Consider the following 57,671-nt stretch of genomic DNA (forward strand, 5'->3'; position numbering starts at 1 on the left):
GAGCTGGATTCGTCCACCACGTCTTGAGCCTCCTGGAAGACGCTGCACGTCGGGAAGCCCTGGGGGCGGCCGCGCAGGCTTGGGTTGACGAGCGCTTGCGGTGGCCGAGCTCCGCCACACGTGTTCGAGAGCTGTACGAGGGGCTTGTGCGGATGACCCCAACACCCTCCGGCGACGAGGTCGGAAGGGATGGGGGCTAGGATCGTCCGGACGATCTTGAGATCCATCCGCTTCGTCAACACTGCGGCGGCGGGTGCAGCGATACGGCTGACACGCTGGTCAGGCAAATCCCAGGATTTCGTTCACCCCAAGCACCTCCTGGAGGCCGACGCTGACCATGCATGGTACCTCTCCGTCCTTGACCTCTCCGACGTCGTTCTCGACGTGGGGTGCGGAAATGCCCGGCACACCGCGCGGGCAGCCGCTGTGGCCCGTCTCGCCGTGGGTCTGGATAGGGACTCCGCCCAACTCCAGTCGGGCCTGCACCACATTCGAAGGTTGGGTCTGAGTAATTGCCATCTCCTCGAAGCCAGCGCCGAGAGTCCACTCCCGTTGCAGAGCAACAGCGTCTCCGTTGTGCTCCTCCTGGACGTCCTGGAGCACCTGGAGCGGCGGCAGGAGGCGCTGCGGGAGATCCACCGGGTGTTGGAAGACAACGGTCTGTTGCTCGTCTCCGCACCCAACCGCCAGACGTCCTGGAAACGTCGTCTCCAGGCTGCGGGCCTCTGTGTGTACGCGGACCGTGATCACAAGATCGAGTACACCCTGAGCGAGCTGGAGGACGAACTCCGCCGCGCGGGTTTCCTCATCGTGACTCCTCCGGCTCCCGTCGTTTACGACAGTCCCTGGGCTGGTTTGGGAGACCTCGTGGGGGCGGTTTCCCTTCCACTGTATAGGCGCATTGTGCAGTGGAAGCGCGAGGCGGCGCTCCGTAAACCCGAGGAGAGCACCGGCTTCCGCATCGTCTGCAGAAAGGCCTCCGGGGGCTGATTCGTGCGCATCGTCTTCGTGTGTGAGTACTACCTGCCCTTCCTGCCGGGTGGGGCGGAGGTGAGCACAGACCTGCTGGCTAGGGGATTGGAGCGCGCGGGGCACCGGGTCACTGTGGTTACACCGAATTACGGGGCGGCTTCCGTCGAGGAGCTCGGAGGCGTCCGTGTGCACCGGTTTCGGTACTGGGGGGGCCTGAGGCCGGGCGTGGGGAGGGTCAGCACGATCAAGAATGCCAACCCGGCATTCTACGCGCTGATAGCCTTCCACGTGTACAGGGTGGCCCGGAAGGAGGGGGCTGAGATCATTCACGCCCATCATCCCAATGTTCTTCCGGGGGCGGCCATTGCCGCATTGGCAATCAGGCGCCCCCTGGTCTTCACTCTTCGCGATACGAGTCTCGTCTGCCCAATCGGTGGTGGATGTCTCTTGTTCAAGACCAGCGTTCCGCGTGATTGCGGTCTGGGGAAACTCCTTAGAGAGTGCCTGCGTGACTACTACCCCCTTTACGGCCGGCCTTCACCCCAACCATTGCTGTACCGACTCCTCATGCCCCTCCGGTGGGTGGACGTACGCCTGAAGCAAACGGTGATGAACCGTGCCCGCATCGTCGGCGTGAGCGAGGGGATTCTGGACGTCTATAGGTTGGCCGGCCGCCTCCGCCGCATTGCAGGGGAACCCGTATACACGGCAGCGCCCGAGGTTGATGATAGCGGGCTCCCCGAGGGCCAGCGTGCGGAGCTGCTTGTCCGCCATGGAATTCCCGGGGGGCACATCGTCCTCTATGCCGGTAAACGGTCGTTCGGCAAGGGGATGCATGTGTTCGTCGAGGCCGCCCGTCGCGTGCGCAGGGAGCGATCCGATGTGACGTTCCTCGCCGTCGGTAAGGGCGGGTTAGGGGGAGATCCGGTGAGGGTGTTGGAGGCGATTCCGCAGGATGAGCTCTTCCAGCTCTACGCCCTCGCCGACATCGTGGTCGTCCCTTCGCTCTGGCCTGAGCCTTTCAGCCGCGTCCTCCTGGAGGCTTCGGCCCATGGCACGCCCTGTGTGGCGACGAAGGTCGGTGGGACCCCCGAGGCCGTCGTTGATGGGGAGACCGGAGTCCTCGTCCCCCCCGGGGACCCGGAGGCTCTCGCGCAGGTCATCTTAAGTCTCCTCGCCGACGATGCCCGGAGGAGGCGACTGGGGTCGAACGCGCGTGTTCACGTGCGTGAGCACTTCAGTCTGGACACCGCGGTAGCTCGGATTCTTTCGGTCTACGCTCGGTGAGTCGGTCGGGAGTATTGGCAGAGCAGTTAGTGCTGGGGATCCTCCCTCCCTTGGGGAGCGGACTCCGCCAGTTGGCCCTCGCGGGTCAACTTTCCCGATTTCTGGGGTCCTACATCCCTGCTTACCTGGAGCGCTTCGCGGGTGTGGAACTGTTCAGCTATCTGAACGAGCGACTGGAGGACTATACAGAGGACGCGGAGCTGCGAGCACGGGTGCGCCTCCACGGGTGGAGGGGGGAGGCACCCACGAGTGTTCGGGCGCTCACCCTCCCCTTCCTCCACCGGGGGGCCTTTCGGCGCTGCGCCGTGCTGCGGGTCATGCAGGTCACCGGGGCGCTTCCTGCAATCATGGCCAAGCGGGCCTACGATATCCCCTATGTGACCACGTACGGATTCCGGTACGCGCATTTCGCCAGAACTTTCACCGGATCCCGGCTGCGCGCGGCAGTACTCCGGGTACTGGAATGGTCCTCGCTCCGTTTCGCCGACCGTGTGGTTGTGACGACGGCCAGCCTTGCGAGGTATGTCAGCCGGCAGGTTGCACCGGATCGCATTGTCCTGATACCCAACGGCGTCGACCCCGACCAGTTTAGTCCTTCGGCGAGACCCCGTCGGTTGGGTGTAGAGGCGCGGATCATATTTGTGGGCCGTCTTGTTCACCAGAAGAACCTGTTGACGCTTCTGGAGGCCCTAGCCCTCGTGGCCCGTGATCATCCGGTGCGGCTTGTGTTGATCGGCGATGGGCCTCTACGTGGAATCCTGGAGGAACGGGCAAGGAGCGCTTCCTTTCCCGTGGAGTTCGTGGGCGTCGTCTCCCACGACCGGTTGCCGGAGCATCTTGCTTCCGCAGACGTTTTCGTCCTCCCCTCGTTAATTGAGGGGCACCCCAAGGCGCTCTTGGAGGCCATGGCCTGCGCGGTACCGTGTGTGGCCGCAGACGTCGAGGGATGTCGCGAAGTAGTTGCCCCCGAGGAGACCGGTCTGCTATTCGACCCCCGGGACGTATCGGATATGGCACGTCAGATCAGGCGCGTCCTCGTTGACCAGGCGCTGGCGGCCCGGTTGGGGGAACAGGCCAGGGCCTCGGTGGTGGACCGCTTTGCCCTCCCCCGCCTCCTCCGATTGGAGACCGGACTCCTTCACGCGCTGGCCACTGGGGCGCACCGTGGCTGATAATCCTCACGGGCGCAGTAGAGATCCTCATCTACATAGGGAGGTGTTTGAACGTTACGCGCAAACGCATCCCATGTCGGGACCCGTTGCGCCGCTGCTTCTTCAGATCCTCAGGGAGGCGGCTAGGCCGGGGTGGCTGGTCGATCTTGGCTGTGGTGATGGCCGTCTACTACGTGCGCTCGCCTCTCTCTTCCCCGCCGGCGACGAAGCTCACTCGGGGAGATTGGTGGGGGTCGAGATTAGTTACGAGCGCGCCCGGCGCGTCCAGCGCGACGGATTTGTTCTCGTTTGCGGCAATGCAGAGAGCCTTCCATTCTGTGAGAGGAGCGTAGCGGTCATCCTCATGATCGAGGTCATTGAGCACCTTGCTCATCCGGCTCGCGCTGTGGAGGAAGTTGCGCGCGTCCTGCAGTCGGATGGCCTGCTCGTAATCAGTACTCCGAACTATCCGGCAAAGCGATTCTACGACACTCTCGCCTATCTGCGTGGGATGCGTGCATCCTGGCGTGACGATCCGACGCATTTCTCTCCGATGACCGTGCGGCACCTGCTTCGACTTCTGCGTGCAAACTTCAGGCATGTAGAACTGCTGCCGAGTTATCTCCTGGGAGAATCACGGATCGCTGCGCTGCGAAGGCTACGTGCGGCGCGTCATCCGCTTGCACACGTCCTCAGTCACAAGCTTATTGCCCTGTGCCGGGAGCCGGTGCGGAGCCGGTTTGGGCGGTGACCCTGCAGTGGCAGACGTACAGCATGAATTCACGACCGCGGCTCCCAAATTATTTCCTATCCCCCGGCCGTTCGGGCAAACCGCCCTTTTGCTCCCCGCGTCTAGCAATGTCTTTGCTATGCCGGCTGCGGTCTAATGGCCCGTCTGGATCCGTGAGGCAGCGATGAGGGAGACCCGGTCCCCGGCTTTGTCCTCCCCCCTGGTGGCGGACCAGTCCCTTGGCGCCCGAGTGGGCCAGATTGTCCGCGACGGACTGGTCCTCTCAGCTGCGAGGGCGAGCACCGCGGCCGCAACATTCATCATAGCCTGGATCTTCGCGCGTCTGGGTACTGCTGAGGTGTTTGGCCAGTACCAGTACATCCGTGCTATCTTGGGAGCGCTGGCAGTGGTGACGTTCCCCGGCATGAATGTGGCCATCGCGCAGGCAGCAGCGCGTGGCCACCTGGGTACCCTCCTGCCTGCTACCCGCCAGCGTTTCAGGGCCGCCCTTGCTGGATCATTGCTTCTGGTAGCCTTAGCGGTAGTCTTCTTCGTCCGGGGGCAGAGAGGGGTGGCTGGTTCCCTACTTGTCGCTGCACCGTTATTCCCAGTTGCCTCCGTATCGGATGCCTACCTCGGGCAGCTGAGCGGCCAAATGGCCTTTCAAGTTCTCAGTATAGCCCAGATGACCGCAGCGCTGGGGCCTACCGTACCTGTCGCCCTAGTCCTCCTGGCCGGACTGCCGTTGCCGTGGATCGTGGTCGCCGCCCTACTGGGAGCGATCCTTCCTCACGTCGCGTTCTTTCTGGCGACCGTTCGGCGGATCCCTGCCACCGCCCGGAGCGATGATAGCAGCCTCGTCTACGGACGCCGGGTATCGGGCGTGTACGCGATTGGGATCCTCCATGCACATGCGGCGAGTCTCGTGGTAGGGACCCTTCTCGACCACGTGAACCTGGCCGTGTTCGCGGTGGCCTCAGTCTGGGGAGAACTCCTCAAGCAGGGGATGGCGCTAGTCAACGCTCAACTATTCCCTCGGCTCGCCGCGGCCGCCCCACGCGACGCGCTACGCTTGTTCAGACGGACTACCGCTGCCGGGCTCGGTATCGTCGCTGCCGTCGGAGGGGGTGTCATCCTGGCCGTCCCCGTGGTGATGGGGTACCTCTTTCCGCCGATGTACCGGGAGAGCGTGCCCTACGCACAGATTCTCGTGGCGGGAATGATTGTGGCGTTCGTGGGGAATCAAGTGAATACCTACTTCTCCGCGCGAGCGCGAGCGTTTCCGCAGTACGCCTTGGGGCTGTCCAACTTCCTGGTGGAGGTCGTGTTTCTGGTTGTGCTCGTTCCCTCGTATGGCCTCCTGGGTGCTGTGCTGGCCCGGACGATCGGGCGCGTGTGGCACTCGATCTACGGATGGTGGTTGGTCAGGCGGGAGGGAAAGTAGTGCCCGTACATCGTTGGACGCTGCGCCGGCGCCTGCTGGACGATCACCTCAAGCAAGCGGCTCCGTTGGTGCAGGGGATTGTATTGGACGTAGGGGGAGAACGGGTAGGCTATCGCGGGCGGTTTCGGCCGCCGCGCGGTGTGCGCTGGGTCTACGCAAACCTCGACCTCACCACCCGGCCTGACATAGTCTGCGACGCGCACGCTCTGGGCATCCGAGATGAGGCGGTTGACGCCGTCGTCTGCGTGGAGGTCTTGGAACACGTGGCGAACCCTCGGGCCGTTTTGGCGGAGATCCACCGGGTGCTTCGCCCCCGGGGCACGCTCCTGCTGGCGACGCCTTTCCTCTACCGACTGCACGGCGATCCCTACGACTACCAGCGGGTGACCGATCACTGGCTCTACGAGGTTCTGGGACAACTGGGGTTCCGCGTGGTACACCTTGCCCGGCAGGGTGCGTTCTTTACCGTAGTGGCCGACATGGTGCATCAGGCTGTGACGGGAGCGGCCCACCGGTGGATCCGGGCTCTCTTCACGCCGCCGTTGCTTGCCATTCAGGTCCTCTGCCCATGGCTTGATCGTCGGCTGCGCGCGCACGCCTCTCCGCTGCTCAGCAGCTTTACGACGGGCTTCTTCGTGGTTGCGATACGGGACAAAGGCAAACGTGACACCTGAGGCTGCGTGGGTGTGGCAAGGCGGAAGGCTGGTCCAGTACGGGCGGGCACCCGATAAGGACTACTGGACGAAGCTGTGGGCACAGGTAGATCGAGAGGAGCTGCTTGCTGGGTCAAGAGAGGACTTGGTTCTGCTCGCCGCCTTTCGCCGCCACCTGCCCCGTGAGGGGAGGATCCTGGAGGCGGGGTGCGGCCTCGGACAGTGGGTGCAGGTGCTGCGTGAGGAGGGTTTCTACATTGAAGGAGTAGATTGGAGTATTGCCACGATTGAACTGCTGCGCAGATCTGTGCCCCATCTCCCTGTGTGGTACGGCGATGTCCGGCAGCTGCCGGTGCCAGATGGGCACTATCAAGCAGTGATCGCCCTCGGTGTTGTTGAACACTTTCCCGAGGGACCGGCGGCAGTACTGCGGGAGTTCGTGCGTATCCTTGCGGCAGGCGGTGTTCTCATCCTCTCTGTCCCCTACGTCTCTCCGCTGCGGCGTCTGAAGGCCGCCGTGGGATGGTACCGGCCAACTCTCCCTGTCGCTCAGGTGTTTTACCAGTACGCATTCCGGCTCGAAGAGATGGACGAACTACTGGCGGCAGTTGGCCTTCACATAGAAGCCCACATTCCCTACGACGCTGTCCTGGGGCTCCGAACCGAGGTTGGAATTGTAAATGCCCTTTATCGTTGGACCTGCAAGCAGGGACGAGGTTCCAGGTCGCAGCCTCGCGGGCGCCGGAAAAGGCCCTGGGCTAGGATCCTCCATGCTGCTTCGCGTCTTGGGCTAATGCGGCACCTCGCCGGTCATATGATGCTTTACGTGGCGCGTCGATGATACCCGCACGGATCGATGTCGTCATGGCGGTTCGGAACGGGGGCCGCTACCTCCAGGAGGCGGTCGATAGCATGCTGGGCCAGAGTTACCCGCACATCCAGCTGATCGTTGTGGATGATGGCTCGACCGACGCGACCCCCCAGATCCTGGCTGAAGCGGCCGCCCGCGACCCTAGGGTGAAGGTGATCCGCAGGCTCCAGAGCGGCCTGAGCCGATCGTTGAACGCAGGCATTCAGAGCGGGCAGGCGCCCTACGTGGCACGGATGGATGCGGACGACATTTCCCTTCCTGACCGCCTCGCGGTTCAGGTGGCCTTTCTGGAGCGCAATCCCGATGTGGCCCTGCTCGGTACTGCCTGCTACGATCTGGACTACTCTGGCCGCATCCGGTCGCGGCTGGAAATGCCACAGACCGATGCAGCCATCCGGCGCGCCCTGATTCGGTACAATCCGTTCTTCCACTCCACGGTGATGATGCGCCGGGCGGCTCTCGAGCGCGTCGGCCTCTACCGAGAGGACCTCACCGGCGCAGAGGACTACGATCTCTGGTTTCGGTTCGCCCTCTACTACAGGCTCGCTAACCTTTCCTACCCCTTGGTGTGTCGCCGGAGTGAGCGCGAAGGGAGCGTCTCCGTCACGAGGGAGCAGAGACAGATCTGGGAAGCGATTGGTATCCGCTGGCAAGCGGTCCGGCGGGGGATGTATCCGTTCTGGGCGTCGGTGTTCCTCGTACGGCCTGCGCTCATGCTGCTTATGCCCGCGTGGCTGCGCCGGGCCTTGCGTCTCCGTGCACGGGCATCAGGCCTGGTGGTGCGTCGGTGAAGGATCTGCGGCTCCTGCTGGCGGTTACCCTCGGAGAGTGGGGTGGCGCGCAGAGGTACGTCGAGCAGATCGCCCTGGCTGCCCGCAACGTCTTTAAGGTGACGGTTGTCTGTGGCCGGGGCGGCGCCCTGCCGGCACGCTTGGCAGTGCACGGCATCTCCGCGATAAAACTGCCTGACCTTGGGCGGTTTCCCAGTCCGTGGGGGGATACTCGGGCGCTGGTCCAGTTGGTGCGCATCCTCCGCCAAGGCAGATTCAACCTTCTGCATGCAAACAGCACCAAGGCCGGCCTCATGGTCCGGGCAGCGGCGGCGCTGGTCGCCCGGGACACCCCCGTGGTCTTCACCGCTCACGGGTGGGCCTTTACAGAGGGGCGCCCGGATCCAATCCGGAAGGTCCTGGCGTATCTCGAGCGATGGGCGGCCGCCCGGACCTCTGCCATCATCTGCGTCTCCGAGTACGACCGTGCGCTGGCGGCCCGTCTGGCCGTTGCCGACCTGAGCCGCATGAGGGTCATCTATAACGGCGTCGATCCCTCCTCCTTTGACCGGTTACCGCGCAAGTCACCTCACAACGGTCGCTTGCTCATCGTTATGGTGGGTCGCCTGCGCGCACCGAAAGATCCATTTACTCTTGTGGAGGCTGTGCGGTTGGTCCCGGGGGCGGAACTGGTTATTGTCGGCGGCGGTCCCATGCGCAGGCGGGTGGAAGCACTGGCGCGTCGCAAGGGTCTCGGGGAGCGGGTGAGAGTGTTGGGCTTCCGTGAGGATGTTACCCGGCTCCTGGCAGATGCGGACGTGTTCGCTCTCCCCACCTACTGGGAGGGGATGCCGCTGGCTGTGATCGAGGCGATGATGGCCGGCCTGCCGGTTATCGCTAGCCGTGTCGGCGGAATCCCCGAGGCTGTGCAGGACGGCGTCACAGGTCTCCTGGTTCCGCCCCGCCGGGCCGACCTTCTCGCTCAAGCGCTGGAAACTCTTCGAGACCCGGAGCTCCGTAGTCGGATGGGGGAAGAAGCGCGTCGCGTCGCGAGGGAGCGATTCACCGTCTCCCGGATGACGCAGGAGACCCTGGCGGTGTACGAAGAGTTATTAGGGATGGTTCCCCACGTCCCCGCGCGCGGTATCCGTAGGCACTAAAGTTCCGCATTTGGGAGACCAGAAGGCGTTGCGGCCAGCGCAAGGAGCGGCACTAGGCAGAGAGCTCCGGCGCCCCCGGTGTGGTCGTCTGGGGCAGCGGCACGCCTCGACGTGAGTTCATGCACGTGGACGACCTGGCCGATGCCTGCCTGTTCCTGATGGAGGCCTACGACGCCCCCGAGATCATCAATGTGGGGGTCGGAGCGGACGTGACCATCGCGGAGCTGGCGGAGCTGATCCGGAAGATCGTGGGTTACAGCGGCCGCATCGTCTTTGATCCCTCCAAGCCCGACGGCATGCCCCGCAAGCTGCTGGACGTGAGCCGTCTGCACGCCCTGGGGTGGAGGGCCCGCATTCCCCTAAAGCAGGGCATCCGCCAGACCTACCGCTGGTACCTAGAGACCGTGGCGGGGCGAAGCTAGCCGGAATCCGGAACAGACCTGGACTGCTCTCCTATGGCCGCGCATCGCCTGGGCGGTATAGCGGCGTCTCTGCAGCGCGGATTCCCACGGGGCCCAGGATAAGCAGGGCCAGGAAGCCAAAGCCAAGGTGCACCGACATGATGCTGCCGTCGAACATCTGCGTGGTGAGCAAAACCAGCAGGGCGGCGAAGACGGCGACGGCGGCACCACGGCCTTCGCTTTGGGGCGGGCTGCTCTGCACCCACTGCCAGGCGGCTCGCAGGCCCACCACACACAGCGCCAGGAGAGCGGCCAGACCGACCAGGCCTGTCTCGACGGCAAAGTTCAGCCAGAGGTTGTGGGCAAACGGCGGGTAGAGCTCGGTGGCCTCGGGGAGACGGTAGCGCGGGTAGGCCTGCACGAAGGTCCCGTACCCTGTGCCCAGGAGTGGGTGGTCGGCAACCATCCGGGGGATCGCCCGCCAGATGAGCAGCCGGGAGCGGTTCGCCTCGGCCTCGGGGCGTACCAGGGAGCGGATGTCCCCACCGAGAGCGGGCCAGCGGGCCAGAAGCGTCAGCCCGGCTACGGTGAGGACCGCGGTCCACAAAAGAAGGCGCAGGCGCGCCGGGCGGGGAGCGCCCAGGAGGATGGCCAGCGTCACCCCGACGGCCGCGCCCAGCCAGCCACCCCGGGACCGCGTCAGGATCAGGCCTGCCAGCAGCACAGCGGTCAGTGCGCCGGCCGTCCAGCGGCCGCGCAGGAGTCCGGTCACGGCCAGGGCCACGGTCAGGGTCAGCGCCACCGCCAGCGTCATTCCCAGGCCGTTCTCGCCCACCCCCGGGGTGGTGGCCGCCGCCCAACCTGCAGCGCCTGAGCGGGCCAGTCCCCAGAGGGCTGCGGCCGCGCCCCCGGCCACCCAGATGCGCAGCAGACTGACGATGTCATCCGCTCCGCCGTGGGCGTAGACGGCCACCGAGCGCACAGAGACCACCGCGGTCAGGCCAAAGAGCAGGGCCAGCATCAGGGAGACGCCGCGCCACTGTGAGGCCAGAGCGGACGCCACCGCGGCCAGCGCCAGCGCCAGTAGCGGCGCGTCGATGGCGGTGGGGATCCAGCGCCAGGAGCGTGTCAAAACTTCGACCAGAGCCAGCAGGAAGAGGACGGCCAGTCCGGGGGTGGCATACCCCGCAGAATAGGCGGCCACTGCCAGAAGCAGGACCAGGTCGCGCAGCCGACCGAGACGCACGGCCTCTTCATTATAGGTAGGGCGACAGGTAGAGGCGGGCGTCTATGGGTACGGCGACAGGTAGAGGCGGGCATCACGGACAGGTTGAGCGCCAGAGGCAGGGATCGGCGGGCCTTGGCCCCCGGTGCGGAGGGAAGAGGATACGTGGGGGAGAAAGTCGAGGAAGTTGATGCAGATGCCGGCGCCTACCCTTCCTCCGTCGCCATCGCTTGCAGGCCCGCGCAGCCTGGCCGCGCCCCTGTTCCGGCGTGGAGCCATGTCGCTGCGGTTGACCGAGCGGAAGCTCCTCCTGTTTCTCGGCGACCTCTTCGCCGTCGGCGCGGCGCTCCTGCTGGTCCTGGCGCTGCGCTTCGCCTTTCCGCTGGGCTGGCAGACCGTCGCCGCCCGCCCCATGTGGTTTGCCCTGCTCGCTGGTCTGTGGAGCGTCTGCGCCCCTCTGCTCAACGCCTACGACCTGCGCCGCGCCTCCCGCGCGGGCAGCGGTGTTGCCGTGGGAGCCGGGGTGGCCCTGGTGGTGGCACTGATCTACCTGGCCATTCCCCGCTATACCCCTCACCTGCCCGCGTCGCGGCTGTCCACAGGCCTGTTCCTCCTCCTGGTGGTGGGGCTGGTCGGCGCCTGGCGCGCCGCCTACGCCCTCCTGCTGGTGCAGCCCACCTTCCGCCACCGGGTGCTGGTGCTGGGGGCGGGGTGGGCGGGTCGGTCGCTGGTGGAGGCGGTGCGCTCCCACGCGTCCAGGGAATACGACCTGGTGGGGTTCGTGGACGACGACCCGGCTAAGCAGGGCCGGGAGATCGACGGCTTGGCGGTGCTGGGCACCGCGGAGCAGCTGCGCCAGGTGGCGCAGGTGCACAATGTCTCCGAGGTGGTGGTGGCCATCACCCGCTCCGGGCTCATGGACGGCCGTCTGGTTCAGGTCCTGATGGACTGTCACGAGCAGGGCATCCAGGTGACGCTGATGGCGCCCCTGTACGAGCGTCTTACCGGCCGCGTTCCCGTGGAGCACGCTGGACCGAACCTGCAGGTGGTCCTCCCCGTGGAGCGGGACCCCAACCGGGTCTACCTTCTGGTCAAGCGCGGTGTGGATGTGCTCATCGGGCTGCTCGGGACCGCCGTGCTGGGACTGCTCTTTCCCTTCATCGCTCTGGCCCTGCGTCTGGAGGGACCGGGGCCGCTCTTGTACCGGCAGGTGCGGGTCGGCCGCGGAGGCCGCCACTTCACGCTGGTCAAGTTTCGCACCATGGTCCCTGAGGCGGAACCGGATGGGCCGCAGTGGGCGCAGGAAGGGGACCGGCGCGTCACCCGCGTCGGCCGCTTCCTCCGCCGGCTGCACCTGGATGAGCTGCCCCAGGCCCTCAACCTGCTGCGGGGAGAGATGAGCTTCATCGGGCCGCGGCCAGAGCGGCCGGAGTTCGTGGCGGCGCTGGAGCAGCAGATACCCTTCTACCGGGCCCGCCATGCCGTCCGTCCGGGAATCACGGGATGGGCGCAGGTCAACTACGGCTACGGGAGCTCCGCCGAGGATGCTCTGATCAAGCTGCAGTACGACCTCTACTACGCCAAGCACTGCTCGCTCTTCCTGGACCTGGCCATCCTGGTGCGCACCCTTGGATTGGTCCTCACCCTGCGGGGGCGCTAGGGGCATGGCAGGGGATTCCTGCGTGACGCGCCCGGGGCCCGCGGAGATTCGCGGCAGCGAACTTTTGGGGTGAGCTGGTGCTGGCCATCATCCCTGTCGCCGGCCTGGGCACGCGACTGCGGCCGCACACCCTGGAGCGGCCCAAGGTCCTTCTGCACGTGGCCGGCCGACCCATCCTGGGCCACATCCTGGACGAGATGCTGGCGGCGGGCATCCGCCGCGTGGTGCTGGTCGTGGGCTACCTGGGAGAGCAGATCCGGGAATGGGTGGACCGCCACTACGGGGACAAGCTGGAGGCCGCCTTTGTCGAGCAGGGAGACCCGCTGGGCAACGGCCACGCCGTCTACGTGGCCCGTGATTATCTGGGCGCAGATCCCGTCCTTCTGCTCTTTGGCGACACGATCATCCGAGCTCACCTGCCGGAGCTGCTGACCCGGCCTGAGAGCGCAGCGGGGGTGAAGCCCGTGGACGATCCCCGCCGCTTCGGCATCGCCGAGGTGGACGCGCAGGGCTACATCCGCCGCCTGGTGGAGAAGCCGGAGGTCCCCACGAGCCACCTGGCCCTCACCGGGCTGTACCTGATTCGCAACGCCCTTCGACTGCGCGAGGCCCTGGAGCGAATGGTGCGGGAAGACCGGCGGCAGCGGGGGGAGTTCTGGCTGGTGGACGCCCTGCAGTTGATGCTGGAGGCGGGGGAGCCGATGCGGCCCTTCCCCATCACCCACTGGTACGACTGCGGGACTATCGAGGCGTTGCTGCAGGCCAACCGGGCGCTGCTGGCCCTGGACAGCCCGCCCGTCCCCGCGCTGCCGGACGCGGTGCTCATCCCTCCCGTGGCAGTATCCCCGCAGGCCCAGGTCACCCGATCGGTGGTCGGCCCCTATGTCTCGGTCGGTCCCGGGGCGCGAATCAGCGGAGCGGTGGTGCGGGACAGCATTGTCCACCCCGAGGCCATCATCGAGGATGCCGTGGTATCGGGGGCTGTGATCGCCGAGGGTGCCCGGGTGAGCGGTCCTGCCGCCGCGCCCTCCCCGCCGGATCCCTGATGGTACCTCTGGCGTCCTGCCCGCACCGTCTCGCCTGCCTCACCAGGTTTCCCTTCCCCACGGGCACCCCTGCTGGCGGCCCACCGGTTTGAACCCGGAGATAATGCTCTGTATGCTGTGAACGAGGGGGAACGTGTCTCGTGGCGCGTGACGCGCGGGTTGACAGGTTAACGGAAGCGCTCACCCGACTCGCCGAGGCGCAGGCCCGCACCGAGGGGCAGCTAGCGCAGCTGACGATGCGGGTAGATCAGCTGGCGGCGCGGGTAGATCAGCTGGCGCTGCGGGTAGACCAGCTGGCGGCGGCGCAGGCCCGCACCGAGGACCAGCTAGCACGGCTGACGACGCGGGTAGACCAGCTGGCGGCGGCGCAGGCCCGCACCGAGGACCAGCTAGCACGGCTGACGACGCGGGTAGACCAGCTGGCGGAGGCGCAGGCCCGCACCGAGGACCAGCTAGCACGGCTGACGACGCGGGTAGACCAGCTGGCGGAGGCGCAGGCCCGCACCGAGGCGCGTCTGGAGCAGCTGGCGGCGGCACAGGCGCGCACCGAGGAAGCGGTGCGCGTGCTGGCCCAGCAGGTGGGGCGGTTGAGCGAAACCATCGGGTTTACCCTGGAGGACCTGGCCCGCGAAGTTACCCCCGCTTATCTGGCGCAGCACTTCGCCATCCGCGTCTCCGTCCTGGATCGCCGTTTCTTCACCCTGGACGGCCAGGAGGTGGAAGTCGACCTCTTCGGCGAGGGTACCCGGGACGGGGAACCCATCGCTGTGGTCGGGGAAGTGCGCAGCCGGATCTACGGTGAGGACGTGCAGCGGGTCGCTCAGCGGGCGCTGGACCTGGCGGGACAGCTGCCCGGCAGGCCTGTTGTCGTCCTGTTCGGCTTCGTCATCCACCCCTCCGCCCGCGAGGCCGCCGCACGGCTGGGCGCCATCGTCATCTCCTCGTCCGGGCGTTAAGGCCACGCTGCACTCAGGGCGGTGAACGACGCGCTGTCTAGTCCTGCGTGTCTATCCGCGGTGCGCCGGGGCAGCGCAGGCGTGTGACCCCTGTGGACGTTCCCATTTGACGGCCTCGTGGCCCTCGGTTATAATCCTCAAAACACGGAAGAGGCTTCCGCATTGCGAAAGAAGACGCAGCCCCCCACCGGGCGGCGGCTCAACGGCACGCGGGCCCTGGGGAAAGGGCTGCTGGTGCTGGAACTGGTGGCGGACGCCCAGAGCGCCCAGTCCCTTTCGGCGCTCGCTGCGCAGAGCGGCCTGCCACTGAGCACCGTGCACCGTCTGCTGGTCACCCTCACACAGCAGGGGTTCGTCGAACGAGACGCGCAGACACGCCGCTACCGTCTGGGCGCACGGATGCTCACCCTGGCCGCGGGCGTCCTGCAGCAGGCGGACCTGACGCGAGAGGCTCCGCCCATCATGCAGGAGTTCGTCCGGGAGACAGGCGACGCCATCTCGCTGGCCGCGCTGCAGGACGGCCGGGTGGTGCTGCTGGAGAAGGCCCAGGGCCTGGACGCCCCCCGGCTGTTCCTGCACATTGGGCGACAGGCTCCGGTGCACTCCACCGCCCTGGGCAAGGCGCTGGCGGCGGGGTTGCCCGACCACGACGTCCTGGAGATCCTGAAGCGCCATGGGATGGCGCGCCTCACCCCCCGAACCATCACTACGCCGCGGCGGTTTCTTCTGCACCTGGAGGCGGTGCGCCGCCGCGGGTATGCGCTCGACGACGAGGAGACCGTGGTCGGGGCGCGCTGCCTGGCGGTGCCGGTGCGCAATCACCGGGGCCAGGTGGTGGGCGCGCTCAGCACCTCAGGCCCTACCAGCACGTGGAGTGAGGAGCGGATGGCCACGGTTCTGGCTGCCCTGCAGCACGCGGCCGCCCGCCTCTCCGAACGCCTGGGGTACCGTCCCCCGCGGCAGGTGAACACTCAAGGACGCGCCCCGGCCTCAGCCAGCTGGCCGGGGGTGGAATGAAGGAGGGAGGACGATGGGAACCAGTCTGCGGTTGAGGCTCTGGCGCCCCGGGATGCTGCTGCTGGCAGCGCTCCTGGCGACGCTGGGAGTTTCCCCTCTGGCGGCCGCCCCGCGGGTGAAACTGACCATGTTCATCTGGGCCGGCGCCAACCAGGGTGTGGTGCCTCGGGAGGTGGTCACGCGCTATCTCCGCACCCACCCCAACGTGGAGGTCGAGTTCTGGGAATCCAACAACACCGTCACCTACCCCAAGATGGTGGCGGCCAAGCAGGCGAACCCCAACAATCCGCTGATCAACTTCGGCTACTTCAACATCGACGCCAGCAACCGGGGAGACGTGGACGACATGTGGCTGTCGCTGAACCCGGCGCGCATCCCCAACATGGCTCTGGTGCACGCCAGCCTGCGCCGGCCGGGAAACCGCGGCATCGGTTACGGTATTAGCGCCCTGGGGCTGATGTACAACAAGAACCTGGTAAAGGACCCACCCGACTCGTGGACGGCGTTGTGGGATCCCAAGTGGCGGGGCAAGGTCACCTTCTTCGACAACAACTTCTTCCCCCTGGTCCTGGCCGCCCGGCTGAACGGTGGCAGCGAGAAGAACATCGACCCGGGATTCCGCATCTGGGCGGAGAACGCCAAGAACCTGCGGGCGCTGGTGACCAGCAACGACCAGTTGAAGAACCTGCTGGTGAGCGGAGAGGCGCTGATTGCTCCCTGGTTCACCAGTATCTGGGCCTTCTGGGTAGAGGAGGGTGCTCCCCTGGGCTTCGTCAACCCCAAGGAGGGCGTGGTGGCCTTTCCCATCTACCTGCAGATCGTCAAGGGGAGCACGCCGGAGCAGGTGGCCGTCGCCGAGGAAATCATCAACGAGCTGCTGCTGGCGGAGAACAACGCCCGCTACGCGCGCCTCACCTTCGGCATCCCCTCCGTGCGCGGCGCGCCGCTCTCCCCCACCGTGGAGAAAATCCTCAACCCCAAGCTGCTGGACACGGCCATCTGGCTGGACTGGGCCACCATGGGGGCCAAGGCCAGCGAGTGGCGGCAGCGCTGGGAGCGTGAGGTGAAATCCCGGCTCTGAGGGGGCAGAGGCCGGCAGTGCCCACGGTGCGGGGGGGAAGCGAGCCGCAGCTCCGGCGTGGGTGGGGGTATTCTGTGGAAAGGCAGCGGCCGGCGGAGGCCGCGGTGGAGGTTCGTGAAATCACCAAACGCTTCGGCCAGGTGGTGGCCGTGCACGCGGTTTCCTTCAGTGTGGCCGAGGGGGAATTCTTCTCCCTCCTGGGCCCCTCGGGGTGCGGCAAGACCACCACGCTGCGGCTCATCGGCGGGTTTGAGTTCCCCGATAGCGGTGAGGTTCTCATCGGCGGACGGCTGATGGGGCGTACGCCCCCCAACCGCCGCGAGACCAATATGGTCTTCCAGCGGCTGGCGCTCTTCCCGCACTACAGCGTCTTTGAGAATGTGGCCTTCGGCCTGCGCATGCGACGGCTGCGCGAGGTCGAGGTGCGGCGGCGGGTGGCCGAAGTGCTGGAGCTGGTGCAGCTTGGGGGCCTCGCTGCCCGCCGCATCACAGAGCTCTCTGGTGGGCAGCAGCAGCGGGTAGCGCTGGCGCGGGCGCTGGTGAACCGGCCGCGCGTCCTGTTGCTGGACGAGCCGCTGAGCTCCCTGGACTTGAAGCTGCGCCTGCAGATGCAGGAGGAGCTGAAGCGCCTGCAACGTGAGCTGGGTACGATTTTCATCTACGTTACTCACGACCAGGGGGAGGCCCTGGCCATGAGTGACCGAGTGGGGGTCATGGCGGGCGGCCGCCTCTACCAGGTGGGCACGCCCATCGAGATCTACGAGCGGCCGCGTACCCGCTTTGTCGCCGGCTTCATCGGCGATGCCAACCTGATCGACGGCGTGGTGGAAGGACTGGACGGGCGTACGGTGACCGTGCGCGCGGGGGAAGTGCGGGTGCGCGCACAGCGACAGGGGTGGGAGCGACCCGGCGGGCCGCTTACCGTCTGCGTGCGGCCGGAGCGGGTGCGCCTGGATGTGGCGGGGACTGCCAACGGGCTGCGAGCGCGCGTGGAGGAACGGGCCTTCAGCGGCCATCTGGTGAAGTACCGCCTCTCCGCCGGCCCGCTGCGGCTGCAGGCCGCTGTACCGTACCTGCGGGGAATGCCCCTCTTCGAAATCGGCAGGGAGGTCCAGGCCGGCTGGGATCCCGAGCAGGCGGTCCCGGTGCCGGCAGAGGGAGGTGACTGATGCAGCGGACGCTGCAGGTGGCCGGGGTGGCCGCCGCCCCGGGGCAGCGGGTCCTGGGCGAGGTCGTGGCGGGGGAGCTGCCGGATGGGACCCCGGTGCGCATCCCGCTGGTGGTGCTGAACGGCGTCGCCGACGGGCCCATTCTCTGGCTGGGGGCGGGCCTGCACGGCACCGAGGTGCCGGGGATGGAGGTGATCCGGCAGGTCGTGCGGGAGGTAGTGGATCCGGCGCGCCTGCGGGGAGCCGTAGTGGCGGCACCGCTGCTCAACCCCTTCAGCTTCCACCAGCACCAGATGCTCACCCCGCAGGACGGGTACAACCTTAACCGCGTCTTCCCCGGCGATGCCCGGATGCTGCTCAGCCACCGCCTGGCGGCGCTGATCGCCCGGCTGGCAGAGGGGTGCGACGCATACATGGACTTCCACGCCAACCCCACCCCCGCGCTGCAGTTCTCCATTGTAAAGCACTCCGCCGACGCCGCCCTCTGGCAGCGCAGCCGGGCCCTGGCCCAGGCCTTCGGGGTCACCACCATCGAGATGATCCCCGCCCACGAACGGCACCGCACCGGCACCTTTACGGACATGGTGCAGCAGTGGGGCAAGCCCTGCCTGGTGCTGGAGCTCATCGCCTGGCGGAGGATCGATCCGGTTTCCCTGCGCACCGGGGTGAGGGGGACGCTGAACGTCATGCGGCACCTGGGCATGCTGGACGGCGAGATCGAGCCCCAGGAAGGAATCCCTATCATCGAGGGGCCGCTGTCCCGCATCGAGCTCACCGCCAACCGCGGCGGGCTGGTCTTCCCCCTCAAAGATGCGGGGGAGCCCGTCCGGGAAGGGGAGACCATCGGCGTTGTGCGCAACCTCTGGGGGGATGTGGTCGAGGAGGTCCGCACCCCCCGCGACGGGTGGATTCTTGCCTGGCCGCTACTGGGCAACCAGGCTGTGGCCACGGGGGACATCCTCACCTTTATCGCTTTCCGCCGGTAGGCCCGGACCGGCCGTGGTCAGGACCCGATGAGGATGCAGGGTTTCTTCACACTGGCTCTTCTGCTGCCGGCACTGGCCTTCATGGCGGTCCTCTTTGTCCTGCCGCTGGGGGTGTACCTGATCAACGGATTTCATCTCTTCGAGGCGGGGCGCATCGTCCCGGTGTGGACCCTGCGCACGTACATCGAGTTCCTGAGCGACCCCTTCGCCTACCGGGTGATCGGGGCGTCACTGCGCCTCTCCCTCCTGGTGACCCTGCTGGCCCTGGTCATCGGCTTTCCCCTGGCCTATGCGCTGCACACGCGGGTGCACAGTGTAGCCGGGCGTGCCGCGGTGGCGCTGCTGCTCTTCTCTCCCCTGGTGGTGAGCGTGGTGGTGCGCACCTACGGCTGGTTTATCCTCCTGGCCAACCGCGGCCTGGTGAACACGGCCCTGGGCGCCCTGCAGCTCCTGGAGGGGCCCCTCCCGCTGTTGTTCAACTTCCGTGGCGTGGTCATCAGCCTGACCCACATCCTGCTCCCCTTCGCCATCTTCCCCATCTACAGCGTGCTGGCCCGTCTGGATGTCTCTCTGAAGGAGGCCGCCCGCGATCTGGGCGCGGGTCCCTGGGAAGCCTTCACCCGTGTGACGCTGCCCCTGGCCATGCCCGGCGTGGTGGCAGCGGCCCTCATCTGCTTCACCCTGGCACTGAGCGCCTTTGTCACCCCCCAGCTCCTCGGCGGGGGGCGCGTGCAGGTGCTGCCTCTGATGGTCTACAACAGCACGGTGGAGATCAACTGGCCTCTGGGGGCAGTGGCCGGGCTGACGCTGCTGGTGCTCTCCGTGGCCGCGGTCTGGTCGTTCAACGCTCTGCTGCGGCGCCTGCCCAGCGTCTGATTATGAAGAGGGCAGGGTGATGCGAGGAGGCGGACGGTGAGCGTGCTTGCCCGGGAACTGTACATCGAGGCGCAGGAGGCCCGCGCCGAGCGACTGCGCACGGCCCTGCTGCGCACCGCCCTGGGCCTGGGGGTCGGCTTCATCCTCCTGCCGCTGCTTATCGTTGTCGTCTACTCCTTCAGCAGCGTTGCCTACGGCGTCTTCCCACCGCCCGGTCTCTCCCTGCGCTGGTACGGTAACCTGCTGGCGCAGGACGCCTTCCGCGCCGCCTTCCTGCGCAGCCTGGGCATCGGGATAGCTGCCACCACGGCGGCGCTGGTCCTGGGATTCCTGGCAGCGCTGGCGCTGGTACGGGCGCGCTTCACCGGGCGGGAGCTGCTGCGGGCCTTCATCCTGTCGCCGATCGTAATGCCGAAGATCGTCCTGGGCGTGGGCTGGTTCATCTTCTTCGCCCGCCTGGGCCTGCAGGGTGGGGTCCTTCCCCTGATCCTGGCCCACACCGTGGTGGTGCTGCCGTTCGTGGTCACGATCCTGGCGGCCAACATGGTGGGCCTGGACCCCTCCATAGAGGAGGCGGCTCAGGATCTGGGCGCCGGACTGCTCACGGTCCTGTGGCGCATCGTCCTCCCCCAGATCCGTCCCGGGCTGGCGGTGAGCGCGCTGTTGGCCTTCATCATCTCCTTCGACCAGGTGGAGAGCTCCATCTTCCTGGTGCGCGGCACCAACAACACCCTGCCCATCGAGATGTTCCTCTACATGGAAAAGTGGCAGGATCCGACCATCGCCGCGCTCTCCACCGTCCTCATCCTTTTTGCCGGGATTCTGGTGGCCGGCGTGGTGCTGCTGGCGCGGGGCGCGGACCTGCGGCGCCTGCTGGGGCGGTGAGGAGACCATGACGCGCACGGTCGAATGGATTGAGGTGAGCACCCTGGCCAGCGGGCAGGTGCTGCGTCTTCCGATCTACGAGGTGCGGGGGGAGGGAGAGCGGCCCGTGCTGGGCGTCTCGGCGGCGATCCACGGCGACGAGATCGTGGGGATCGAGGTTATCCGCCGCTTCCTGGCCTACCTGGAGACCACCCCCTTCCGCGGCGTTGCGCGCTGCCTCCCTGTGGCCAACCCGCTGGCGGTGGAGGCGCTCTCCCGGGGCACGCCGCTGGCGGTGGAGGTGGGCAACCTGAACCGGGTCTTTCCCGGCGACGCGGCGGGGGATCTGGTGGGGCGCCTGGCGCATCTCCTGGTGCAGCAGTTTCTCCGTCCCCTGACCCACCTGATCGACCTGCACGCCGGCGGGACCCACCCCATCGTCGACTACACCATCAGCCTGCGCGACCTGGAGATGGCGCTGGCCTTCGGGCAACGCGTGGTCCGACCCGTGGACGGCTACGGGGGGACCTTGGGCGCCGTGGCCGCCGCGGAAGGGAAGGCCGCGGTGGTGGCCGAGATCGGTGGAGGTTACGTGCTGGACCCGCTCTATGTGGAGGTGGGACTGCGCGGCGTGGTCAATGTGATGCGCCACCTGGGGATGGTGGACGGACGGCCGGAGCGTCCCGCGGAGCAGTGGATCGTCCCCACGGTGGTTGCCCTGCGGCCGCAGCACGGGGGGCTGCTCTACGCGGAGGTGACACCTGAGCAGATGGGCGCGGTCGTGGAAAGAGGACGGGTGCTGGGGCGGGTGCGCAGCCCGTACACCTTCGAGGTACTGGAGGAGCTACGCGCGCCCTTCGCCCGCAACGTACTGCTGCTGCTGCGCCCGGGGCTGACCCGGGTCAACCCGGGCGACTACGCATTCATGGTCGGAGACCTTGAGGGAGCGGAGGTGGTGAGGAACCGTGACTGAGCGGCGTCGAGAGGAGCAGGGGGAAGTAATGCCGCCGCCCGCCCCGGAGCTGACGCGGCGGGAATTCGTCCGGCACCTGGCCGAGGCCGGCTTCGGCCTCCTGGCCCTGGCGCAGGTGGGCGGGATCACCCTGGGCCTGGCCCGGGGCAGAGCGCAGGCCGCGGGACGGGAACGCCTGACGCTCTTCGTCTGGTCGGGGCTCAATTTGCCCGTGGTGGCCAGGGAGGTGGCCGCCTTCTACATGAAGGGGCACCCGGGCGTGCAGATCGACGTCATGGAGGGGCAGAATTTTGAAGTCTATCCCAAGATGGTGAGTGCCCGTAAGCTCACTCCGAACCAGCCCCTGGTGCACTTCGGCTACAGCAACACCCAGTTTACCTACCAGGGGGACGTGGACGACATGTGGGAGGCTATCGACCCGGCGAACGTCCCCAACATGAAGAACATCCTGCCGGACTTCCACCGCCCGCAGAATAAAGGGATAGGGTTCTCCATGGCCCCCGTGGGCCTGATGTACAATACCCGCCTGGTCAAGGAGCCGCCCACTTCCTGGACGGACATGTGGCACCCCCGATTCAAGGGCAAGCTCACCTCCATCAAGTACGCCTGGTACGCCAACGGCCTGGTCATCGCCGCCCGGCTCAACGGTGGCAGCGAGAAGAACATTGACCCGGGCTTCAAGCTGTGGGCGGAGCACGCGGATCAGTTCGTGGCCTTTGCCAACAGCAACGTGGAAATCCGCGACCTGGTGGTGAAGGGGGACGCGCACCTGGCGGCCATGTTCGGCGGGAACGTCCTCACCTGGAAGAACGAGGGGGCGCCGCTGGAGTTCGTCATACCCCGGGAGGGGATGATCTCCTTCCCCCTCTTCCTGGTGGTGGTCAAGGGTGTGACCCCCACTCAGAAGCGCATCGCCGAGGAGGTGATCAACCTCATCCTCTCCGACCGCTGGCTGGCCCGCTGGGCGGTCCTGACCCTCTTCGTGCCGGCGACCAGGCACCAGGTGGCCCCGCCGAGCCTGCGCGCCCTGCCCATGTATGACCCGCAGGCCATCGCCCGGGCCATCACCCTGGACTGGGCCACCATCGCGGCCAATGAGGCCCGCTGGCGGGAGCGGTGGGACAAGGAAGTGGTGGCCCGGATGCGCCGCTAGCCGAGCCATGGACGTCGACGTCGAGCTGGTGGAGGTGACCAAGTACTTCGGCCCCGTGCGGGCCGTGGACGGGGTCTCCCTGCATATCCCCCGGGGGGAGTTCTTCTCCCTGCTGGGCCCCTCGGGGTGCGGCAAGACCACGACCCTGCGCCTGATCGGCGGCTTCGAGCTCCCCACCAGCGGCGTGATCCGCCTGCAGGGGCGGGACGTCACCGACCTGCCGCCTTACCGCCGTGCCACCAACATGGTCTTCCAGCAGCTGGCCCTCTTTCCGCACCTGGACGTCTTCGAGAACGTGGCCTTCGGCCTGCGCCTGCGCCGGGTCCCTGCGGCCGAGGTCTCCCGGCGGGTACGCCGGGTGCTGGAGCTGGTGGGCCTGGGTGGCTACGAGCGCCGCCTGATCCACCAGCTCTCCGGCGGGCAGAAGCAGCGGGTGGCCATCGCCCGCGCTTTGGTGAACGAGCCCGCCGTGCTGTTGCTGGATGAGCCCCTGGGCAGCCTGGACCTGAAGCTGCGCCTGGCCATGCAGGCGGAGCTGAAAGCATTGCAGCACCGGGTGGGCACCACCTTCGTCTATGTCACTCACGACCAGGGCGAGGCTCTGACCATGTCGGACCGCATTGCTGTGATGCGGGATGGGCGCGTGGAGCAGGTGGGCGTGCCTCAGGAGATCTACGGCCGGCCGCGCACCCGTTTCGTGGCCACCTTCATCGGGGAGGCCAACCTGCTGGAAGGGCGCGTCCTGGGGCGAAACGGCGACGGGCTGATCGTCGGCGTGGGCCCCTTCCAAGCGCAGGCCCGGGGGCAGAGTGCGCCGCCCGGCGGGACGGCGGTGACGGTGGCTGTTCGCCCGGAGCACGTCAAGGTGGGCGTTGCGGCTGCGGCCTGTGCCAACCGGTGGCCGGCCATCATCCGGGACCTGACGTTCATGGGTCCGGTGGTGCGCTGCCGTCTGGCGCTCGCTGGGGGCGTGGTGCTGACCGCCGAGCTGCACAACGACGAGGTGGCCGACCTGCGGGTGGGCGGGACCGTGACCGTGGGGTGGGCTCAGCAGCACGGAGTGGTGCTGCAAGAATGACCCTGGCCGCCCCGCGCACCGTCGTCCCCGTGCCGCACCTCTCCCGCCGCCTGCGCGCGCGCTACGCCCACCTGGGGCTGATGGCGCCGGCGCTGGCGGTGAGCGCCGCGGTCTTCTGGCTGGCCATGCTCATCCTGCTGGTGATGAGCGTCTACCCCTTCCTCGCCTCGGGCACCCCACGGCTCACCCTGGAGGCGTGGCGCAAGTTCCTCGGCGACAGCTACTACTGGGGGGTCGTCGGCACCACGGTCTACCTGGCCGCGCTGGTCACCGGGCTGGCGCTGCTCATCGGCTACCCCGCGGCCTATGCCATGAGCAAGATCCGCCGGCCGGCGCTGCTCCTGGGGGCCTACCTGATCCTCTTCTCGCCCATTCTGGTGAGCGTGGTGGTGCGCACCTACGGGTGGCTGCTGTTGCTGGGTCGGGAAGGAGCGGTGAACTACCTCCTGCGGGCCGCAGGGATGATCACCGAGCCGCTCCCCCTGATCTTCAACCTCACCGGGATCGTCATCGCCATGGTGCACATCCTCCTGCCCTTTATGGTCTTCCCCATCCTGGGCGTGATCAGCCAGCTGGGCCCGGAGATGAAGGAGGCGGCCATGGACCTGGGGGCGACGCGGTGGCAGACCTTCCGGCGGGTCACCCTTCCCCTGACCCTCCCCGGAGTGGTCTCCGGGGCCCAGATTGTCTTCACGCTCACCGTGAGCGCCTTCGTCACCCCTTTCCTCATGGGCGGGGGGAAGGTCCAGGTGCTGAGCGGCCTGATCTACCGCGACATGGAGGCGGTGAACCTGGGGTTCGCGTCGGTGACGGCCTTTGTCCTCCTGGGGCTGGCGGTGGCCATCCTCCTGCTGAGCAACCGTCTGGTCGGTCACATCTACGCCCGGGCGGAGGTGGAGCGGGTGTGAAGGCGCGGACGGATGCCGTGGTCGTGGCACTGCACCTGTGGCTTGGCACCGTGCTGCTCTTCATGCTGGCGCCGATTCTCTTCGTCTTCGTCTACGCCTTCAGCAGCGTCTCCTATGCCGTCTTCCCCCCTCCTGGCGTCTCCCTGCAGTGGTTCCACAAGCTCTTCACCCAGAGCGACCTGCTGCGTGCGGCGGCTAACTCGCTGCTTGTCGCCGCGGTGGCGACAGGCGTCAGCCTGCTGCTGGGAACGCTGGCCGCCCTGGGGCTGGTGCGCTACCGTTTCTTCGGCCGGGAGGCCCTCCGGGCGGTCTTCCTGGCACCGCTCACCGTGCCACGGATCGCCTTCGGCGTGGGCATTATGATCTACATGATCCTCCTGCGGCGCTTCGGGGGGCTGGACAGCCTGATCCTGGCCCACCTGATGGTCACCATGCCCTTCGTCATCTCCATCCTCTCGGCCAGCCTGGTGGCTGCGGAGCGCGTCCTGGAGGAGGCGGCCATGGATCTGGGCGCCACGCCCCTGCAGACCTTCTTCAAGGTGTCGCTGCCCCAGATCCGTACGGGCCTGTGGGTGAGCGGCTTCTTCGCCTTCATCATCTCCTGGGACCAGGTGGAGACTTCACTCTTCCTGGTGAAGACGGACAACGTGACGCTGCCAGTGGCCATGTTCTACTACGTGCAGCGCCACCAGGATCCGGTGATCGCCGCACTCTCCACCTTCCTCATCGCCCTGGCGGCAGTGCTGGGGGTCGCGGCCGTGCTCACGGCCAACCCGCGCGACCTCTCCCGGCTGCTGGGGGCGGGGGGCCGGTAACCCTAGGCGGCACTCGCGGCGGTCGAGGTTTCCTTGACGCATCCCCGGGCAGCCCGTACAATGGCGCTCGGTCTGCTGCATCCCCACAGGGGAAGGTGGTATTGCCGGATGGCGTCAGGAGCACGGTCACCGGATGAGGGTCGCCGCTGGCGGCTGGTGGACGCCGAGGGGCGTGTCCTCGGCCGGCTGGCCACCCAGGTGGCGACGGCCCTGCGGGGCAAGGACCGGCCGACATTTTCGCCGCACCAGGACTGCGGCGACTTCGTCGTGGTGATCAACGCGGCCAAGGTACGGCTGACCGGGAAGAAGCTGCAGCAAAAGCGGCTATATCGCCACTCCGGCTATCCCGGAGGGTTGCGCGCCGTCCCTTACGAGCGGCTGCTGCGTACCCACCTGGAGTGGGTGATCCGGGAGGCGGTGCGGGGGATGCTGCCCAAGAGCGCCCTGGGCCGGCGGCTGCTGCGCAAGCTGAAGATCTACCCGGGACCTACTCACCCGCACGCCGCGCAGCGGCCGCAGGAGGTGGGGCCGGGCCGGTAGCCAAAAGGGGGAGGACGAGACTGTGACAATGGTGATGGCTCAACCGCTGGCCCACGCCTCGGGAAGCCGCAAGGAGGCTCGCGCCCGGGTGTGGTTGCGGCCGGGCAGCGGGCGGATCCTGGTGAACGAGCGAGAGGTGGACGCCTACTTTCCCACAGCCGCCCTGCGCGCTGCCGTGCGCCGGCCGCTGGTCCTGGCCGGAGCGGAGGGACGATTCGACGTCTCCATCCACGTGGATGGAGGCGGGGTGCGCGGGCAGGCGGAGGCGGCGCGGCACGCTCTGGCCCGGGCGCTGCTGCGGGTGGACGAGGGACTGCGGCCGGTGCTGCGCGGCGAGGGGCTGCTCACCCGCGACCCCCGGATGAAGGAACGGAAGAAGTACGGGCGGAAGCGCGCCCGGAAGGGCTTCCAGTACAGCAAGCGGTAGCTGGTGGCGGGGTCTTCCCGCAGGAGGGTGGACCTCGGTCCACCCTCCTTTGCTTGTGGCGGGTCTTATGGCGATCTGGTGAGGGATCCTGCGGCGGATCCTGCCGGCGGAAGGGGAGGCCGGTAGCCGCCGTCGGCCGTGGGGCGGTGGGGGTCTGGGCGGAGGACGGGCCGTGACGGTGCGGGTGGTCATTCTCGGCGCGGGAGGGCGGGACTTCCACAACTTCAACGTGTACTTCCGGGAGCGGCCGGAGTACGAGGTGGTGGCCTTCACCGCCGCCCAGATCCCTGCCATTGAAGGGCGGGTCTACCCTCCAGCCCTGGCCGGGCCCCGCTATCCCAGCGGGATTCCCATCGTCGCTGAGAAGGAGCTGACCGACCTGATCCGCCGCCAGCGCGTGGACCAGGTGGTCTTCGCCTACAGCGACGTCTCCCACGAGCACGTCATGCACCTGGCCTCGCAGGCCCTGGCCGCGGGGGCCGGTTTCCGCATCCTGGGACCGGAGGAGACCATGCTCCGCTCACCCGTCCCGGTGATCGCCGTGGGGGCGGTGCGCACCGGTAGCGGGAAGAGCCAGACCGCCCGGCGGGTGGCGGCCATCCTGCGGGCGGCGGGCCGGCGGGTTGTAGTCATTCGCCACCCCATGGCCTACGGGGACCTGCTGCGGCAGCGGGTGCAGCGCTTCGCCACTCCGGAGGACCTGGACCGGGGCGCGCTGACCATCGAGGAGCGGGAGGAGTATGAACCCCATCTGGCCGCCGGGACGGTGGTCTACGCCGGCGTGGACTACGCCCAGGTAGTGCGCCAGGCGGCGGCGGAGGCCGAGGTCATCCTCTGGGACGGGGGCAACAACGACTTCCCTTTTATCCGCCCCGACTTCTTCATCGTCGTGGCCGATCCGCACCGCGCCGGGCACGAGCTCCGCTACCACCCCGGCGAGACCAACCTGCGCCTGGCGGACGTGGTGGTGATCAACAAGGTCGACACCGCGTCCCCGGAGAATGTGGCGGCGGTGCGGCGCAACGTGGCCGCAGTCAACCCCCGGGCGGTGGTGGTGGAGGCGGCCTCGCCCATCACCGTCACCCATCCGGAGGCGCTGACCGGGCGCACCGCGGTGGTGGTGGAGGACGGGCCCACCGTGACCCACGGGGAGATGCCCTACGGGGCCGGCCTGCTGGCGGCACAGCGGTACGGGGCGCGGGTGATTGACCCGCGCCCTTATGCCCGGGGCTCGATCCGCGAGGTGTACCGAGCCTACCCCCACCTGGACCGGGTCCTCCCGGCCATGGGCTACGGGAGGGAGCAGATCGCCGAGCTGGAGGCCACGCTACAGCAGGCGGAGGCGGAGGTGGTGGTCAGCGGGACGCCGGTGGACCTGCGGCGGGTAGTCCGCCTGGACAAGCCCATCGTGCAGGTGACCTACGAGCTGGAGGAACGGGGCTCACCCACCCTGGCGCAGCTGGTGGAGCAGTGGCTGGCCGGGGTGCCGGGGAGCGAGGGGAGGCGGGGGAGATGATGGATCTGCGCGGACGCGACCTGGTCTCCATGGACGACCTGAGCGCGGAGGAGCTGTGGGCGGTGCTGGACTTCGCCCGCGACCTGAAGCGCCGCTGGGAGCGGGCCGACCGTCCCCAGCCCCTGACCGGCCGCATGCTGGCCATGATCTTTGAGAAACCGTCGCTGCGCACCCGGGTGACCTTCGAGGTGGCCATGTACCAGCTGGGCGGGGCGTCCATCTACCTGGCCCCCCAGGACGTCCAGCTCGGTGTGCGGGAGACGGTTCCTGACGCCGCACGCAACCTGGAGCGGTGGGTGGACGTGATCATGGCCCGCACCTTCTCCCACCAGACGGTGGTAGAGCTGGCGGAGCATGCGCGCATCCCGGTGATCAACGGCCTCTCCGACCGGGAGCACCCCTGCCAGACGCTGGCAGATCTGCTTACCCTCTACGAGCGCTTCGGAGGGTTCAAGGAAATCACGCTGGCCTGGGTGGGGGACGGCAACAACGTCTGCCATTCGCTCCTGCTGGGCGCAGCCAAGGTGGGGCTGACCGTGCGCGTGGCCACCCCGCCGGGGCACGCTCCTGATCCCGCCATCCTGCAGCGTGCCCAGGCGCAGGCCCGCAGCAGCGGGGCGACCATCACCCTGACCATGGACCCCGAAGAGGCGGTGCGGGGGGTGGACGTGATCTACACCGACGTCTGGGCCAGCATGGGTCAGGAGCATGAGCGCGCCCAGCGGCTGCAGCTCTTCCGCCCCTATCAGGTGAACGCAGCGCTGCTGCGGCTGGCGCGTCCCGAGGCGGTGGTGATGCACTGCCTGCCGGCACACCGCGGGGAGGAGATCACCGCCGAGGTGCTGGACGGACCGCAGGCCATTGTCTTCGACCAGGCGGAGAACCGGCTGCACGCGCAGAAGGCGCTGCTGGCGATGATACTGTAGAGGGAGAGAGGGTCCATGCCCCGCCTCCTGGACCTGCTGGACATCCTGCTGGTGACCGTCCTGGTCTACCAGTTGCTCCTGCTCATCCGGGGCACCCGGGCGGTGCAGCTGGTCATGGGGCTGGTAGTCCTCTTCGTCCTCTACGCCGTCAGCCGCGTGCTGGGGCTGGTCACCCTGAACTGGCTGCTCTCCTACGTGGGCATCGTCATACCCATCGCCTTCCTCATCCTGTTCCAGCCCGAGCTGCGGCGGATGCTGGAGCAGCTGGGGCGGGGCGGAGTGCTCAGCACCGCCTTCGGCACCCCCCTGGGGCGGGAGGAGGCCATCCGCCTGGTCAGCGATGTGGCCCGGGCGGCGCGCGTGCTGGCCATCCGCCGCACGGGCGCCCTGATGGTCCTGGAGCGCAACACCGGCCTGACCGACGTGGTGGAGACAGGGATCCGCGTGGACGCCGCCGTCACCGTCCCCCTGCTGCTGACCATCTTCTACCCCCACACCCCGCTGCACGACGGGGCAGTGATCATCCGGGGGAACCGGGTGCTGGCGGCGGCCTGCCTGCTGCCGCTTTCCGAGAACCCCGCGCTGAGCAAGACGCTGGGGACGCGGCACCGCGCCGCCCTGGGGATCAGCGAGCAGAGCGACGCCGTGGCCGTGGTGGTCTCGGGGGAGACCGGCGCCATATCAGTGGCCAGGGAGGGGGAGCTGCGCCGCGGGCTCTCGGAGGAGGAACTGAAGGTCTACCTGCTCGGCCTGGTCGGCCCCCATCCGGGCAGGCCGTTGCCCTGGTGGCCGTGGCGCCGGGCAGCCGAAGGACGCTAGACCATGCGGCGGCTGAACGCGGTCATCGGCGAGCGGTGGTTGCTCTTCCTGCTCTCCCTGGCCATCGCCACCGCCCTGTGGTTTTCCGTGCGGGAGGGGCCGCGCCAGGTCATCTTCCCCGAGCGCCCGGGGGCGGTGCTGCGCACGGTGGCGGTGGTGCCCACGCTGGTCGGCGCTCCGGCTGAGGGCTTCGCCGTGCGCGCCGTGGAAGTGCGGCCGCCCGTGGTCACGCTGGCCGGGCCCCTGGACGTGCTGCAGGGGCTGGACCGGGTCTCCACCGCCGCGGTCACCATTCAGAACGCGCGCAGCGATGTCACCCGCACCGTGGAGCTGCGTCTGCCTCCACAGATCCGCTCCATCGGTGCCGTCGCCGTCAGCGTGCGCATCGGCCCGGCCACGCTGCGCTCCCTGGTGCGGGAGATGCCGGTGCAGCTGCAACGCCTCCCCGAAGACCTGCGCGCCATGGTAGAGCCGACAGCGGTCACGGTGGAGGTGGAGGGGCCTCCGGAACTGGCCGCCTCGCTACGCCCCTCGGACCTGCGGGTGGTCGTGGACGCGGCAGCCATGGCCCCCGGCGCCTACCGGGTGCGACCGCAGGTGCAGGTGCCCTCGGGTGTGCGCGTGGTCGCGCTCCAGCCGCCGGAGATCCTGGTGACGGTGCGTCGCCACGCCCCGTGAGTGCTGGTAGCCGCCCCGGGCGGCTGTTTGGCACCGACGGCATTCGTGGGGTGGCCAACCGCGACCTCACGGCGGAACTGGCCCTGCGCGTCGGCCGCGCCCTGGTGGCCACCCTGGGGCGCGGCGCCTACCTGCTGGGACGGGACACGCGCCTCTCCGGGCCGATGCTGGAGGCGGCCATCGCCGCAGGGATCTGCGCCGGGGGCGGCGACGTGGAGCGCGGCGGGATCCTCCCCACCCCGGCGGTGGCCTTCCTCACGCGCCACCTGGGCCGTCCCGGGGGTATCGTCCTGTCCGCCTCACACAACCCCATCGAGGACAACGGCATCAAGCTCTTCGGTCCGGACGGCTTCAAGTTCCCCGACGAGGTAGAGGAGCGTATCGAGGCGGCCATGGGACGGGAGGAGCCGGCGCCCTGGGGGAGAGGGGTGGGAGGCGCCCGCGATCTGCCGCAGGCGGAGGACCTCTACCTGGAGTACCTGCTGGGCCTGGGGCTGCGGCCGCCGGGAGGGCTGCGCGTGGTCGTGGACTGCGCCTTTGGGGCCGCCTACCGCGTGGCGCCGCGGCTGTGGCGGGCGCTGGGGGCGGAGGTGGTGGCCCTGCATGCAGAAGCCGACGGGGGGAGGATCAACGTGGGTTGCGGCTCCACCCACCCGGAGCTGTTGCAGCAGGCGGTGGTCTCCTCCGGTGCACAGGTGGGCTTTGCCCACGACGGGGACGCCGACCGCGTCATCGCCGTAGACGAACGCGGGGAGGTGGTGGACGGCGATGCCATAATGGCCATTTGCGCCAGCTACCTGGCCGCGCGGGGGGCGCTGCCGGGTGGCGTGGTGGTGGCCACGGTGATGAGCAACCTGGGCCTGGAGCGGTACCTGGCCGGCGAGGGCATCCGCCTGGAACGGACGCAGGTGGGCGACCGTTACGTCCTGGAACGAATGCGCCAGCTGGGAGCGGCGCTGGGCGGTGAGCAAAGCGGGCACGTTATCTTCCTGGAGAGGGCCACCACCGGCGACGGCCTGGTCACCGCCCTGCACCTGGCGCACATCATACGGGAGAGCGGGCAACCGCTGTCCGCGCTTGGCGCCGGGTTCACCCGCTACCCGCAGGTCCTGCGCAACGTCCGCGTGGCCGACCGCAGCGCCTGGTCCGAGGACGAAGAGGTGCGCGCTGCCCTGGATGCGGCTGAGGGGCGCCTGGGCCAGCGGGGGCGCATCCTGGTGCGACCCAGCGGGACGGAGCCGCTGGTGCGGGTAATGGTCGAGGCGGAAGAGGCGGCGGAGGCCGATGAGATAGCCGGGGCGGTGGCGCAGGTGATCGCCCGGCGACACGGTGATCCGGCCGGAGGGGAGAGCTATGGCGCGTGAGGAGCGCGCGCTGCCCCCTGCGGGCCTGCCGGTCGTGGACCTGCTGGGGGTGCCGGTACACCCCATCTCGCTGCCCGAAGCGGTGGCGTTTCTGGAGGAGGCCGTGGTCCGCCGACGGCCGGCGACCGTGATCTCGCTGAACGGGGCGCTGCTGGTACGGGCGCTACGAGACCGCCAGCTCCGCGAAGCGGTCTGCGCCGCCACTCTGGTCATCCCCGACGGCGTGGGCGTCGTGCTGGCGGCGCGCATCCTGGGCGTCCCCCTGCACCGTCGCCTCCCAGGGGTGGACCTGGCGGAGGCGCTGTGCGCCGCGGTGGCCGCGCGATGCGGCCGGGTCTTCCTCCTGGGCGCCGCCCCGGGGGTGGCCGAAGCCGCGCTGGAGAGGTTGCGGCAGCGGTACCCGGGGCTGGAGGGCGTCGGGGTGGCCCACGGCTTTTTCCGCCCGGAGGAGGAGGCGGCGCTGCTGGCGCGCATCGCGCGGGCGCGACCGGACGTCCTCCTGGTGGCGCTGGGCGCACCCCGCCAGGAGCAGTGGATGCATCAACACGCGCCGGCGCTGGGCGTGCCGGTGGTCATGGGGGTAGGGGGCACTCTGGACGTGCTGGCGGGTCGGGCGCGACGCGCGCCGCGCTGGGTGCAGACCCTGGGCCTGGAGTGGCTCTACCGTGCGGCCCGTGAGCCGTGGCGCTGGAGCGTGGTCAGGACGATCCCGCCGTTGTTCCTGGTTGCCCTGCGGGAGCGCCTGCGCGCGGCCCGCCGCTACCGCTCGCGAACAATCCGTTCCGGAGGGACGGCGGCGCCTGATCCGGCCCTGCGGCCCGGCACCAGGAGCCGCCCCGGGAGCACGGCGAAATGAGAGGGTGCGTGGGTGGTGCCTGGATGATAGGGTGAGAGGAGGTGAGAGCGGCACCGGAAGACACGGAGCCGTGCCGCAGCGCCTGATCCTCTTCCGCTACCACCGCAAGCGGGGTTCTGCTGCCGAACGGCAGGTAGCGGGGGAGGATGACGAGGGAGGGGACCTCGGAGCTTTCGGCGGGTGACCCTAGGCCTGGTCCGGGCCTGCACGGCCTCCGCTCCAGCACGCCACGGAGCCGGAGGGAAGGGGATGCGCAAACCCCGGCGGTGACGCCGGCCCAACCGCCCCCCGGGACGTCATGGCGACAACCCAGGGCATATTCTTTCCTGGTGCCCGCGAGGCGGAGGGTTCCTATGTGTGGCATCGTCGGATACGTCGGTCATCGTGATGCCCTGCCCATCCTGATAGACGGGTTGCGCCGCCTGGAGTACCGCGGCTACGACTCCGCGGGGGTGGCGGTGCTGCAGGACGGTCAGATCGTGGTGCGTAAGACCGCCGGGAAGCTGAGCCGCCTGGCCGAGCTCACCGCGCGCGCCCCGGCGCGGGGGCAGGTGGGGATCGGGCACACCCGCTGGGCCACCCACGGCGTTCCCACCGACGAGAACGCCCACCCGCACACCGACTGCAGCGGGCAGATCGTGGTCATTCACAACGGGATCATCGAGAACTTCCTCACCCTGCGGGAAGGGCTGCAACGGCGGGGGCACCACTTCCGCTCGGACACGGACACCGAGGTCGTCGCTCACCTCATCGAGGAGGCCTACGCGGGCCTGCCGCAGACGGGGCAACGCCTGCAGGAGGCGGTGCGCCAGGCGATCCGCCAGACCACCGGGGCATACGCCATCGTGGTGCTGGCCCGGGCTCACCCTGACCGCATCGTCGCCGTGCGCCAGGTCAGCCCCCTGATCGTGGGGCGGGGCCGCGGTGAGACCATGCTCGCCTCCGATGTGCCGGCTCTGCTGCCCTACACCCGCGAGGTGATGGTCATCGAGGACGGCGAGATGGCCGTGCTGACGCCGGAGCAGGTGGAGATCACCGACCTGGAGGGCCGTCCTCGCTTCCGGCCGGTCCTCCACATCACCTGGGATGCGGAGATGGCGGAGAAGGGTGGCTACCCCCACTTCATGCTCAAGGAGATCCACGAGCAGCCGCGCGCCCTGGCGGATACCATCATGGGGCGGCTGGACGCCGCAGGACGGGTAGAGCTGGAAGGGATCCAGGCGCCGGCGGAGTTCCTCTCGTCGCTGCAGAAGATCTGGATGATCGCCTGCGGGACCGCCTACCACGCCGCTCTGGTCGGCCGCTGGCTGATTGAGCACCTGGCGCGTCTGCCCGTGGAGGTGGACCTGGCCAGTGAGTTTCGCTACCGCAACCCTCTGGTGGCGGGGACGACGTGGTCCATCGCCATCAGCCAGTCGGGGGAGACGGCGGACACCCTGGCGGCGGCACGTGAGGCCAGGCGCCGCGGCTCCCGCCTGCTGGCGGTGACCAACGTGGTGGGCAGCACCCTGGCCCGGGAGGCGGACGACCTGCTCTACACCCGCGCCGGGCCGGAGATCGCCGTGGCCAGCTCCAAGGCCTACCTGACCATGCTGGCGGCGCAGGTGATGCTGGCCGTGGACCTGGCGCAGCGCCGCGGCAGTGCCGACCCCACAGTGCTGGAGGAGCTGCTTCAGGGGCTGCGCGCGCTCCCCGGCAAAGTACAGGCCGCCCTGGCCCTGGAGGAGCAGGTGGCCGCCCTGGCGCAGCGCTACCGCCATGTGGAGCACCTCTTCTTCATCGGCCGGGGGCTGGACTACGCCGTGGCCATGGAAGGCTCTCTGAAGCTGAAGGAGATCTCCTACGTGCACTCCGAGGCCCTGGCCGCCGGCGAGCTGAAGCACGGCACCCTGGCGCTGGTGGTCCCGGGGGTCCCGGTCTTCGCCCTGGTGACTCAGAGCCATGTCTACGACAAGACGGTGTCGAATATCCAGGAGGTGAAGGCGCGCGGAGCGGAGGTGGTGGCGGTGGCCTACGATGACGACGCACAGATCGCCCGCCACGCGGACCACGTCATCCGGATCCCGCGGGTGGCCGATCTTCTGGCGCCGCTGGTGGCCATCCCGCCGCTACAGCTCTTCGCCTATTACGTGGCCCGGGAGCGCGGCCACGACATTGACCAGCCGCGCAACCTGGCCAAGAGCGTGACGGTGGAATGAGCGGGGAAGCACCTGGCATCGACCCGGAACTACTGCGCATCCTGGCCTGTCCCGTGGACAAGGCCCCGGTGGAACTGCACGGCGACCGCATTGTCTGCACACACTGCGGGCGCCGCTACCCCATCCGGGACGGCATCCCGGTCATGCTGGTGGAGGAGGCGGAGCTGCCGTAGGTCCCTGGGGGAGTCCGCCGCCGGCGAATCCCGGAGAGGCCCGCTTCCTGCGCGGCGCCCACGGCAGAGGACGGATGGAGATCGCGGGTGTCGGTGTAGACATCGTGGAGGTGGATCGGCTGCAGGCGGCGCTGCACCGCCGGGGCGACCGCCTGCTGCACCGGCTCTTCACCGCGGAGGAGCTGGCCCGGGCCCGCCCCGCCCGGGCCCGGCTGCAGCGCCTGGCCGCCCGCTTTGCCGCCAAGGAGGCGGTGATGAAGGCGCTGGGGGTGGGGTGGCGCGGCGTGGGGTGGCGGACCATCGAGATCCGCACCGACCCCCAGGGCAGGCCCGCCGTCATTCTGCACGGCGCGGCGCAGCGACTGGCGGAGGCACGCGGTGTGGCCGAGGTGCTGGTCTCGCTCACCCACAGCGGCTCGCTGGCGGCGGCCAGCGCGGTGGCCCTGCGGTGGTGACCGCCCGTCGTGTGCGTGGTCTGAGCGAGGGGCAGAAGACGCGAAGAGGGACGCGAGCTTTCTGCGGCTTTTCACCGTCTTCGGCCGCACCGCCGGTTCCTACTGCCCACAGGGCTGATCTCGGGAGTTACCCCCCGAGAAGACCCACGCGGCTGTCAGAGTCCACGTGCGCGACGTTTGACTCGGCTATTTCGCCGGGAGGCTCGCGCCCCTCTGCAAGGCACGGTAGCATCGCTTTCTCGGGGCGTCAATCCCGAACCTTCGTTCATCGGCTGTGAGTGCTGTGGATAGTGTGGGCAAGGAGCAAGGGGATGGTCCCGGTGCCGGGGAAACACCATCTGGAATGTATGCGCTGACCAGCGCAGAGATGGCCGAGCTGGACCGCCGCGCGGCGGAGGAGCTCGGCATGTCTTCCGCGCTCCTGATGGAGAACGCCGGGCGGCGGGTCGCGGAGGTGGTGGCCGGGGTGGTCTCCCCCCGCGGAAGGCGCTGCGTGGTCCTGGCCGGCAAGGGGAGCAACGGGGGCGACGGACTGGTGGCCGCGCGCTACCTGGCCGCCCGCGGCTGGCAGGTTGAAGTCTTCCTCCTGGCCCGGGAAGACGAGGTGACGGGTGAGCCCCGGCGGAACCTGGCACTGGCCAGGGAGGCCGGCGTGGAGGTCGCGCCGGTGGTGAGCACGGCGCTGGCAGGAGTGCGGGAGCGCGTGCGGGGGGCGGATGTGATCATCGACGCCATCTTCGGCACGGGGTTCCGCGGGCAGCCCATGGGGCTGGCGGCAGAGCTCATCGAGGTGGCGAACGCTGCCGCCGTGCCCGTGGTAGCGGTGGACATCCCCTCAGGTGTGGACGCCGACAGCGGCGCGGTGCGGGGGGTGGCAATCACGGCGGCGGCCACGGTGACCATGGGCTGGCCCAAGGTCGGCCTCCTGGTCTACCCGGGCGCCGCCTGCGTCGGCCAGCTCTACGTGGCCGACATCGGCTATCCCCCGGCGCTCCTGGAACGCGTCCGCCCCGGGACGCGCGCGGTCACGGCCGAGATGGTGCGGGAGGCACTTCCCCCGCGGCGTGCGGACAGCCACAAGGGGACCTACGGACGCGTCCTGGTCCTGGCCGGCTCGGTGGGGTTCTCCGGCGCGCCTTCCCTGTGCGCGCTGGGAGCGTTGCGGGCCGGTGCTGGTCTGGTCACGCTGGCGGTGAGCGAGTCCATCTACCTCATCGTGGCCGCGCGGGAGTTCGAGGCGATGCCCCACCCGCTGCCCGCGGAGGATGGCGGGGTGGGGGAAAGCGCCTGGGGCCGCCTGGCAACCCTGGCCGCCGACGCCGACGTCCTGGCGGTGGGCCCCGGTCTGGGGCGCCGACCGGGGGTGGCGGCGCTGCTGCGGCGGCTGCTGGCGGAGAGCACCACGCCCCTGGTTCTGGACGCGGACGCCCTCAACGTGCTGGCGGGTGCTCAGGACGTCCTGGCAGGCAGCCGTGCGGAGAAGATCCTCACGCCGCATCCTGGAGAGATGGCCCGGTTGCTGGGCTCCACCACCGCGGCGGTGCAGGAGGACCGGCTGCGCGCAGCGCGGGAGGCCGCGCGCCGTTTCTCGGCGGTGGTGGTCCTCAAAGGGGCGCGTACCGTCGTCGCCGCACCCGACGGGCAGACCTGCATCGTCCCTGTGGGCAATCCCGCCATGGCCACAGGCGGGATGGGCGACGTCCTCACCGGTGCCATCGCAGCTCTGGTCGGCCAGCGCCTCCCGCTGCTGGCTGCCGCCTGGGCCGGGGCCTACCTGCACGGTCTGGCCGGCGACCTGGTGGCCGAGCAGGTGGGGCCGGCCGGAATCCTGGCCCGGGAGGTGGCGGATGCGCTGCCCCGGGCGCGCGCCGCCCTGCACCGGGGGCCCCCGCCGGGGCCGATCCACGTCCTGAGGTGAGGTGATCCCCCTGAAAGACGCCCGCGCCCCTGCCCACCCGGTGACTGTGACCAGGGCCGGTAACCGCGTGGCCTTCCAGGGCGAGCCGGGGGCCTACAGCGACGAGGCCATCGCCGCCAGCCGGGGCGAAGTGGAGCGTCTGCCCTGCCGCACCCTGCGAGAGGTCTTCTCGGCCGTAGAGTCGGGAGCCGCCGAAGAGGGCATCGTCCCTGTGGAGAACTCCTACGCCGGCAGCATCAACGAGACCTACGATCTCCTCCTGGCGTCCCCGCTGCACATCGTCGGGGAGGTGACGCACCGCGTGGACCACTGCCTCCTGGCCCTCCCCGGAGAGACGCTGCACACGGTGCGCCGGGTGCTGTCCCACCCTCAGGCCCTGTGGCAGTGCGAGGAGTTCCTTCGGGCGCACGGGCTGCACCCTGTGCCCGAGTACGACACCGCGGGAGCGGCGCGTCGCGTGGCCCAGGAGCGCCTGGCGCACACCGCGGCCATCGCCGGGCGCCTGGCGGCCCGCCTCTACGGGCTGGAGGTCCTGGCGGAATCGATCCAGACCGCTTCGGACAACCTGACGCGCTTCCTCTTCCTGAGCCGCACCCCGGCCCCGCCCCTGGAGGAGGCCAAGACTTCCATCGTCTTCGGTACGGAGAACGTCCCCGGCGCGCTGTACCGGGCGCTGGGTGCGTTCGCCCGCCGCGGGCTCAACCTCTCCAAGCTGGAGTCCCGCCCGGCGCAGCAGCGCGCAAGCGGCGGGGCGCCCTGGGAGTACTTCTTCTATGTGGACGTGGAGGCGCACGTGGAGGCCCCGCTCATGGGAGAGGCCCTGGCCGAGCTGCGCGGCGCCACCACATTCCTCCGCGTCCTGGGCTCCTATCCCCGGGCGCGGCGGTGAGGGCGTTGCGCCCACGGCAGGAGGCACGAGCGGAAAAGGAGGCATGAAGCAATGCAACTGGGCCACCTGCCCCGGGTGCCCCTGGCGGTCCGCCCCACACCGCTGCAGGAGGCGCCCCGGCTGTCTGCGTACCTGGGCGGACCGCGCATTCTGATCAAGCGGGACGACCTCACCGGCCTGGCGCTGGGCGGGAGCAAAGCGCGCAAGCTGGAGCTGCTGCTGGGTCAGGCCCGGGTCCAGGGCGCCGACGTGCTGGTCACCGTGGGCGCCCCCCAGTCCAACCACGCCCGCATGACCGCCGCTGCGGCGCGCCTCTTGGGCTGGGAGGCCATTCTGGTCCTGGCCGGGGAGGAGCCGGACGAGGTCCAGGGCAACCTCCTGCTGGACCGGCTCTTCGGCGCGCAGGTGCGGCTCATCAACACCACGGAGGAGTACGTGGTCATGGGGGTGGTGCAGGACCTGGCGCGGGAGCTGGCGGCGGCGGGACGACGGCCGTACATCATCCCCCGCGGCGGTTCCACGGGACTGGGCGCGGCCGCGTACCTGGAGGCGGGGATCGAGGCGTTTGCCCAGCTCAACGCCCTGGGTGCCCGCGCCGACGCCATCGTCCACGCCAGCACCTCCGGCGGCACGCAGTCCGGGCTGCTGGCTGCGGCCAGGTGGACCCACTCCGGCGCCCGGGTGGTCGGGATCAGTGCCGGGCCGCCGCGGGAGGTGGTGGTGCAGCGCGTCGTGGGGATTGTCCGCGACCTGGCGGAGGTGGTGCGCACGGAGTGGGCGGTCCACCCCGAGGACGTGCTCGTCCACGACGAGTACGTAGGGGAGGGCTACGGCATCCTCACCCCTGAGACGGTGGAGGCCATCAAGGTGGTGGCGCGGACGGAGGGGATCCTCCTCGACCCGGTCTACACCGGCAAGGCCATGGCCGGTCTGATCGACCTGATCCGCCGCGGGGTCTTCACCCGTGAGCAGACCGTGCTCTTCTGGCACACCGGCGGTCAGCCAGCGTTGTTTGCCCACGCGCGGACGCTGTCCGCGCCGGACTGATGGGCCCGGGGGGCGGGAACCCTCCCGTCCTGGCCGAAGTGCGCCGCGGTGGGGCGGTGGAGAGCCTCCACCGGGGCGCTGTGGTGGCTACAGACGCTGCCGGGCGGGTGCTCGCCGCCTGCGGCGACCCGACCCTGCGGGCCTTCGCCCGCTCAGCCCTCAAGCCGGTCCAGGCGCTGCCGCTGGTGGCCGACGGGGGCACGAGGTGCTTCGAGCTGACGCGCTCCGAGCTGGCGGTGATCTGCGCCTCCCACGCCGGCGAGGCGATGCACGTGGCAGCGGTGCGCTCGATCCTGCGCAAGGTAGATCTGGACGAGCAAGCGCTGCAGTGCGGCGGCCACTGGCCCCTGCACCAGCCCACCGCCGAGGCCATGCGTGCCCGTGGCGAGGCGCCCGGCCCGATCCACGACAACTGTTCGGGTAAGCACGCGGGGATGCTGGCGCTGGCCCGGCTCCACGGCTGGGACCCCGCCACCTACCGCCGCCCGGACCACCCGGTGCAGCAGCGCATTCGCGAAGCCGTGGTCGCGCTGTGCGGCAGCTCCGAGGCTGTGGCCACGCCGCGGACCGACGGTTGCGGGGTCCCCACCTACTACCTGTCGCTGCAAAACCTGGCCACAGCCTTCGCCCGCCTGGCCGCGCCGGAGGTCCTCCCGCTGCCGTGGAGCGACGCCGCCCGCTGCGTGGTGGGGGCGATGACGGCCTTTCCCGAGATGGTGGGCGGCACCGGCCGGCTGGACAGTGTGCTCATGGGGGTGGGGGAGGGCCGCCTGGTGGTGAAAGGTGGAGCCGAAGCCATTGTGGCGGTGGCGGCGCCTCCGAGGCGCCTGGGCCTGGCGCTGAAGATCGAGGACGGCAGCGCCCGCGCCGTCGCCCCGGTGCTGATCGAGGTGCTGCGCCAGCTGGCCCTCCTCAGCGAGGACGGCATCCGCATCCTGGCTCCGCTGCACCGGCCCGCGGTGCTTGACCGCCGGAACGCCCGGGTGGGCGAGATCGTTGCCGTGCTGCACCTGGAATCTCCGCTGGGCCTGGAGCCTTCCCCCACTTCGTGACCGCGCTTCGGGCATCCGGCGCGCCCGGGGTGGGCCCGATCCCGGCGCGGCGACTGCGGGGAGGGTACAATACAACCTGTGGAGATCCCCCAGTCATTTCGGGAGCTGGCCCAGACCATGGAGGCGGTGGCGCAGACCTCCCGCCGGGGAGAGAAGGTCGCCCGCCTGGCAGAGTATCTTCGCGCCCTGGACGATGAGAGTCTGGCCACAGCCTGCACCTTCCTCACCGGGGCGGCCTTCCCGGCCGGCGACGCCCGCCGGCTGAATGTGGGCTGGGCGGCACTGGTGGACGTCCTGCTGGCGCTGGCGGGCACCGGCGAGGAGGCGCTGCACGACGCCTACCTGCGCCATGGGGACCTGGGCGACGTGGCGGAGGAGCTCTTTGCCGCCCGTCCCGCTCCTGTGCAGCCGCTGACGCTGGCGGGTGTGCGCACCGCCTTCGAGGCCATGGCCGCGGCGTCGGGGGCCGGGTCGCGGGGACTGAAGGTGGCCGCCCTGCGGGACCTGCTGGATGCGGCCACCCCCCTGGAGGCAAAGTACCTGGTGAAGATCATCACCTCGGACCTGCGCGTGGGCGTGAAGGCGGGTCTGCTGGAGGAGGCGGTGGCCGCGGCCTTCGCCCCGCAGTCGCCGGGCGGAGCACCGCGCGCGCTGCTGCCCCTGGTCCGCCGAGCCCACATGCTGCTCGGCCAGGTAGGCGAGGTGGCGGTGCTGGCGCGGCGGGGACGGCTGGAGGAGGCGCGGCTGGCGCTGTTCCATCCCTTCCACTTCATGCTGGCGGAGACCATCTTCGCCCCGGAGGAGGCGTTTGGGCCGGGGCGCCGGGCGCTGGGGACCGCGCTGCTGGTGGAGGACAAGTACGATGGGATCCGGGCGCAGGTGCACGCAGGCGACGGGCGGGTGACCATATTCTCCCGTACGCTGGACGACGTCACCGCCTCCTTCCCCGAGCTGCTGCCGGCGCTGCGGGGGCTGGCCGGCCGCTATATCGTCGACGGGGAGATCCTGGCCTGGCGGGGGGACCGCCCGCTGCCCTTCTCCCTGCTGCAGCAGCGGCTGCGGCGGAAGGAGCCCGGTGCTCTGGTCGACCGCATTCCGGTAGTCTTCTTCGTCTTCGACTTATTGCACCTGGAGGGGACCGACCTGCTGGCGGCACCACTGGCGGACCGGCGCAGGCGTCTGGAGGAGCTGCGCTACTTTGGGCCGGTCCGGCCCTCTTTGGCCACGGTGGCGCAGGACGCAGACCACCTGGCGCGACGCTTCCGCGAAGCCCGGGCCAGGGGCAACGAGGGACTGGTGGTGAAGCGCCTGGACTCCGCCTACGCACCGGGTCGTCGCGGCAGGCAGTGGATGAAGTGGAAGGAGGAGCTGGCCTCGCTGGACGTGGTGGTGGTGGCCGCGGAGCACGGGCACGGGCGGCGGGCCGGAGTTCTCTCCGACGTCACCTTCGCGGTGCGTGACGGCGGGCGGCTGGCCACCATCGGCAAGGCGTACTCCGGGCTCACCGACCGGGAAATCGCGGAGCTGACCCGCTGGTTTCACGCGCATACGGTGGCGGACCTGGGGCGGGTGAAGGTGGTCCAGCCGGAGGTGGTCCTGGAGGTGGCGTTCGATGCGGTGACCCGCAGCGGGCGGCACGACTCCGGCTTTGCCCTGCGGTTCCCCCGCATCAAGCGCTGGCGGCAGGACAAGACGCCTGCGGAGGTCAACACCCTGGACGACGTGCGGCGCATCTACGAGCGCCAGGTGGTCCGTCCCCGGGGCGAGGAGGAACGGGTGGGAAGCCCGGCCGGTGGTGCCGGTGGAGGAGGCGAGCGGCGGTGGTGAGCGCGGGGAGGGACGGCCTGGATCTGCGCGTTGCCCTGCGCGCGGGCAAGGGGCTGCTGGCTGCGCTGGTGCTCCTGCCGCTAGTGGGCCCGATGCTGGCGCTCCCGCTGCTCCTGCCCCAGGTGCTGGCGACGCCGCAGGCGACCGCCGTTGCCACCGTTTACCGCATTGACGTGGAGGGAGTAATCGCCCCCTCCACGGCCCGCTACATCATGCGGGCCATCCGGCACGCGGAGGAGGAGCGGGCAGAGGCGCTGCTCATTCGCCTGGACACTCCCGGCGGCCTGCTCAAGTCCATGGACGACATCACCAAGGCCATGCTCAACAGTGCGGTGCCCATCATCGTCTACGTGGCGCCGCAGGGGGCGCGCGCTGCCTCCGCCGGGGTCTTCGTCACCTTCGCGGCGAATGTGGCCGCCATGGCCCCGGCGACCCGCATCGGTGCGGCGCATCCGGTGGCCGTGGGGCAGGGCGGGCAGGGGGAGCAGGACAGGACGCTGCTGGAGAAGGTGACCAACGACGCCGTGGCCAACATCCGCGGACTGGCCCGGCGCCGCGGCCGGAACGCCGATTGGGCGGAGAAGGCGGTGCGGGAGAGTATCTCGGCCGACGAGGAGGAGGCGGTGCGCCTGGGGGTGGTGGATCTGGTGGCCCGCAGTGAGGGCGACCTGCTGCGCGCACTGGACGGCCGGGCGGTGACCACGGCCGAGGGGCCGGTGACACTGCGTACCCGCCGTGCCCGGGTGGTGCCGTTGCGCATGGACATCACCGAGCAATTCCTCAACCTGCTCTCCGACCCCAACATCGGCTTCATCCTGCTGAACATCGGTATCATCGGTGTGCTGGCCGAGCTGTACAATCCCGGGCTGATCCTCCCCGGGGTGGTGGGGGCCATCGCCCTGGTCCTGGGCCTGGCCTCCTTTGCCATCCTGGAGGTCAACGCGGCGGGACTGGTGCTCATCGCGCTGGCCGTGGTCATGTTCATCGCCGACCTGAAGATCCCCGGACACGGCGTGCTCACCTTTGGGGGAGTGGTCGCCTTCATCTTCGGAGCGATCCTGCTCACCTCGCGTCAGGCTCCCTTCCTGCGTATCTCCCTGCAGCTGATCCTGGGTGTGGCCGCCCTGCTGGCGGCGTTCTTCCTCTTTGCCGTGGGGGCCGGGATCCGGGCTCAGCGCGCGGTGGTGCGTAGCGGGGCGGAGGGGCTGGTGGGGGCGGTGGGCGTGGCCCGCACGGTGCTGGACCCCGAGGGGATGGTCTACGTGCGCGGCGAGATGTGGACGGCGCGGGCGGAAGGCCGCCGCATCGACGAGGGTGAACGCGTGCGTGTGGTGGGGATGGAGGGGCTGACGGTGCGCGTGCGGCCCGAGGAGTCGTGAGCGTCGTCATCTGTACAGGAAGTGAGAAGGAGACCCTCCAGGTCGGCCGGCTGCTGGGCCGCCACCTGCGCCGCGGGGATGTGGTGGCCTTAAGCGGCGAACTGGGCACGGGCAAGACAGTCCTGGCACGGGGCATCGCCGCGGGAGCCGGCGCGGCCGGGTACATCGCCAGCCCCACCTTCACCCTGATCCGCGAGTACGCCGGCCCTGTGCCCGTCTACCACGTGGACCTCTTCCGCCTGGAGCCAGCGGAGGCCGCCGAGCTGGGGCTGGAGGAGCTGGTGGAGCGGGGGATCACCGTGATCGAGTGGGCGGAGAAGGCGGCGCCCCTGCTGCGCCCTCCGCTGCTGCAGGTGGAGGTGGCCTACGGCGTGCAGCCGGAGGAGCGCGTCCTCCGCCTCCGGGCCGCAGGTGAAGGCCCGGCCGCAGCGGTGGCGGCGGTGGCCGCGGCCTGCTCCCGTACCGCTCCCGCCCGCGCCTAGAGGCAATGCTCGTCCTGGGCCTGGAGACGGCCACTTCCTACGGCAGCGTGGCCCTGGTCGGTCCCCGAGGACTGCTGGCCGAGATCACCGCGCTGGTACCTATGCGCCACCTGGAGTGGCTGGTCCCGGCCATCGACCGCGTACTGGCCGACGCCGGGGTCTCCCGGGCGCAGGTGGAGGGGCTGGCCGTCTCGCGGGGCCCCGGGGGGTTCACCGGACTGCGCATCGGCATCGCCACGGCGGCGGCCTGGGCGCGGGCCAGCGGCGTACCGGTGGTGGGGATCTCCACGCTGGAGGCGCTGGCCGCCGCTGCCGGCGCCCCGGGCCTGGTGCTGCCCGTGCTCGACGCCAGGCGCGGCGAGGTGGCGGCGGCAGTCTTCCGCAGGGAAGACGGGCAGCACCTCACCCGGGTGCACGAGGACACGGTGCTCCCCCCGGAGGCGCTGGGCAGTCTGGTCCCCGGAGGAGAGCCGGTCCTGCTTGTGGGGGACGGGCTGGCGCGCTGGCCGGAGGCCATCCGGCAGGCCGTTCCCGGCGGCTGGATGGCGCCCCCGCCGCTGTGGGTGCCGCGCGCCGCGGTGACAGCCACTCTGGGTCGGGAGCGGCTTCTGGCCGGACAGCGGGACGACCCCTACAGACTGGTGCCCGTCTACGGCCGTCGCCCCATGGTGGTCTGAGCGCCAGCGGCACTCCCGAGAATGCGCTATGATACCGTAAGCGCCGCATGGTCAAGGAGATCACCCGTGTCGAGATCGCGCCGATGACGCCGGCAGATATCCCGGCGGTCCTGGAAATCGAGCGCCGCTCCTTCCCCAGTCCGTGGCCGCGCGAGGCCTACGAGCACGAGCTGGACCGCAACCATACTGCCGTCTACCTGGTGGCGCGGCGGGAGGGAGTCGTCGTCGGCTACGCCGGCATGTGGGTGGTGATGGACGAAGCCCACATCACCACCATCGCCGTCCACCCGGGGATGCGCGGGCAAGGGATCGGCGAGCGGTTGCTGGTGGCCCTGATCGACAGGGCCGGAGAGCGGGGCGCCCGGTGGGTGCAGCTGGAGGTGCGCCGCTCCAACCTGGTGGCGCAGAGCCTGTACCGCAAGTACGGCTTCCGGGACGTGGGCGTGCGGCGCCACTACTACAGCGATAACGGGGAAGACGCTCTGGTCATGTGGACGGGCAATATCTGGGAGGAGGAGTTCCGGCGGCGATACGAGAAACTGCGCGCCGCCCTCCTCGGCTCCTGACCCGCCTTGACCCTGCTGCTGGGTATCGAGACCTCATGCGACGAGACGGCCGCCGCCGTCATCGACGCCAGCTTTTCCATCCGCAGTAACGTCATCGCCTCGCAGGCCGACCTGCACCGCCGCTTTGGCGGCATCGTCCCCGAGCTCGCCTCCCGCCGCCACATCGAGCGCCTGCTGCCGGTGCTGGACGAGGCGCTGGAGCGGGCGGGCGTGGCCCTGCGGGCCGTGGCTGGCGTGGCGGTCACGCGCGGTCCCGGCCTGCCGGGCAGCCTGGCGGTGGGCGTGGCCGCGGCCAAGGCGCTGGCCTATACCTGCGGCCTCCCTCTGGTAGGCGTGAACCACCTGGAAGGACATATCTATGCCAACCGCCTCGACCGTTCCACCTGGCCGGTGCCCGCGGCGGTGCTGATTGTCTCCGGGGCGCACACCGACCTGGTCCTCATGCGGGAAGAGGGCCGCTACCAGGTGCTGGGGCGCACCCGCGACGACGCGGCCGGGGAGGCCTTCGACAAGGTGGGGCGGATGATGGGGCTGGGATACCCGGGCGGTCCCCCCCTTGACCGCCTGGCTGAGGGGGGAGATCCGGACCGCGTCCCCCTGCCGCTGCCCTTTCCCGACGGCGCCTACGACTTCTCTTTCAGCGGGCTGAAGACCGCTGCACTGCGCGTCTGGCGCGCCCGGCCCGCAGACGCGGGGTTCGCCCGCGATTTCGCCGCGAGTTTCCGCCGGGCGGTGGTTGAGGTCCTGGTGGCGAAGCTGTTCCGGGTGGTGGACGCGTACCGCCCTCGCGGGGTGATGCTGGCCGGTGGAGTTGCCTCCAACACCCTCCTGCGGCTGCGGACGGAGGAGGAAGCTCGGCGGCACGGCCTGCCCCTCCTTGTCCCCCCTCCGGCCCTGTGCACCGACAACGCGGCGATGATCGCGGCCGCAGGGGCTGCGCGCCTGCTTAAGGGGGAGTCGGATGGGTTCGACCTCTCCGTCGCCGCCGACCTCCCCCTGGCCTGAGCAGGCCGGGGTAGCCCTCGTTCCTCCGGCCGGATCTCGAATGTCGGTTCAAGCCTACGAATGTTCGCCTTTTGCGGGTGGCCGGCGGGCTGTGGATAATGTGCACAAACCTGTGGGCAAGGCCGGTGGAGCCGCCCTCGCGCATGCTCCGCAGAGGGCTGGAGGGATTTCCCATCGTTCACGGTGTGTTGGAAACGCCCCTCACCTGCAGCCGGTTGCGGAGGAAAGAGGGGCTTGCATCGTCCGGGCCCTCTGCCTACCATTACGAGTGCTAGCACTCTACGACCTAGAGTGCTAATCACCGACCCACCCCGGCTGGCAGCGGTCGGGTGTCCCCGGGTCGGGCGACCCAGATGCTCCGGCCGCTGTAGCGGTCGGCGAAGGTAAAGGAGGGAGCGGAGGATGCAGCTTCGACCACTGGGCGACCGTGTGGTCGTCAAGCCCCTGGAAGAGGAGGAGCGCACCAAGGGCGGGATCGTCCTGCCCGACACCGCCAAGGAGAAGCCCCAGCACGGCGAGGTCGTCGCCGTCGGTCCGGGGGAATGGGATGATGAGGGGAAGCGACGCCTGCCCCTCGACGTCAGCGTCGGCGACCGGGTGCTCTTCGCCAAGTACGCCGGCACCGAGGTCAAGATCGAGGACCAGGAGTACCTGATCCTGCGCCAGAGCGACATCCTGGCCGTGGTGGAGAAGACCCCGGCCAAGGTCTAGGTCCTCCTGCGCCTCTGCCGACGGGCCGGCCCCCGGACACCTACATACGGTCCGGCCGGCGGAGGGGCGGGAGGTTGTGGCCGACGGAGGTGACGGCAGTGGCCAAGATTCTTGCGTACAACGAAGAGGCGCGGCGGTCCATGGAGCGCGGGGTGAACAAGCTGGCCGACGCTGTGCGCATCACCCTGGGCCCCAAAGGCCGCAACGTGGTACTGGAGAAGAAATTTGGTTCCCCCACCATCACCCACGATGGTGTGACCGTGGCCAAGGAGATCGAGCTGGAGGATCCATTTGAGAACGCGGGGGCGCAGCTCGTCCGCGAGGTGGCTACCAAGACCGAGGACGTGGCCGGCGACGGCACCACCACCGCCACCATCCTGGCGCAGGCCATGATCCGCGACGGGCTCAAGATGGTAGCCGCGGGGGCCAACCCCATGGCCCTGAAGCGGGGCATCGATCGGGCCACGCAGCGTGTGGTGGAGCACATCAAGGCGGTGGCCAAGCCACTGGAGACCAAGGAGGAGATCGCCTACGTGGCCAGCATCTCCGCCAACGATCCCGCCATCGGCCGGCTCATCGCCGACGCCATGGACAAGGTAGGCAAGGACGGCGTCATCACCGTGGAGGAGTCCAAGGGGATTGAGACCACCGTGGAGGTGGTCGAGGGGATGATGTTCGACAAGGGATACATCTCCCCGTACTTCATCACCGACCCCGAGAAGATGGAGGCGGTGCTGGAGGAGCCTCTCATCCTCATCACCGACAAGAAGGTCAGCGCCGTGAAGGACCTGCTCCCCGTGCTGGAAAAGGTGGTGCAGGTGGGCAAACCGCTGCTGATCATCGCCGAGGACGTGGAGGGCGAAGCTCTGGCTACCCTGGTGGTGAACAAGCTGCGCGGTACGCTCTCTGCCGTGGCCGTCAAGGCTCCTGCTTTCGGCGATCGGCGCAAGGCCATTCTGCAGGACATCGCCATCCTCACCGGCGGCCAGGTGGTCAGCGAAGAGGTGGGGATGAAGCTGGAGAACGTGGACGTCAAGCACCTGGGGCGGGCCCGCCAGGTGAAGGTGCGCAAGGAGGAGACCATCATTGTCGGCGGCGCCGGCAGCCAGCAGGAGATCCAGAAGCGCATCCAGCAGATCCGCAAGCAGATCGAGGAGACGGAGTCCGACTACGACCGGGAGAAGCTGCAGGAGCGGCTGGGGAAGCTCTCCGGCGGCGTGGCCGTGATCAAGGTGGGGGCGCCCAGCGAGGCCGAGCTGAAGTACCGCAAGACGCGCACTGAAGACGCGCTGCGGGCGACGCGCTCCGCCGCTGAGGAAGGCATCGTCCCCGGCGGCGGGACGGTCCTGGTCACTGCGGCCGCTGCCCTGGAGAAGCTGGAGCTGCAGGGCGACGAGGCTACGGGCGCCAACATCGTCCGCCGCGCCCTGGACGAGCCGGCCCGCCAGCTGGCGGTCAACGCTGGCCAGGAGGGGTCGATCATCGTGGAGCAGACGCGGCAGCAGCCACCGGGGTTTGGCTACGATGTGCTCTCGGGCACGTTCGTGGACATGATGAAGGCCGGCATCGTCGATCCGGCCAAGGTCGTCCGGACTGCGCTGCAGAACGCAGCCAGCATCGCCGGTCTGCTGCTGACCACCGAGGCGATGGTGGTGGAGAAGCCGGAGGAGGAAAAGGAAACTCCCACTCCGCCCACGCCTCCAATGTAGCGGCAAGCTCTCCGGCGTAGTTCGTGCGGGCGGGAGGAGTCGAGCCTCCCGCCCGCGAGTTGTTCGACCGCACACAAACGATTTTCCAATTACGAACTTTAGCATCTTCCTGCTTGCCTCCAGCCTGAGAATCTGTGCACGATCGCTTTGAATGCCGCTGGCTGGGTGCCGGTCGCCAAGGCGTAACACGAACATTCAGGGAGACCTGGCAATCAGGATATTGATCGTCGGCAGCGGAGGGCGGGAGCACGCCCTGGGGTGGGCGCTCGCGCGGTCCCCACACCGTCCGCGCCTCTGGTTCGCACCCGGTAACGCGGGGACCCTGGCCCTTGGACCCTCTGTTCCGGTCGACCCCCTGGACATCCCCGCCCTGACCGAGGCCGCACAAGGCCTTCGTGCCGACCTCACCGTCATCGGCCCGGAGGCACCGCTGGCGGCGGGGGTGGTTGACCGCTTCATGACCGCTGGCCTGCCCGTGGTGGGACCCTTCCGGGCTGCGGCGCGGATCGAGTCCAGCAAGTCCTTCGCCAAGGAGGTCATGGCTTCTGCTGGCATCCCCACGCCCGCCTGGCGGGCGTTCGACGAAGTTGGTGCCGCCCTGGCCTTCGTCCGCGGCGCCGGCCGGCCGCTGGTGGTCAAGGCCGACGGGCTGGCCGGGGGAAAGGGCGTGGCGGTCTGCCACACCTCCGCCGAGGCGGAGGAGGCGGTCCTGCGGGCCATGATGCAGGGGGCGTTCGGCGCGGCGGGGCGCCGGGTGGTCGTCGAGGAACGGCTCAGCGGGGAAGAGCTGAGCGCCCTGGCGGTCACCGACGGCCGGTCCGTGCGGCTGCTGCTGCCCGCGCGTGACCACAAGCGGTTGCTGGAGGGCGACGGGGGGCCCAACACGGGCGGCATGGGGGCGGTGGCACCCGTCGCTCTGGAGCCATCTACTGCGCAGGAAGTCACAGACATTCTGGAGCGCGCTGTTTCTGAGCTGGCCCGCCGGGGGTGCCCGTTCACCGGCATCCTGTATGCAGGTCTGATGCTCACCACAGGCGGGCCGAAGGTACTGGAGTTCAACTGCCGTTTCGGCGACCCTGAGGCCCAGGTGATCCTGCCGCTGCTCGCCACCGACCCCGTGGAGCTGCTCCTGGCCGCAGTAGAGGGGACCGTGCACCGGCTGGAGCTGCGCTGGCACACGGGGGCGGCGGTGGGGATCGTCCTGGCAGGCGGTCGCTACCCGGAGGCGGCGGAGCGCGGTCTGCCCATCGAGGGGCTGGACCGGATCCGGCCGCAGGTCGTCGTCTTCCACAGCGGCACCGCGCTGCAGACCGGCCGCGTGGTCACCGCGGGAGGGCGGGTATGCACGGTGGTGGCGCGGGGGGAGTCCGTCGACGCCGCCCGCGCCCTGGCCCTGGCGGCTGCGGAGGAGATCCGCTTTCCCGGCCGGCGGTACCGCCGCGACATCGGCCTGCAGCCCCGTCGGGAGGTCGGCTCCTCCGCCGTGCTGCCGGTGAGCGGCGGCGCGCCCGCTCCCGGTGAGGGTCCCGGCGGGGGGCAGGGAGCCCGGCCGCAGGTGGGCATCGTGGTGGGGAGCGGCACGGACCTGCCGCTGGTGGAAGAGGCGGCGGCAGTCCTGCGGCGGCTGGGCGTGACCTTTGAGGCCACTGTCGCCTCCGCCCACCGCTCGCCAGAACGCGCCTGCCGGCTGGCCCTGGAGGCAGAGAGACGGGGGTGGCGAGTGATCATCGCCGCCGCGGGGGGAGCCGCGCACCTGGCCGGGAACCTGGCAGCGCACACCGTGCTGCCGGTGATCGGCGTCCCGCTGCAGGCGACGCCCCTGGGCGGTCTGGATGCGCTGCTCTCGACGGTGCAGATGCCCCCCGGGGTCCCGGTGGCCACGGTGGCCATCGGCGCATGGGGAATGCACAACGCGGCCCTGCTGGCGGCGCAGATCCTGGCGGTAGCGGATCAGGACCTGCGGGGGCGCCTGCGCCAGGAGAAGGACCGGCTGGCAGAGGCGGTGGAAGCGCAGGACGCGGCGGGCGGCTGCGGTGAGGAGGTGCGGCCGTGAGTGCCACAGCCGTCGAAAAGGTGCGGCCGTGAGTGCCACAGCCGTCGTCGGCGGGCACTGGGGGGACGAGGGAAAGGGCCGGGTGGTCGACGCCCTGGCCGCAGAGGCCGACGTGGTCATCCGCTTCAACGGCGGCAGCAACGCCGGGCACACCATCGTCACCGAGCGAGGGACTTTCCGGCTGCACCTGGTCCCTTCGGGGATCTTCCACCGGGGAGTGACCTGTCTGCTCGGTCCGGGGGTGGCCGTCAACCCCGATGTCCTGCTGCAGGAGGTGCGCGACCTGCAGGCCCGGGGGGTGGACGTCGCCGGGCTGCGCATCTCCGACCGGGCGCACCTGGTCTTCCCGCACCACCTGGTGCAGGACGAGCTGGAGGAGGAGGCGCGCGGCCCCGCCGCCCACGGCACCACCCGGCAGGGCATCTGGCCGATGTACGCCGACAAGGCGGCGCGCCTGGGAGTGCGCGTAGCGGACCTCTACGTCGAGGACTACCTCCGCGGCCTCCTGGACTACCTCGGCGCGCGGAAACGGGCACTGCTTCGGGGGCTCTACGGGTTCACCGACTTCGACCCCGCCGACCTGCTCCGCCGCTGCCGGGTGTGGCGGGAGCAGCTCGCCCCCTACGTGGTGGACTCCCACGCCCTCCTCCAGGAGGCACGGCGGGCGGGGCAGCGGCTGCTGCTGGAGGGACACCTGGGGGTGATGCGCGACCTGGACTGGGGGCTGTACCCCTACGTGACCTCGTCGACGTGCCTGCCCGGAGGGGCGGCAGCAGGCGCAGGGATCCCCGCCGCGGAGATCACCCGGGTCATCGGCGTGGTGAAAGCCTACACGACCGCCGTGGGCGCCGGGCCGTTCCCCACGGAGTTGCCTGATGCCACGGGCGACCGGCTGCGCCAGGCGGGGCAGGAGTACGGTGCGCGCACGGGGCGGCCGCGACGCTGCGGGTGGTTCGACGCCGTGGCCGCGCGGTTCGCCGCGGATGTAGCCGGCTTCACCGAGCTGGCCGTGATGAAGCTGGACGTCCTCTCCGGCTTCGACCGGGTGATGGTCTGCGTCGCTTACCGCGACGGGGAGCAGGTGCTGACCACCGTGCCCCACACCCCGGTGATGGCGCGCGTCCGGCCCGTCTACGAGGAGTGGCCGGGGTGGTCGCTGGACGAGCCGGTGCGCGCTTTCGAGGAGCTCCCACCTGAGGCCCGGCGCTTCGTGGAGCGGCTGGAGGTCCTGGTGGGACGCCCGGTAACCCTGGTGGGCGTGGGGCGCAGCCGGGAGACGCTGCTGCGGCGGGCCGCTCCGACGGAGGCAAGACGTGCTTGACCGCTACACCACCCCGGAGATGCAGGCGCTGTGGGCGCCGGAGAACCGCTTCGCCCTGTGGTTGGAGGTCGAGCTGCTGGCGGTGGAGGCGCAGGCCTCCCTGGGCCAGATCCCCGCGGAGGCAGCGCAGCGGCTGCGCCGCCAGGCCCGCGTGGGCCCGCCGGAGCGCATCGCTGAGATCGAGCGGGCCCAGACCTCTCACGATGTCGTCGCCTTCCTGCGCTCGGTAGCGGAGGAGACGGGCGAGGCCGCCCGCTTCCTGCACCGCGGGCTGGGCTCCGCCGACGTGGTGGAGACGGCGCAGGCGGTGCTGCTGGTGCGGGCCGCTGACCTGATCGACGGAGAGCTGCAGGACTTAGCCGCCGCCCTGGCCGATCTGGCGCGGCGCCACAGGGAGACGGTGATGGCCGGCCGCACTCACGGCATCCTGGCCGAGCCGGTCACCCTGGGGCTGAAGGCGGCCCTGTGGTACAGCGAGGTGCGGCGAGGGCAGCAGCGGTTGCGCAGGGCGCGCGAGGGCGTGCGGGTGGGCAAGCTTTCCGGGGAGGTGGGCAGCTACGCCCACCTGGACCCCCGGGTGGAGGCGCACGTCTGCGCGGCGCTGGGTCTGGTCCCTGCCCCGGTGGCCTCTCAGGTGCTGCAACGGGACCGCCACGCCGAGTACCTGGCGGCCCTGGCCATCCTGGGCGGCACCCTGGAGCGGGTGGCCACGGACCTTCGCACCCTGCAGCGCAGCGAGATCCGGGAGGTGGAGGAGCCGTTCCGTCCCGGGCAGATCGGCTCCTCGGCCATGCCCCACAAGCGCAACCCCATCCTCTGCGAGCGCATCTGCGGTCTGGCCCGAATACTACGGGGATGTGCGCTGGCCGCCATGGAGAATCAGGCGCTGTGGGGGGAGCGGGACATCTCCCACTCCTCCGCCGAGCGGCTGCTCCTCCCCCAGGCCACCGCGCTGGTCCACTACATGACGCGGCTGCTCGCCCAGGTCATCCGCAGGCTGCGCGTCTATCCGGAGATCATGTGGCGTAACCTCTGGCGCTTTGGCGGGATCGTCTTCAGCCACGCGGTCCTGCTGGCGCTGCTGGAGGAGGGGTGGCCGCGGGAGGAGGCCTACGCCGCGGTTCAGGCCGCGGCCCTGGAGGCGCTGGAGACCGAGGGGGACTTCCGCGCGCTGGTAGCCGCACGCGGACTGCTTCCTGCGGCACGCCTGGAGCGGTGCTTCGACCTGGAACCCCACCTGCGTCACATCCCGGCCATCATCGACCGGGTCCTGGCGGGCGATGCGGCAGAGGACCTGCGGTCGGTTGCGGGGCGATGAGATCCGCGGCGCTGGCTGGCACCGACCTCCCCTTCCCCATGCTGGGACGGGGCAAGGTGCGCGACGTCTACACGCTGCCCGGGGAACGCCTCCTCCTGGTAGCCACGGACCGCCTCTCTGCCTTTGACCACGTGCTGCCCACCCCCATCCCCGGCAGGGGCCGAGTCCTGACCCGGCTCTCCGCCTTCTGGTTCGCACGCACCGCGCACCTGGTACCCAACCACTTTCTCTCCCTGGATGTGGAGGGGCTGCTTGGCTCCCGCGACCCGCGGCTGGCCCCGCTGCGCGGCCGGGCGATGGTGGTGCGGCGGACGCAGCGGGTGGACGTGGAGTGCGTCGTCCGCGGCTACCTGGCGGGGTCCGCCTGGGAGGAGTACCGCGCCGGCGGGACAGTGGGCGGGCTGCGCCTGCCCTCCGGCCTCGGCCCCGGGTCGCCGCTCCCCCGGCCCCTGTTCACCCCCGCCGCCAAGGCCACCGCCGGTCACGACGAGAACATCCCCCTTGCCCGGGCGGAGGCGCTGCTGGGGGTGGCGCTGGCGCGCCGCCTGGAGGAGATCTCCCTGACCCTCTACCGGTACGCGCACGACCACGCGGCCGCGTGCGGCCTGGTCCTGGCAGACACGAAGTTCGAGTTCGGTCTGATCCCCGACGGCACCCTCCTGCTCATCGATGAGGCGCTCACCCCGGACTCCTCCCGATACTGGGAAGCCGAGGCCTACCGCCGGGGCAGCCTCGAGTCCTTCGACAAGCAGTTCGTCCGCGACTACCTGGTCCGAATCGGCTGGAACCGCGAGCCACCCGCGCCGGCACTGCCCCCTAAGGTCGTGGCGGCCACCGTTGAGCGGTACCGCCAGGTCTACCGGCGCCTGGTGGGTGAGGCGCTGGAGGAGGAGGGGCCGTGAGGACGGTGCGCGTGGTGATCACCCTGAAGCCGGGGGTGCTGGACGCTCCGGGGCGGGCCATCCGCCAGGGGCTGGCGGCGCTGGGTTTTGCCGTGGAGGAGGTGCGCGCGGGGAAGTACCTGGAGCTGGTCCTCCCCGACGGCCCCGCCGACCTGGAGGGGATGTGCGCGCGCTTTCTGGCCAACCCCCTGATCGAGACCTGGCGGATCGAGGAGGGGGAGTGGTCTGGAGCGCCCGGAGGCGCGGCCCGGTGATCTGGGGGGTGGTCGCCTTCCCCGGCTCCAACTGCGACCGGGACTGCGCTCACGTGCTGCGCCACGTGCTGGGCCAGGACGTGCGCCAGGTCTGGTACGAGGAGCGGGCCCTGGAGGGGCTGGACGCCGTAGTCCTGCCCGGCGGTTTCTCCTACGGGGACTACCTGCGGGCGGGAGCCATCGCGGCCACCGCGCCTGTGATGACGGCCCTGCGCGCGGCGGCGGACCGCGGCCTGCCGATCCTGGGCATCTGTAACGGGTTCCAGATCCTGACCGAGGCAGGGCTGCTCCCCGGCGCGCTGCTGCACAATCGGACCCTGCGCTTCGTCTGCCGCGACGTGTGGGTGCGCACCGAATGTGTGCGCACACCGTTTACCCGGGGGCTGCGACCGGGCCAGGTGCTGCGCCTGCCGGTGGCGCACGCCGAAGGCCGCTACCTGGCGCCGCCTCCCATGCTACGCGCGCTGGAGCGAAAGAGGCAGGTCGTCTTCCGGTACTGCGACCCCGCCGGCCGGGTCCGCCCACGGGCCAATCCCAACGGGTCGGCCCGGGCCATCGCCGCGGTGTGCAATGCGGCCGGGAACGTGGTGGGGATGATGCCGCATCCGGAGCGGGCTGCAGAAGGGGTGCTGGGCTCGGAGGACGGTCGTTCCCTCTTCGAGTCGGCCCTGCGTTCCCTGGCCGGGGAGTAGTGAGGGTGGTGGCGGCGTCGCGCACAGAGGCTCCGGTTCTTGCGGAAGCGGCGGCCCGATACGGGCTGGCCCCTCTGGACGAGGCGGTGGCGCGCGTGGCGCTGGGGCGGGCGCCCAACCCCATCGAGGCACGGTGCCTGGCGGTGATGTGGTCCGAGCACTGCGCCTACCGGCACTCCCGCCAGGTCCTGCGCCGGCTGCCTGCAGGCGGGGACGGCGTGCTCCAGGGTCCGGGGGAGAACGCCGGGGTGGTGGCCCTGGGCGGGGGGTGGGCACTTGTCTGGAAGATGGAAAGCCACAACCACCCCAGCGCTGTCGATCCCTTTAACGGGGCGGCCACCGGCGTGGGCGGGATCATCCGCGACGTCCTGGCCATGGGGGCGCGACCGGTGGCGCTGCTGGACGCGCTGCGCTTTGGCCCGCTCACCGATGCCTGCGCCCGCCGCCTCGCCAGAGGCGTCGTTGGCGGCATCGCCGCCTATGGCAACAGCGTGGGCGTGCCCACCGTGGGGGGCGAGCTGGCCACGGATCCCGCCTACGCGGAGGCGCCGCTGGTCAACGTGGCCTGCCTGGGTCTGGTGCGCACCGTCGGGATCGTCCGCGGCCGGGCCGCCCCGCCGGGTGCGGTCCTCCTCTACGCCGGTGCTCCCACCGGGCGGGACGGGATCGGCGGGGCGGCGTTTGCCTCCGGCGTCCTGGACGCCGCCGCCGAGGTCCGGGACCGCTCCGCCGTCCAGATCGGGGACCCGTTTTCAGGTAAGTGCCTGATCGAGGCGACCCGGCAGGCGCTGGCCACCAGGCGCGTCCTGGGCCTGCAGGACATGGGGGCAGGGGGCCTCGCCTGCGCCGCCGGGGAGATGGCTGCCAGGGCGGGTACCGGAGTGGTCCTGGACCTGGATCGCGTGCCCCTGCGGGAGCCGAACCTGGCTGCGGCAGAGGTGCTGCTGTCGGAGTCGCAGGAGCGGATGCTGCTGGCGGCGCGGCCCGCCGACGCGCCATCGCTGGCGGCCATCTACCGTCGCTGGGGGCTGGAGGCGGAGGTGGTCGGCCATGTCACCGCGGACGGGTGGTTTCGGGCTCAAACCGGCGGGGTCACCGTGGCCGACCTGCCGGTGCGCCTGTTGACGGCGGCTCCGGAGCGGCACGTCGTCCCCACCCCGGCCGCGGTTCCGGCTCCGCCCCGGGTACGCACCGTGCGTCTGGAAGAGGCGCTGCTGGCCCTGCTGGCGGCACCGGAGGTGACCAGCGCGGCACCGATCTACGAGCAGTACGACCACATGGTCCAGGTGCGCACGGTCGTCCGTCCAGGCAGGGGGGCCGCGGTCCTGCGGCTTCCGGAACTGGCCCCGGAGGGCCTGGCGCTGACGGTAGACGGCTGCGGCCGCTGGTGCGCCGTCGACCCTTACGGAGGCGGGGCGGCTACGGTGATGGAGGCGGCGGCCAACCTGGCCTGCGCCGGGGCGGAGCCGCTGGCGGTGACAGATTGCCTGAACTTCGGCCGCCCGGAGGACCCGGAGGTGTTCTGGACCTTCGTCCAGGCTGTGGAGGGTATCGCTGCAGCCTGCCGGGCGCTGGGGGTGCCGGTGGTGGGGGGCAACGTCTCCTTCTACAACGAGGGTCCCTGTGGCCCGATCCTGCCTACCCCGGTAGTAGCCATGGTGGGCCGCGTGCCGGAGGTGGCCGCCCCGGCGCGCGTGGCCGAGGGGGACCTGCTCGTCCTGTTGGGGTCCGCCGCACCCGGCCTGGGGGGATCGCTCTACGCGCGGGCGCTGTGGGGCGCGCTGGCCCCGGGCTTCCCTCGCCCGGACCTTGACGCCTCCGCCCGGACCATCGCCTGCGTGCGCCAGGCGGTCCGCCGCCGCCTGGCCGTCTTCGCTCACGACGTCAGCGCCGGGGGACTGGCCGTGGCCCTTGCGGAGTGCTGCCTCATCCTTGGCAGGGGCGCCGAGGTTTCCCTGCCGGGCCCCGGCGACGCTGTGGACCTGTTCGGCGAGGGCGGGACGCGCGTGGTCTGCGCGCTGGCCCCGCCGCACCTGGAGCCGCTCCAGGCGCTGGCGGCCGCGTGCGACGTGCCCTTCCTCCGGCTCGGCCGTCTTGTCGGGAGCCGGCTGCGCCTGGCCGGACCGGGCGGCGCGCGGGTCGACCTCTCCCTGGCCCGCCTGCGGCGCGCCTGGGGGGCTCTGGCCCGGCTGCTGTGAGGGAGGCCGTGGAAAGGCGCCTGTGGAAGGAGGAGTGCGGCGTCGCTGCGGTTCTCTGCCGCGACCGGACCACGCTGGCGGGGCCGCTTCTGCACCTGGCGTTATACGCGCTGCAGCACCGCGGCCAGGAGAGCGCGGGGATGGCCGCCTCAGACGGTTGCCGGCTGTGCGTGCACCGCGATCTGGGCCTGGTGGCGCAGGTCTTCACCCCCCAGGCCATCCGGGCGCTGGAGGGGTGGCTGGCCGTGGGGCACGTCCGCTACGCCACCATGGGGTCGGCCACGCTGGCCAACGCGCAACCCATCGTCGTCCCCTCACCCTGGGGGCCGCTGGCCGTGGTGCACAACGGCAACCTGATCAACGCCCCGGTGTTGCGCCGCACCCTGGAGGGGACAGGCTGCGTCTTCACCTCCAGCACCGACACCGAGGTGATCGCCCACCTGATCGCCCGGGCCCCCGCTGCCACGTTGCTG

Annotated in this window: 56 protein-coding genes and 1 pseudogene (1 of these 57 running past the window's edge); 55 read left to right on the forward strand and 2 right to left on the reverse strand. The window is 69.8% G+C overall.

The genetic code is table 11. The features are described 5' to 3' along the window. From QN152_05590 to QN152_05605, 4 genes are all read left to right on the forward strand, one after another. Nucleotides 1–200: hypothetical protein (locus QN152_05590; protein MDR7538993.1), on the forward strand; the 200-nt coding region annotated here is incomplete at its 5' end. 16 nt (nt 201–216) lie between these two features. Further along, entirely contained in the window at nt 217–990 is a 774-nt protein-coding gene (locus QN152_05595; protein MDR7538994.1) for a methyltransferase domain-containing protein, read from the forward strand. 3 nt (nt 991–993) lie between these two features. Then, nucleotides 994–2,259 carry a glycosyltransferase family 4 protein gene (locus QN152_05600; protein MDR7538995.1) on the forward strand — a complete coding sequence of 422 codons (1,266 nt, stop codon included), beginning with the start codon at nt 994–996 and terminating at the stop codon, nt 2,257–2,259. A 71-nt stretch (nt 2,260–2,330) separates the two neighbouring features. Then, nucleotides 2,331–3,431, forward strand: coding sequence for a glycosyltransferase family 4 protein (locus QN152_05605; GenBank protein MDR7538996.1), 1,101 nt, complete (start codon nt 2,331–2,333; stop codon nt 3,429–3,431). 169 nt (nt 3,432–3,600) lie between these two features. Here the strand turns inward: QN152_05605 and QN152_05610 are convergent, their stop codons facing one another. Further along, nucleotides 3,601–3,954: a hypothetical protein gene (locus QN152_05610; protein MDR7538997.1), complete on the reverse strand. Its 354-nt coding sequence runs from the start codon at nt 3,952–3,954 to the stop codon at nt 3,601–3,603. Between the two features lie 370 nt (nt 3,955–4,324). Between QN152_05610 and QN152_05615 the strand changes: the two genes are divergently transcribed. The 6 genes and pseudogenes from QN152_05615 to QN152_05640 all read left to right on the forward strand — a co-directional run bounded on the left by QN152_05615 (nt 4,325) and on the right by QN152_05640 (nt 9,460). Then, nucleotides 4,325–5,584, forward strand: coding sequence for an oligosaccharide flippase family protein (locus tag QN152_05615; protein MDR7538998.1), 1,260 nt, complete (start codon nt 4,325–4,327; stop codon nt 5,582–5,584). Next, complete coding sequence (locus QN152_05620; GenBank protein MDR7538999.1) at nt 5,584–6,258, forward strand: class I SAM-dependent methyltransferase; 675 nt, start codon at nt 5,584–5,586, stop codon at nt 6,256–6,258. The genes QN152_05615 and QN152_05620 overlap by 1 nt, the downstream gene beginning before the upstream one ends. Before the next feature lie 10 nt (nt 6,259–6,268). After that, nucleotides 6,269–7,078 carry a class I SAM-dependent methyltransferase gene (locus tag QN152_05625; protein ID MDR7539000.1) on the forward strand — a complete coding sequence of 270 codons (810 nt, stop codon included), beginning with the start codon at nt 6,269–6,271 and terminating at the stop codon, nt 7,076–7,078. Further along, nucleotides 7,075–7,899 carry a glycosyltransferase gene (locus tag QN152_05630; GenBank protein MDR7539001.1) on the forward strand — a complete coding sequence of 275 codons (825 nt, stop codon included), beginning with the start codon at nt 7,075–7,077 and terminating at the stop codon, nt 7,897–7,899. Before QN152_05625 ends, QN152_05630 begins: the two co-directional genes overlap by 4 nt. Next, the gene (locus QN152_05635; protein ID MDR7539002.1) at nt 7,896–9,038 is read left to right on the forward strand and encodes a glycosyltransferase family 4 protein; all 1,143 of its coding nucleotides are present in this window, start codon (nt 7,896–7,898) and stop codon (nt 9,036–9,038) included. The genes QN152_05630 and QN152_05635 overlap by 4 nt, the downstream gene beginning before the upstream one ends. Before the next feature lie 41 nt (nt 9,039–9,079). Next, nucleotides 9,080–9,460, forward strand: a pseudogene (locus tag QN152_05640) (NAD-dependent epimerase/dehydratase family protein). A gap of 31 nt (nt 9,461–9,491) precedes the next feature. Here the strand turns inward: QN152_05640 and QN152_05645 are convergent. Then, nucleotides 9,492–10,685 (reverse strand): O-antigen ligase family protein, encoded by a 1,194-nt coding sequence (locus QN152_05645; protein ID MDR7539003.1) that lies wholly within the window; start codon nt 10,683–10,685, stop codon nt 9,492–9,494. A 256-nt stretch (nt 10,686–10,941) separates the two neighbouring features. On the opposite strand from QN152_05645, the gene QN152_05650 reads away from it, so the two are divergent. The 45 genes from QN152_05650 to purF form a co-directional block, all read left to right on the forward strand. Then, nucleotides 10,942–12,324 (forward strand): sugar transferase, encoded by a 1,383-nt coding sequence (locus tag QN152_05650; GenBank protein MDR7539004.1) that lies wholly within the window; start codon nt 10,942–10,944, stop codon nt 12,322–12,324. Between the two features lie 77 nt (nt 12,325–12,401). Beyond that, the gene (locus QN152_05655; protein ID MDR7539005.1) at nt 12,402–13,370 is read left to right on the forward strand and encodes a sugar phosphate nucleotidyltransferase; all 969 of its coding nucleotides are present in this window, start codon (nt 12,402–12,404) and stop codon (nt 13,368–13,370) included. A gap of 140 nt (nt 13,371–13,510) precedes the next feature. After that, complete coding sequence (locus QN152_05660; protein MDR7539006.1) at nt 13,511–14,326, forward strand: hypothetical protein; 816 nt, start codon at nt 13,511–13,513, stop codon at nt 14,324–14,326. Nucleotides 14,327–14,488: 162 nt separating this feature from the next. After that, nucleotides 14,489–15,343, forward strand: coding sequence for an IclR family transcriptional regulator (locus tag QN152_05665; protein ID MDR7539007.1), 855 nt, complete (start codon nt 14,489–14,491; stop codon nt 15,341–15,343). Between the two features lie 13 nt (nt 15,344–15,356). Continuing rightward, on the forward strand, nt 15,357–16,424 hold the full coding sequence (locus QN152_05670; GenBank protein MDR7539008.1) for an extracellular solute-binding protein: 1,068 nt from the start codon (nt 15,357–15,359) through the stop codon (nt 16,422–16,424). 104 nt (nt 16,425–16,528) lie between these two features. Beyond that, on the forward strand, nt 16,529–17,593 hold the full coding sequence (locus QN152_05675) for an ABC transporter ATP-binding protein (GenBank protein MDR7539009.1): 1,065 nt from the start codon (nt 16,529–16,531) through the stop codon (nt 17,591–17,593). Next, nucleotides 17,593–18,579 carry a succinylglutamate desuccinylase/aspartoacylase family protein gene (locus QN152_05680; protein MDR7539010.1) on the forward strand — a complete coding sequence of 329 codons (987 nt, stop codon included), beginning with the start codon at nt 17,593–17,595 and terminating at the stop codon, nt 18,577–18,579. The genes QN152_05675 and QN152_05680 overlap by 1 nt, the downstream gene beginning before the upstream one ends. A gap of 27 nt (nt 18,580–18,606) precedes the next feature. Beyond that, a complete protein-coding gene (locus QN152_05685) occupies nt 18,607–19,455 on the forward strand; it encodes an ABC transporter permease (GenBank protein MDR7539011.1) in 849 nt (282 codons plus the stop codon). A 36-nt stretch (nt 19,456–19,491) separates the two neighbouring features. Further along, the gene (locus QN152_05690) at nt 19,492–20,340 is read left to right on the forward strand and encodes an ABC transporter permease (protein ID MDR7539012.1); all 849 of its coding nucleotides are present in this window, start codon (nt 19,492–19,494) and stop codon (nt 20,338–20,340) included. 7 nt (nt 20,341–20,347) lie between these two features. Then, nucleotides 20,348–21,292, forward strand: coding sequence for a succinylglutamate desuccinylase/aspartoacylase family protein (locus tag QN152_05695; protein ID MDR7539013.1), 945 nt, complete (start codon nt 20,348–20,350; stop codon nt 21,290–21,292). After that, nucleotides 21,285–22,445 carry an extracellular solute-binding protein gene (locus QN152_05700; GenBank protein MDR7539014.1) on the forward strand — a complete coding sequence of 387 codons (1,161 nt, stop codon included), beginning with the start codon at nt 21,285–21,287 and terminating at the stop codon, nt 22,443–22,445. Before QN152_05695 ends, QN152_05700 begins: the two co-directional genes overlap by 8 nt. Nucleotides 22,446–22,452: 7 nt before the next feature. Then, nucleotides 22,453–23,523, forward strand: coding sequence for an ABC transporter ATP-binding protein (locus tag QN152_05705; GenBank protein ID MDR7539015.1), 1,071 nt, complete (start codon nt 22,453–22,455; stop codon nt 23,521–23,523). Beyond that, entirely contained in the window at nt 23,520–24,431 is a 912-nt protein-coding gene (locus QN152_05710; GenBank protein MDR7539016.1) for an ABC transporter permease, read from the forward strand. Before QN152_05705 ends, QN152_05710 begins: the two co-directional genes overlap by 4 nt. Then, complete coding sequence (locus QN152_05715; GenBank protein ID MDR7539017.1) at nt 24,428–25,246, forward strand: ABC transporter permease; 819 nt, start codon at nt 24,428–24,430, stop codon at nt 25,244–25,246. The genes QN152_05710 and QN152_05715 overlap by 4 nt, the downstream gene beginning before the upstream one ends. A gap of 108 nt (nt 25,247–25,354) precedes the next feature. Further along, nucleotides 25,355–25,786 carry a 50S ribosomal protein L13 gene (gene rplM, locus QN152_05720; protein ID MDR7539018.1) on the forward strand — a complete coding sequence of 144 codons (432 nt, stop codon included), beginning with the start codon at nt 25,355–25,357 and terminating at the stop codon, nt 25,784–25,786. Between the two features lie 28 nt (nt 25,787–25,814). Continuing rightward, entirely contained in the window at nt 25,815–26,213 is a 399-nt protein-coding gene (rpsI, locus tag QN152_05725; protein ID MDR7539019.1) for a 30S ribosomal protein S9, read from the forward strand. A gap of 172 nt (nt 26,214–26,385) precedes the next feature. Next, nucleotides 26,386–27,729, forward strand: a complete 1,344-nt coding sequence (locus QN152_05730; protein ID MDR7539020.1) for a cyclic 2,3-diphosphoglycerate synthase — start codon at nt 26,386–26,388, stop codon at nt 27,727–27,729. Continuing rightward, complete coding sequence (argF, locus tag QN152_05735) at nt 27,726–28,655, forward strand: ornithine carbamoyltransferase (GenBank protein ID MDR7539021.1); 930 nt, start codon at nt 27,726–27,728, stop codon at nt 28,653–28,655. Before QN152_05730 ends, argF begins: the two co-directional genes overlap by 4 nt. Before the next feature lie 15 nt (nt 28,656–28,670). Then, the gene (gene cdaA / locus QN152_05740; GenBank protein ID MDR7539022.1) at nt 28,671–29,474 is read left to right on the forward strand and encodes a diadenylate cyclase CdaA; all 804 of its coding nucleotides are present in this window, start codon (nt 28,671–28,673) and stop codon (nt 29,472–29,474) included. Nucleotides 29,475–29,477: 3 nt separating this feature from the next. Continuing rightward, a complete protein-coding gene (locus tag QN152_05745) occupies nt 29,478–30,152 on the forward strand; it encodes a CdaR family protein (protein MDR7539023.1) in 675 nt (224 codons plus the stop codon). Beyond that, a complete protein-coding gene (glmM, locus tag QN152_05750) occupies nt 30,149–31,516 on the forward strand; it encodes a phosphoglucosamine mutase (protein MDR7539024.1) in 1,368 nt (455 codons plus the stop codon). Before QN152_05745 ends, glmM begins: the two co-directional genes overlap by 4 nt. Next, complete coding sequence (locus QN152_05755) at nt 31,506–32,372, forward strand: WecB/TagA/CpsF family glycosyltransferase (GenBank protein ID MDR7539025.1); 867 nt, start codon at nt 31,506–31,508, stop codon at nt 32,370–32,372. Before glmM ends, QN152_05755 begins: the two co-directional genes overlap by 11 nt. Before the next feature lie 353 nt (nt 32,373–32,725). Then, on the forward strand, nt 32,726–34,570 hold the full coding sequence (gene glmS / locus QN152_05760) for a glutamine--fructose-6-phosphate transaminase (isomerizing) (GenBank protein ID MDR7539026.1): 1,845 nt from the start codon (nt 32,726–32,728) through the stop codon (nt 34,568–34,570). Then, nucleotides 34,567–34,743, forward strand: a complete 177-nt coding sequence (locus QN152_05765) for a Trm112 family protein (GenBank protein MDR7539027.1) — start codon at nt 34,567–34,569, stop codon at nt 34,741–34,743. Before glmS ends, QN152_05765 begins: the two co-directional genes overlap by 4 nt. A gap of 74 nt (nt 34,744–34,817) precedes the next feature. Then, complete coding sequence (locus QN152_05770; protein MDR7539028.1) at nt 34,818–35,198, forward strand: holo-ACP synthase; 381 nt, start codon at nt 34,818–34,820, stop codon at nt 35,196–35,198. Nucleotides 35,199–35,541: 343 nt separating this feature from the next. Then, a complete protein-coding gene (locus QN152_05775) occupies nt 35,542–37,116 on the forward strand; it encodes an NAD(P)H-hydrate dehydratase (protein ID MDR7539029.1) in 1,575 nt (524 codons plus the stop codon). A 1-nt stretch (nt 37,117) separates the two neighbouring features. Then, nucleotides 37,118–38,005 (forward strand): prephenate dehydratase, encoded by an 888-nt coding sequence (pheA, locus tag QN152_05780; GenBank protein ID MDR7539030.1) that lies wholly within the window; start codon nt 37,118–37,120, stop codon nt 38,003–38,005. 51 nt (nt 38,006–38,056) lie between these two features. Further along, nucleotides 38,057–39,052, forward strand: coding sequence for a D-cysteine desulfhydrase family protein (locus tag QN152_05785; protein ID MDR7539031.1), 996 nt, complete (start codon nt 38,057–38,059; stop codon nt 39,050–39,052). After that, on the forward strand, nt 39,052–40,104 hold the full coding sequence (locus QN152_05790; protein ID MDR7539032.1) for an asparaginase: 1,053 nt from the start codon (nt 39,052–39,054) through the stop codon (nt 40,102–40,104). Before QN152_05785 ends, QN152_05790 begins: the two co-directional genes overlap by 1 nt. Before the next feature lie 78 nt (nt 40,105–40,182). Next, complete coding sequence (locus QN152_05795) at nt 40,183–41,931, forward strand: ATP-dependent DNA ligase (protein ID MDR7539033.1); 1,749 nt, start codon at nt 40,183–40,185, stop codon at nt 41,929–41,931. Continuing rightward, on the forward strand, nt 41,928–43,310 hold the full coding sequence (locus QN152_05800; GenBank protein ID MDR7539034.1) for a nodulation protein NfeD: 1,383 nt from the start codon (nt 41,928–41,930) through the stop codon (nt 43,308–43,310). Before QN152_05795 ends, QN152_05800 begins: the two co-directional genes overlap by 4 nt. After that, a complete protein-coding gene (gene tsaE, locus QN152_05805) occupies nt 43,307–43,792 on the forward strand; it encodes a tRNA (adenosine(37)-N6)-threonylcarbamoyltransferase complex ATPase subunit type 1 TsaE (GenBank protein ID MDR7539035.1) in 486 nt (161 codons plus the stop codon). The genes QN152_05800 and tsaE overlap by 4 nt, the downstream gene beginning before the upstream one ends. A 5-nt stretch (nt 43,793–43,797) precedes the next feature. Further along, nucleotides 43,798–44,469, forward strand: a complete 672-nt coding sequence (tsaB, locus tag QN152_05810; GenBank protein ID MDR7539036.1) for a tRNA (adenosine(37)-N6)-threonylcarbamoyltransferase complex dimerization subunit type 1 TsaB — start codon at nt 43,798–43,800, stop codon at nt 44,467–44,469. Between the two features lie 47 nt (nt 44,470–44,516). Beyond that, on the forward strand, nt 44,517–45,035 hold the full coding sequence (gene rimI, locus QN152_05815) for a ribosomal protein S18-alanine N-acetyltransferase (GenBank protein ID MDR7539037.1): 519 nt from the start codon (nt 44,517–44,519) through the stop codon (nt 45,033–45,035). Nucleotides 45,036–45,041: 6 nt separating this feature from the next. Further along, the gene (tsaD, locus tag QN152_05820; protein ID MDR7539038.1) at nt 45,042–46,040 is read left to right on the forward strand and encodes a tRNA (adenosine(37)-N6)-threonylcarbamoyltransferase complex transferase subunit TsaD; all 999 of its coding nucleotides are present in this window, start codon (nt 45,042–45,044) and stop codon (nt 46,038–46,040) included. A gap of 402 nt (nt 46,041–46,442) precedes the next feature. Next, nucleotides 46,443–46,751 (forward strand): co-chaperone GroES, encoded by a 309-nt coding sequence (gene groES, locus QN152_05825; protein ID MDR7539039.1) that lies wholly within the window; start codon nt 46,443–46,445, stop codon nt 46,749–46,751. A gap of 140 nt (nt 46,752–46,891) precedes the next feature. Then, on the forward strand, nt 46,892–48,460 hold the full coding sequence (groL, locus tag QN152_05830; GenBank protein ID MDR7539040.1) for a chaperonin GroEL: 1,569 nt from the start codon (nt 46,892–46,894) through the stop codon (nt 48,458–48,460). Nucleotides 48,461–48,680: 220 nt separating this feature from the next. Beyond that, nucleotides 48,681–50,513 (forward strand): phosphoribosylamine--glycine ligase, encoded by a 1,833-nt coding sequence (gene purD / locus QN152_05835; GenBank protein ID MDR7539041.1) that lies wholly within the window; start codon nt 48,681–48,683, stop codon nt 50,511–50,513. A 28-nt stretch (nt 50,514–50,541) separates the two neighbouring features. Then, complete coding sequence (locus QN152_05840) at nt 50,542–51,834, forward strand: adenylosuccinate synthase (protein MDR7539042.1); 1,293 nt, start codon at nt 50,542–50,544, stop codon at nt 51,832–51,834. Continuing rightward, entirely contained in the window at nt 51,827–53,152 is a 1,326-nt protein-coding gene (gene purB, locus QN152_05845) for an adenylosuccinate lyase (protein ID MDR7539043.1), read from the forward strand. The genes QN152_05840 and purB overlap by 8 nt, the downstream gene beginning before the upstream one ends. Further along, nucleotides 53,149–54,054: a phosphoribosylaminoimidazolesuccinocarboxamide synthase gene (locus tag QN152_05850; protein ID MDR7539044.1), complete on the forward strand. Its 906-nt coding sequence runs from the start codon at nt 53,149–53,151 to the stop codon at nt 54,052–54,054. Before purB ends, QN152_05850 begins: the two co-directional genes overlap by 4 nt. Continuing rightward, the gene (gene purS / locus QN152_05855; protein MDR7539045.1) at nt 54,051–54,308 is read left to right on the forward strand and encodes a phosphoribosylformylglycinamidine synthase subunit PurS; all 258 of its coding nucleotides are present in this window, start codon (nt 54,051–54,053) and stop codon (nt 54,306–54,308) included. The genes QN152_05850 and purS overlap by 4 nt, the downstream gene beginning before the upstream one ends. Next, entirely contained in the window at nt 54,305–55,000 is a 696-nt protein-coding gene (gene purQ, locus QN152_05860; GenBank protein ID MDR7539046.1) for a phosphoribosylformylglycinamidine synthase subunit PurQ, read from the forward strand. Before purS ends, purQ begins: the two co-directional genes overlap by 4 nt. Before the next feature lie 5 nt (nt 55,001–55,005). Further along, entirely contained in the window at nt 55,006–57,198 is a 2,193-nt protein-coding gene (gene purL, locus QN152_05865) for a phosphoribosylformylglycinamidine synthase subunit PurL (GenBank protein MDR7539047.1), read from the forward strand. A gap of 8 nt (nt 57,199–57,206) precedes the next feature. Continuing rightward, on the forward strand, nt 57,207–57,671 hold the 5' portion of the coding sequence (purF, locus tag QN152_05870) for an amidophosphoribosyltransferase (protein ID MDR7539048.1). Its footprint extends 978 nt past the window's final position; 465 of the gene's 1,443 nt are visible here — the first part of the coding sequence; it begins with the start codon at nt 57,207–57,209; the stop codon falls past the right edge of the window.

This window comes from Armatimonadota bacterium, assembly GCA_031459715.1.
Taxonomy (GTDB): Bacteria; Sysuimicrobiota; Sysuimicrobiia; order Sysuimicrobiales; family Humicultoraceae; genus Humicultor; species Humicultor tengchongensis.

Excerpts from the sequence above, each read along its gene's own strand:
- QN152_05790 (MDR7539032.1), top strand. The coding sequence starts at position 39,052 with ATGGGCCCGGGGGGCGGGAACCCTCCCGTCCTGGCCGAAGTGCGCCGC.
- QN152_05615 (MDR7538998.1), top strand. The coding sequence starts at position 4,325 with ATGAGGGAGACCCGGTCCCCGGCTTTGTCCTCCCCCCTGGTGGCGGAC.
- QN152_05630 (MDR7539001.1), top strand. The coding sequence starts at position 7,075 with ATGATACCCGCACGGATCGATGTCGTCATGGCGGTTCGGAACGGGGGC.
- QN152_05680 (MDR7539010.1), top strand. The coding sequence starts at position 17,593 with ATGCAGCGGACGCTGCAGGTGGCCGGGGTGGCCGCCGCCCCGGGGCAG.
- QN152_05705 (MDR7539015.1), top strand. The coding sequence starts at position 22,453 with ATGGACGTCGACGTCGAGCTGGTGGAGGTGACCAAGTACTTCGGCCCC.
- glmS (MDR7539026.1), top strand. The coding sequence starts at position 32,726 with ATGTGTGGCATCGTCGGATACGTCGGTCATCGTGATGCCCTGCCCATC.
- QN152_05670 (MDR7539008.1), top strand. The coding sequence starts at position 15,357 with ATGGGAACCAGTCTGCGGTTGAGGCTCTGGCGCCCCGGGATGCTGCTG.
- rpsI (MDR7539019.1), top strand. The coding sequence starts at position 25,815 with ATGGTGATGGCTCAACCGCTGGCCCACGCCTCGGGAAGCCGCAAGGAG.
- groES (MDR7539039.1), top strand. The coding sequence starts at position 46,443 with ATGCAGCTTCGACCACTGGGCGACCGTGTGGTCGTCAAGCCCCTGGAA.
- groL (MDR7539040.1), top strand. The coding sequence starts at position 46,892 with ATGGAGCGCGGGGTGAACAAGCTGGCCGACGCTGTGCGCATCACCCTG.
- QN152_05770 (MDR7539028.1), top strand. The coding sequence starts at position 34,818 with ATGGAGATCGCGGGTGTCGGTGTAGACATCGTGGAGGTGGATCGGCTG.
- QN152_05755 (MDR7539025.1), top strand. The coding sequence starts at position 31,506 with ATGGCGCGTGAGGAGCGCGCGCTGCCCCCTGCGGGCCTGCCGGTCGTG.
- argF (MDR7539021.1), top strand. The coding sequence starts at position 27,726 with ATGATGGATCTGCGCGGACGCGACCTGGTCTCCATGGACGACCTGAGC.
- QN152_05685 (MDR7539011.1), top strand. The coding sequence starts at position 18,607 with ATGAGGATGCAGGGTTTCTTCACACTGGCTCTTCTGCTGCCGGCACTG.
- rimI (MDR7539037.1), top strand. The coding sequence starts at position 44,517 with ATGGTCAAGGAGATCACCCGTGTCGAGATCGCGCCGATGACGCCGGCA.
- QN152_05765 (MDR7539027.1), top strand. The coding sequence starts at position 34,567 with ATGAGCGGGGAAGCACCTGGCATCGACCCGGAACTACTGCGCATCCTG.
- QN152_05610 (MDR7538997.1), bottom strand. The coding sequence starts at position 3,954 with ATGCGTCGGATCGTCACGCCAGGATGCACGCATCCCACGCAGATAGGC.
- QN152_05775 (MDR7539029.1), top strand. The coding sequence starts at position 35,542 with ATGTATGCGCTGACCAGCGCAGAGATGGCCGAGCTGGACCGCCGCGCG.
- QN152_05850 (MDR7539044.1), top strand. The coding sequence starts at position 53,149 with ATGAGATCCGCGGCGCTGGCTGGCACCGACCTCCCCTTCCCCATGCTG.
- cdaA (MDR7539022.1), top strand. The coding sequence starts at position 28,671 with ATGCCCCGCCTCCTGGACCTGCTGGACATCCTGCTGGTGACCGTCCTG.
- QN152_05695 (MDR7539013.1), top strand. The coding sequence starts at position 20,348 with ATGACGCGCACGGTCGAATGGATTGAGGTGAGCACCCTGGCCAGCGGG.
- QN152_05785 (MDR7539031.1), top strand. The coding sequence starts at position 38,057 with ATGCAACTGGGCCACCTGCCCCGGGTGCCCCTGGCGGTCCGCCCCACA.
- tsaB (MDR7539036.1), top strand. The coding sequence starts at position 43,798 with ATGCTCGTCCTGGGCCTGGAGACGGCCACTTCCTACGGCAGCGTGGCC.
- rplM (MDR7539018.1), top strand. The coding sequence starts at position 25,355 with ATGGCGTCAGGAGCACGGTCACCGGATGAGGGTCGCCGCTGGCGGCTG.
- QN152_05650 (MDR7539004.1), top strand. The coding sequence starts at position 10,942 with ATGTCGCTGCGGTTGACCGAGCGGAAGCTCCTCCTGTTTCTCGGCGAC.
- QN152_05745 (MDR7539023.1), top strand. The coding sequence starts at position 29,478 with ATGCGGCGGCTGAACGCGGTCATCGGCGAGCGGTGGTTGCTCTTCCTG.
- QN152_05710 (MDR7539016.1), top strand. The coding sequence starts at position 23,520 with ATGACCCTGGCCGCCCCGCGCACCGTCGTCCCCGTGCCGCACCTCTCC.